This window comes from Labilibaculum filiforme, assembly GCF_002843315.1.
Lineage (GTDB): Bacteria > Bacteroidota > Bacteroidia > Bacteroidales > Marinifilaceae > Labilibaculum > Labilibaculum filiforme.
In genome coordinates this window covers 115,344-173,014 of sequence record NZ_MVDD01000009.1, presented here as the reverse complement: position 1 = coordinate 173,014, position 57,671 = coordinate 115,344, and the positions used below count along the sequence as shown (strand labels likewise).

Annotated in this window: 40 protein-coding genes and 1 tRNA gene (2 of these 41 cut by a window edge); 34 read left to right on the top strand and 7 right to left on the bottom strand. The window is 36.2% G+C overall.

Going from position 1 to position 57,671, the window contains the following annotated elements; genetic code table 11:
* Positions 1-20,982: the 5' portion of a Calx-beta domain-containing protein gene (locus BZG02_RS13575; protein ID WP_101261982.1), read on the bottom strand. 6,192 nt of this gene lie to the left of the window's left edge; only the first 20,982 of its 27,174 coding nucleotides appear in the window; the start codon lies at positions 20,980-20,982; its stop codon lies off the left edge, out of view.
* 522 nt (positions 20,983-21,504) lie between these two features.
* Between BZG02_RS13575 and BZG02_RS13570 the strand changes: the two genes are divergently transcribed.
* The 7 genes from BZG02_RS13570 (at position 21,505) to BZG02_RS13535 (ending at position 24,965) form a co-directional block, all read left to right on the top strand.
* Positions 21,505-21,578 (top strand) — tRNA-Arg (locus tag BZG02_RS13570).
* Between the two features lie 585 nt (positions 21,579-22,163).
* On the top strand, positions 22,164-22,970 hold the full coding sequence (locus BZG02_RS13560) for an RNA polymerase sigma factor (RefSeq protein WP_101261980.1): 807 nt from the start codon (positions 22,164-22,166) through the stop codon (positions 22,968-22,970).
* A gap of 146 nt (positions 22,971-23,116) precedes the next feature.
* Positions 23,117-23,563, top strand: a complete 447-nt coding sequence (locus BZG02_RS13555) for a hypothetical protein (RefSeq protein ID WP_101261979.1) — start codon at positions 23,117-23,119, stop codon at positions 23,561-23,563.
* 12 nt (positions 23,564-23,575) lie between these two features.
* Positions 23,576-23,911, top strand: coding sequence for a TfoX/Sxy family protein (locus BZG02_RS13550; RefSeq protein WP_101261978.1), 336 nt, complete (start codon positions 23,576-23,578; stop codon positions 23,909-23,911).
* A 4-nt stretch (positions 23,912-23,915) separates the two neighbouring features.
* A complete protein-coding gene (locus tag BZG02_RS13545; protein ID WP_101261977.1) occupies positions 23,916-24,248 on the top strand; it encodes a DsrE family protein in 333 nt (110 codons plus the stop codon).
* Positions 24,249-24,283: 35 nt separating this feature from the next.
* Positions 24,284-24,727 carry a DUF3795 domain-containing protein gene (locus tag BZG02_RS13540; protein ID WP_101261976.1) on the top strand — a complete coding sequence of 148 codons (444 nt, stop codon included), beginning with the start codon at positions 24,284-24,286 and terminating at the stop codon, positions 24,725-24,727.
* 52 nt (positions 24,728-24,779) lie between these two features.
* Complete coding sequence (locus BZG02_RS13535; RefSeq protein ID WP_101261975.1) at positions 24,780-24,965, top strand: hypothetical protein; 186 nt, start codon at positions 24,780-24,782, stop codon at positions 24,963-24,965.
* A 127-nt stretch (positions 24,966-25,092) separates the two neighbouring features.
* Here the strand turns inward: BZG02_RS13535 and BZG02_RS13530 are convergent, their stop codons facing one another.
* Complete coding sequence (locus BZG02_RS13530) at positions 25,093-25,449, bottom strand: winged helix-turn-helix transcriptional regulator (RefSeq protein ID WP_101261974.1); 357 nt, start codon at positions 25,447-25,449, stop codon at positions 25,093-25,095.
* A gap of 115 nt (positions 25,450-25,564) precedes the next feature.
* On the opposite strand from BZG02_RS13530, the gene BZG02_RS13525 reads away from it, so the two are divergent.
* The 8 genes from BZG02_RS13525 to BZG02_RS13490 all read left to right on the top strand — a co-directional run bounded on the left by BZG02_RS13525 (position 25,565) and on the right by BZG02_RS13490 (position 32,161).
* Positions 25,565-25,984 (top strand): QcrA and Rieske domain-containing protein, encoded by a 420-nt coding sequence (locus tag BZG02_RS13525; protein ID WP_101261973.1) that lies wholly within the window; start codon positions 25,565-25,567, stop codon positions 25,982-25,984.
* A gap of 159 nt (positions 25,985-26,143) precedes the next feature.
* A complete protein-coding gene (locus tag BZG02_RS13520; RefSeq protein WP_101261972.1) occupies positions 26,144-26,626 on the top strand; it encodes a hypothetical protein in 483 nt (160 codons plus the stop codon).
* A gap of 82 nt (positions 26,627-26,708) precedes the next feature.
* Positions 26,709-27,383, top strand: a complete 675-nt coding sequence (locus tag BZG02_RS13515) for an SDR family oxidoreductase (protein WP_101261971.1) — start codon at positions 26,709-26,711, stop codon at positions 27,381-27,383.
* A 196-nt stretch (positions 27,384-27,579) separates the two neighbouring features.
* A complete protein-coding gene (locus BZG02_RS13510) occupies positions 27,580-27,984 on the top strand; it encodes a hypothetical protein (RefSeq protein WP_101261970.1) in 405 nt (134 codons plus the stop codon).
* Between the two features lie 21 nt (positions 27,985-28,005).
* Complete coding sequence (locus tag BZG02_RS13505; protein ID WP_101261969.1) at positions 28,006-28,743, top strand: SDR family oxidoreductase; 738 nt, start codon at positions 28,006-28,008, stop codon at positions 28,741-28,743.
* 55 nt (positions 28,744-28,798) lie between these two features.
* Entirely contained in the window at positions 28,799-29,698 is a 900-nt protein-coding gene (locus BZG02_RS13500; RefSeq protein WP_101261968.1) for a haloalkane dehalogenase, read from the top strand.
* Positions 29,699-29,793: 95 nt separating this feature from the next.
* Positions 29,794-30,699: an AraC family transcriptional regulator gene (locus BZG02_RS13495; RefSeq protein WP_101261967.1), complete on the top strand. Its 906-nt coding sequence runs from the start codon at positions 29,794-29,796 to the stop codon at positions 30,697-30,699.
* A 310-nt stretch (positions 30,700-31,009) separates the two neighbouring features.
* Complete coding sequence (locus tag BZG02_RS13490; protein ID WP_101261966.1) at positions 31,010-32,161, top strand: metallophosphoesterase; 1,152 nt, start codon at positions 31,010-31,012, stop codon at positions 32,159-32,161.
* 148 nt (positions 32,162-32,309) lie between these two features.
* Here BZG02_RS13490 and BZG02_RS13485 read toward each other — a convergent pair whose 3' ends face one another.
* Positions 32,310-33,068, bottom strand: coding sequence for a S1 RNA-binding domain-containing protein (locus BZG02_RS13485; protein ID WP_180335727.1), 759 nt, complete (start codon positions 33,066-33,068; stop codon positions 32,310-32,312).
* 223 nt (positions 33,069-33,291) lie between these two features.
* Here BZG02_RS13485 and BZG02_RS13480 point away from each other — a divergent pair, with 223 nt between their 5' ends.
* The 3 genes from BZG02_RS13480 (at position 33,292) to BZG02_RS13470 (ending at position 36,715) form a co-directional block, all read left to right on the top strand.
* Positions 33,292-34,305, top strand: coding sequence for an alpha/beta fold hydrolase (locus BZG02_RS13480; RefSeq protein ID WP_101261964.1), 1,014 nt, complete (start codon positions 33,292-33,294; stop codon positions 34,303-34,305).
* Positions 34,306-34,489: 184 nt separating this feature from the next.
* On the top strand, positions 34,490-35,617 hold the full coding sequence (locus BZG02_RS13475) for an NADH:flavin oxidoreductase (RefSeq protein ID WP_101261963.1): 1,128 nt from the start codon (positions 34,490-34,492) through the stop codon (positions 35,615-35,617).
* Positions 35,618-36,184: 567 nt separating this feature from the next.
* On the top strand, positions 36,185-36,715 hold the full coding sequence (locus BZG02_RS13470) for an exonuclease domain-containing protein (RefSeq protein WP_101261962.1): 531 nt from the start codon (positions 36,185-36,187) through the stop codon (positions 36,713-36,715).
* Positions 36,716-36,749: 34 nt separating this feature from the next.
* Here the strand turns inward: BZG02_RS13470 and BZG02_RS13465 are convergent, their stop codons facing one another.
* Entirely contained in the window at positions 36,750-37,235 is a 486-nt protein-coding gene (locus tag BZG02_RS13465) for a YkgJ family cysteine cluster protein (RefSeq protein WP_180335726.1), read from the bottom strand.
* Positions 37,236-37,959: 724 nt separating this feature from the next.
* On the opposite strand from BZG02_RS13465, the gene BZG02_RS13460 reads away from it, so the two are divergent.
* The 15 genes from BZG02_RS13460 (at position 37,960) to BZG02_RS13390 (ending at position 54,757) form a co-directional block, all read left to right on the top strand.
* Complete coding sequence (locus BZG02_RS13460) at positions 37,960-39,450, top strand: acyl-CoA dehydrogenase family protein (protein WP_101261960.1); 1,491 nt, start codon at positions 37,960-37,962, stop codon at positions 39,448-39,450.
* Between the two features lie 218 nt (positions 39,451-39,668).
* Entirely contained in the window at positions 39,669-40,052 is a 384-nt protein-coding gene (locus BZG02_RS13455) for a hypothetical protein (RefSeq protein ID WP_143470473.1), read from the top strand.
* A 90-nt stretch (positions 40,053-40,142) separates the two neighbouring features.
* Positions 40,143-40,469, top strand: a complete 327-nt coding sequence (locus tag BZG02_RS13450) for a 4Fe-4S dicluster domain-containing protein (protein WP_425432622.1) — start codon at positions 40,143-40,145, stop codon at positions 40,467-40,469.
* A gap of 2 nt (positions 40,470-40,471) precedes the next feature.
* Entirely contained in the window at positions 40,472-41,107 is a 636-nt protein-coding gene (locus BZG02_RS13445; protein WP_180335725.1) for a ferric reductase-like transmembrane domain-containing protein, read from the top strand.
* Between the two features lie 5 nt (positions 41,108-41,112).
* Entirely contained in the window at positions 41,113-42,894 is a 1,782-nt protein-coding gene (locus BZG02_RS13440; protein WP_218972240.1) for an FAD-dependent oxidoreductase, read from the top strand.
* 255 nt (positions 42,895-43,149) lie between these two features.
* Positions 43,150-44,280, top strand: a complete 1,131-nt coding sequence (locus BZG02_RS13435) for a sensor histidine kinase (protein WP_101261955.1) — start codon at positions 43,150-43,152, stop codon at positions 44,278-44,280.
* Complete coding sequence (locus BZG02_RS13430) at positions 44,273-44,986, top strand: LytR/AlgR family response regulator transcription factor (protein WP_101261954.1); 714 nt, start codon at positions 44,273-44,275, stop codon at positions 44,984-44,986. Before BZG02_RS13435 ends, BZG02_RS13430 begins: the two co-directional genes overlap by 8 nt.
* Positions 44,987-45,301: 315 nt before the next feature.
* A complete protein-coding gene (locus BZG02_RS13425) occupies positions 45,302-46,051 on the top strand; it encodes a polyphosphate polymerase domain-containing protein (RefSeq protein ID WP_101261953.1) in 750 nt (249 codons plus the stop codon).
* A 6-nt stretch (positions 46,052-46,057) separates the two neighbouring features.
* Positions 46,058-46,747 (top strand): DUF4956 domain-containing protein, encoded by a 690-nt coding sequence (locus tag BZG02_RS13420; protein ID WP_101261952.1) that lies wholly within the window; start codon positions 46,058-46,060, stop codon positions 46,745-46,747.
* 213 nt (positions 46,748-46,960) lie between these two features.
* Positions 46,961-47,611, top strand: coding sequence for a DUF2490 domain-containing protein (locus BZG02_RS13415; protein WP_101261951.1), 651 nt, complete (start codon positions 46,961-46,963; stop codon positions 47,609-47,611).
* Positions 47,612-47,622: 11 nt separating this feature from the next.
* Positions 47,623-49,017 (top strand): CotH kinase family protein, encoded by a 1,395-nt coding sequence (locus BZG02_RS13410; RefSeq protein ID WP_101261950.1) that lies wholly within the window; start codon positions 47,623-47,625, stop codon positions 49,015-49,017.
* A 431-nt stretch (positions 49,018-49,448) separates the two neighbouring features.
* The gene (locus tag BZG02_RS13405) at positions 49,449-52,241 is read left to right on the top strand and encodes a PAS domain S-box protein (RefSeq protein ID WP_101261949.1); all 2,793 of its coding nucleotides are present in this window, start codon (positions 49,449-49,451) and stop codon (positions 52,239-52,241) included.
* Positions 52,242-52,247: 6 nt separating this feature from the next.
* On the top strand, positions 52,248-52,616 hold the full coding sequence (locus tag BZG02_RS13400) for a response regulator (protein ID WP_101261948.1): 369 nt from the start codon (positions 52,248-52,250) through the stop codon (positions 52,614-52,616).
* 210 nt (positions 52,617-52,826) lie between these two features.
* Positions 52,827-53,711 (top strand): carbon-nitrogen hydrolase, encoded by an 885-nt coding sequence (locus BZG02_RS13395; RefSeq protein WP_143470472.1) that lies wholly within the window; start codon positions 52,827-52,829, stop codon positions 53,709-53,711.
* Positions 53,712-53,713: 2 nt separating this feature from the next.
* The gene (locus BZG02_RS13390) at positions 53,714-54,757 is read left to right on the top strand and encodes an agmatine deiminase family protein (protein WP_101261947.1); all 1,044 of its coding nucleotides are present in this window, start codon (positions 53,714-53,716) and stop codon (positions 54,755-54,757) included.
* Positions 54,758-54,844: 87 nt separating this feature from the next.
* Here the strand turns inward: BZG02_RS13390 and BZG02_RS13385 are convergent, their stop codons facing one another.
* The 3 genes from BZG02_RS13385 to BZG02_RS13375 all read right to left on the bottom strand — a co-directional run bounded on the left by BZG02_RS13385 (position 54,845) and on the right by BZG02_RS13375 (position 57,477).
* Positions 54,845-55,138 (bottom strand): EF-hand domain-containing protein, encoded by a 294-nt coding sequence (locus BZG02_RS13385; RefSeq protein WP_101261946.1) that lies wholly within the window; start codon positions 55,136-55,138, stop codon positions 54,845-54,847.
* Between the two features lie 192 nt (positions 55,139-55,330).
* Positions 55,331-56,788 (bottom strand): outer membrane beta-barrel protein, encoded by a 1,458-nt coding sequence (locus tag BZG02_RS13380; protein WP_101261945.1) that lies wholly within the window; start codon positions 56,786-56,788, stop codon positions 55,331-55,333.
* Positions 56,782-57,477, bottom strand: a complete 696-nt coding sequence (locus BZG02_RS13375; protein ID WP_245868096.1) for an RNA polymerase sigma factor — start codon at positions 57,475-57,477, stop codon at positions 56,782-56,784. The genes BZG02_RS13380 and BZG02_RS13375 overlap by 7 nt, the downstream gene beginning before the upstream one ends.
* 89 nt (positions 57,478-57,566) lie before the next feature.
* Between BZG02_RS13375 and BZG02_RS13370 the strand changes: the two genes are divergently transcribed.
* Positions 57,567-57,671 carry the start of a hypothetical protein gene (locus BZG02_RS13370; protein WP_101261944.1) on the top strand. Its footprint extends 609 nt past the window's final position, so the window shows 105 of its 714 coding nt (coding positions 1-105); its start codon is at positions 57,567-57,569; its stop codon lies off the right edge, out of view.

Below are 57,671 nucleotides of genomic sequence, written 5' to 3'. Positions count from 1 at the left end.
TGCTACATCTGATTCTTCAGTCATGCTGACCATAAACTGTCCAGCATTAGATGGCTCGCCTGCTTCAGCATCATTTGCCGCAATCGAAACTACAGAACTATCTTCGTCCGTGATTGTTACTGTTGCTTCTTTGTTGCCGTTATCAATTGAAACATCAGCATCTCCCGAAGTGATTGAACTTAAAGTAACAACAACTGTTTCATCAGATTCTAAAATGTCATTATCGATCACCGAAACATCAATTATTCCACTGGTTAATCCAGCTGGAATGGTGATTGTTCCTGTTAAGGCAGTGTAATCGGAACCTGCTGTGGCTGTTCCGCCAATACTGTAGGCAATTACTGTGGCAACATCTGATTCTTCAGTCATGCTTACCGTAAACTGTCCAGCATTAGATGGCTCGCCTGCTTCAGCATCATTTGCTGCAATTGATACTTCTGAAGCATCATCATCGTTAATGGTTGCTGTTGCTACTCCGTCATCAATTGTTATTGGCTGTGCATTGGCATTACTAATTGTGATTGCTGCAAAGAAATTTTCTGTTGCTTCTAAGATATCATCTCCTAATATCTCAACTGGAATGTTCACGCTTGTACTTCCCGCAAGAATTGTATAGAGCTGAGCTGTTTGAGCGGTAAAATCGGTTCCAACAGCACTTCCATTGGTCGTTGAAAAACTGATCACAACATCTTCTTGCGCTACTCCATTCATGCTTGCCACAAAGTTGTGATCTGCATTAGCATCCGTTTCACTCACGGTGATATCTGCAATACTAATTGTATAAGCATCATCATCATTGATAGTTGCTATTGCACTTCCTGTTCCGATTGTTACTTGCTGTGCATTTGCTTCACTAATTGTAATTGCTGCAGTAAAGCTTTCCTGAGCTTCTGCAATATTGTCGCCCAATATCGCTACTGGAATGTTCACGCTTGTATTTCCCGCAAGAATTGTATAAAGTTGAGCTGTTTGAGCCGTGAAATCGGTTCCAACTGCACTTCCATTGGTCGTTGTAAAGCTGATCACAACATCTTCTTGCGCTACTCCATTCATGCTTGCCACAAAATTGTGATCTGCATCGGCATCCGTTTCACTCACGGTGATATCTGCAATACTAATTGTATAAGCATCATTATCAATAATTGTTCCTAAACCTTGCGCTTTAGAAATTGACACTCCCGATTGACCATTCTTAATTAAGTTAGTCAAATTGATGTAATACTCTTCTGTAGCCTCTGCAATAGTATTTTCAATTATATCGACAGTGATCGTTTGAGTACTACTATTAGCTCCTCCAAAGGTAAATGTTGTTGCTGGTATCGCAGTATAATCAGAAGGTTCAGAAGCACTTAAATTAGCCGTAGCATAATCTACTGTATAATCATTCTGTACCGTACCTGTTTGAGTAATTGTAAAAGTCGCTGTTCCAGCAGATTCATTTACCGAAATATCATCAATTGCTAATGTTGCAAAATCATTATCATTGATCGTTGCCGTTGCACTTCCTGTTCCGATTGTTACTTGCTGTGCATTTGCTTCACTAATTGTAATTGCTGCAGTAAAGCTTTCCTGAGCTTCTGTGATATTGTCGCCCAATATTGCTACTGGTATATTGACAAATGTGGCACCTGCTGGAATTGTATAATTCTGAGCTGTTTGAGCCGTGAAATCGGTTCCAACTGCACTTCCATTGGTCGTTGTAAAGCTGATCACAACATCCGCCTGAGCTATTCCGTTCATTGTTGCCACAAAATTGTGATCTGCATCTGCATCCGTTTCACTCACGGTGATATCTGCAATACTAATTGTATAAGCATCATCATCGTTGATCGTTGCCGTTGCACTTCCTGTTCCGATTGTTACTTGCTGTGCATTTGCTTCACTAATTGTGATTGCTGCAGTAAAGCTTTCCTGAGCTTCTGCAATATTGTCGCCCAATATTGCTACTGGAATGTTCACGCTTGTATTTCCCGCAAGAATGGTATAAAGTTGAGCTGTTTGAGCCGTAAAATCGGTTCCAACTGCACTTCCATTGGTCGTTGTAAAGCTGATCACAACATCTTCTTGCGCTACTCCATTCATGCTTGCCACAAAATTGTGATCTGCATCGGCATCCGTTTCACTCACGATGATATCTGCAATACTAATTGTATAAGCATCATCATCATTGATAGTTGCTGTTGCACTTCCAGTTCCGATTGTTACTTGCTGTGCATTTGCTTCACTAATTGTAATTGCTGCAGTAAAGCTTTCCTGAGCTTCTGCAATATTATCACCAAGAATCTCAACAGGAATATCAATACTTGTTGTTCCTGCTAAAATTGTATAATTCTGATTCGTTTGTGCTGTAAAATCAGTCCCAATTGCACTTGAGTTAGTTGTTGAAAAACTGATCACAACATCTTCTTGAGCTGTTCCATTCATGGTGGCTACAAAATTGTGATCTGCATCGGCATCCGTTTCATTCACGGTGATATCTGCAATACTAATTGTATAAGCATCATCATCGTTGATAGTTGCAGTAGCACTTCCCGTTCCGATTGTTATTGGTTGTGCATTGGCATTACTAATAGTGATTGCTGCAGAGAAATTTTCCTGAGCTTCTGCAATATTATCGCCCAATATTGCTACTGGAATGTTCACGCTTGTACTTCCCGCAAGAATGGTATAATTCTGAGCTGTTTGTGCTGTAAAATCAGTTCCAACTGCACTTGAGTTAGTTGTTGTAAAACTGATCACAACATCCGCCTGAGCAGTTCCATTCATGGTAGCCACAAAATTGTGATCTGCATCGGCATCCGTTTCATTCACGGTGATATCTGCAATACTAATTGTATAAGCATCATCATCGTTGATAGTTGCCGCAGCACTTCCAGTTCCGATTGTTACTTGCTGTGCATTTGCTTCACTAATTGTAATTGCTGCAGTAAAGCTTTCCTGAGCTTCTGCAATATTATCACCAAGAATCTCAACAGGAATATCAATACTTGTTGTTCCTGCTAAAATTGTATAATTCTGATTCGTTTGTGCTGTAAAATCAGTCCCAATTGCACTTGAGTTAGTTGTTGAAAAACTGATCACAACATCTTCTTGAGCAGTTCCATTCATGGTAGCCACAAAATTGTGATCTGCATTAGCATCGGTTTCACTTACAGTAATATCTGCAATACTAATTGTATAAGCATCATCATCGCTGATAGTTGCCGTTGCTTCTGCATCTAAAATAGTCACTTGTTGACCATTAGCATTGGTAATTGCAATTGTTCCTGTAAAAGTTTCTGTCGCCTCTGCAATATCATTACCCAAGATAGAAACTGGTATACTTACACTTGTTTCTCCGGCTAATATGGTATAACTAACTGGTGATTGAGCTGTAATATCTGCTCCTGTTGTTGAAACGTGCCCCGTTGTAAAGCTAATCACAACATCGCTTTGAGCAACTCCGGTCATTGTTACTGTAAAGTCATGATCAAAGTCTGCATCAGTTTCTGTTATCGAAGGCTCATCTGCAATACTAATTGTATAGGCGTCATTATCAATAATTGTTCCTAAACCTTGCGCTTTAGAAATTGACACTCCCGATTGACCATTCTTAATTAAGTTGGTCAAATTAATATGATACTCTTCTGTAGCCTCTGCAATAGTATTTTCAATTATACCGACAGTGATCGTTTGAGTACTACTATTAGCTCCTCCAAAGGTAAATGTTGTTGCTGGTATCGCAGTATAGTCAGAAGGTTCAGAAGCACTTAAATTAGCCGTAGCATAATCTACTGTATAATCATTCTGTACCGCACCTGTTTGAGTAATTGTAAAAGTCGCTGTTCCAGCAGATTCATTTACCGAAATATCATCAATTGATAAAGTAGCAAGATCATTATCTGTAATTGTTCCAGTTGCGTCAACTGTAGCTCCACCACCTGTCAAGGAAATATCTTGATTGTTCTTAACGAGATTACTAAGTCTACCAATTATAGTCTCTGATGGCTCAACAATACCATCATTCGTTAAGGAAACAGAAACAGTCTGGCTATTTGCATTACCTGCTCCAAAATTAAGCGTTGTTGTACTCACAGCAGTATAATCTGATCCAGCCAATGCTGTTCCATCAACCGTTACGAAATCTACTGAAACTGCATTCTGAACAGAACGATTTAAAGCAATTGTAAAATTAGCTGTTCCAGCATCTTCATCAACTGTAAATCCAGTAATGGAAAGAATAGCGGCATCATTATCATTAATCGTTCCGGTAGCAGTATCTGTTCCCAGACTAATCTGTTGACCATTCTTATTAACAATGGCAATTTTCCCTGTGAAAGCTTCTTGAGGCTCATTAACTAAATCTCCAATCACTACCACCGGAATATTAACACTTAAATTACCTGGACTAATTGTGTACTCTTTCAAAGACTGAGCTATAAAATCGCTACCCGCTTCTGCAGTTCCTTCTGTTGTTGTGAAGCTAATAACAACAGGATACTGTGCCTCGATATCCATGCTAGCAACAAAATTATAAGATATGTTAGCATCGGTTTCTAATTCTGTAAATCCAGCAAGATTAATTGCTGTTACCTCATCATCATCAGTAATTGTTCCCAATCCCTGAGAATCGCCTCCAGTAAATGAAGCACTTCCAGTACATACAATATTACTCAAATCAACATTGTATGTCTCGGTTGATTCTGCAATTTCATTATCAATAATTGGAATCGTGATCGTTTCTGTTGCTCCATTCAAAGATCCTGCAATAAAAGTTAGCGTATTTGTTACTTTGGTATAATCACTAGTTTGTTCAGCGGTAACATTATTCGTTGTAAAATCGACCGTTAAGGCATCCTGAATATTACCCGATAAAGTAACTGTAAACACTGCATTACCTCCTACTACATTTTCTGCAACCTCTACATCATTAATGGCAACGCTTGCAGCCTCATTATCGGTAATAGTTCCTGTTGCAGTCGCATCCGAAATGGTAACCAAACCACCCGTAATTCCACTTAAGCTTATCGTATAAGTTTCAGTTGGCTCTACATAATCATCATCTGCTATAGTAACAGTAAAAGTCTTAGTAGCTCCATCAACCGAACCAGCAGGGAATATTAAAGTACCTGAGGATAAAGAATAATCAGTTCCAACTAAAGCACTAGGACTAGAATTATCACTTGTTGTATAATCTACAGAAAATTCATCTTGAATATTACCAGTTAACGTTACTGTATAAGTAGCTAATCCACCAGCAATATTTTCAGCAACACTTACATCCGCAATAGCGATACTTGCTGCATCATTATCCGTAATGGTATAAACAGCATTTGCATCAACAACAGTAACTTGCTGACTATTAGTGTTAGTTAAAGAAATTGCCCCATTGAAAGCTTCTTGCGGTTCTAAAATCTCATCCCCTAAAACATCCACTGGGATATTTACTGATTTACTTCCTGCAGGAATTGTAAGGACAATATTTGCTTGTGCCGTGTAATCTAATGTTGTTTTTGCTGTTCCATCTGAAGTATTAAATTCTAATACCACATCTTTTTCAGCAGCTATATTCGTACTTACAACATAGTTTACCGATTGTGTTCCTTCAGTTTCTATTACCGTTTTATCTAGTAATGAAACTTGCATTTCATCGTTATCATTGATTGTACTTGTAGCACTTGCAGTTGTTATCACTACCTGCTGTCCATTCAAAGTATTTAATGCAATTATTCCATCAAAATCTTCTGTTGACTCAGCAATCACATCTCCCGATATTGTAATCGGAATATTTGTGTTATCCGTTGAGCTTGCGGCTAATGTAATTATTGCATCCGTTTGAGCTGTATAATCGGCTGTATTTTTCGCCGTATTTTCTGTTGTAGAAAACAACAAACCAATTGGTGACTGAGAAGCAATATCTCGACTAACAAAGAAATTTTGAACTTGAGAACCATCGGTCTCAGTAACCGTAAAGCCATTAAGAACCAAATGTACAATATCATTATCTGTAATTGTACCTGTACCTAAAGGATCAGAAATAGCTACTCCTAATTGCCCATTAATATTAAGATCTGTTAGGTTAATAGAATAAGTTTCTGTTGCCTCTGCAATAGTATTCTCAATAATATCAACAGTAAAGGTCTGAATGTTATCATTTATTCCTCCAAAAGTCAATTCTGTTGCTGCAATTGCAGTGTAATCACTTGTTGATTCTGCTGTAGCATTCGCAGTTGAATAATTCAATGTGAAATCATTCTGAACTGTACCTGTTAGAGTAACTGTAAACATAGCTATCCCTGCCGATTCCGCAACAGGCATATCATTAATAACAATACTTGCAGTATCATTATCTTCAATTGTTCCGGTCGCTTGCGCAGTAGAAATTGTTACAGCTTGGTTTTTCGCATCTATTTTATTGCTAATTGTTCCTTTCAAAATTTCGGTAGGTTCAACAATAACACCATCTAAAATGCTTACAGTAACAGTTTGCGTTAAGGCATTTGCTCCACCAAATGAAAGTGCCGTACCACCAGTTTTTGTAACAGCCGTATAATCATTTGCATCCAGAGCTGTATTATCAGATGTGGCAAAATCAATTGTAAATGCATCCTGAACAGCTTGATCCATCGTTATGGTAAAATCAGCAGTCCCGGCTGATTCATCAACACTAAAACCTGTAATAGAAATAACTGCAGCATCATCATTTGTGATGGTTCCTGTTCCAACTCCTTCAGTTGCTGAAATACTAATAGCTGGATCAGTTGCTCCATTAACTCTAGCATTAATTAAATTCACATCAAAAATTTCATCCAATTCAATTACTTCATCCCCATTTATAGGAATACTAATTGTTTGAACCTCTCCTGCTGTTCCAACAAAAGTTAAAGTTCCTGATTTTGCATCGTAATCATTATTTGCAATCGTTGCTGTATTATCAGCCGTTGCATAATCAACAGTTACACCTAACTCAACAGGATTACTTAAAGTAACATTAAACACTAATTGTTTAACTCCTGAATCTCCCTCAGTAATTGAAGGATCTGAAATAGTCAATTCTGATGTATCATCATTTTCAATTGTACCTATTCCTGTTTTTCCTGCTGGAAGTATACTCACATTTCGACCAGGAGCATTTATTGAACTAAGCACAACATTAAAAATCTCATCGGGTTCAAGTGCAACATCTCCATTTATTGCTACTGATATTGTTTGAGTTTCATTTAAAGTATTACCTATGAAAGCTAATGAACCTCCAGTACCTGCATAATCACTCGGTGATTTTGCAGTTCCATTCTGAGTATAGTACGAAACCGAATAGGTCCCAACAACTTCTGCTCCACTATGAGTAACCGTAAACTCAAAATTGGTAGTACTACCATTACCTTCAAGTATAGAAACATCATCAATAGAGAGTGTTGCTGCATCATTATCCGTATTCATTACAGACACATTATCTGGATCGTTTACTTTAGTAATATCCTTATAAATTGGATCGCTTGTATTGGTTCTATCAGCAGTCAAGTTTATAGAATAAGTAATATCACCATCAACAACAATATCTTCAACGCTTGTAACGGTTACTGTTTGAGGAGTATCCCAATTAGCAGCAGTAAAAATAAGTTGAGTTTTATCAATTGTTCCTTCACTTGTATCGCCACTTTCTAAATCAACAACTACGTTATAATCTATTACATCTGTTGCAGGCTTACTCGTTAGAACAACTGTAAAAGCTACTGTACTTACTGCAGTCTCGCTTGTAATTAATGTTAATGGGGTTACAATAAATCCTGCTGTATCATCATCAACATTATTCATGCTTACATCAGCAACGACTAGATTAATATATTTTGGATCGGTTGATGACGTATTTCCTGTAGTGATAGAATAATCTATGTCTGCATCATCAATATCATCATCTACTCCTGTTACTGTAACAGTTTGAGCTGTATCCCAATTGGCAGGAGTAAAAGTTAATGTTGTAGAACTTGAAACATATCCTTCTGTTGAATCGTCACTTGCAAGAGTAATAGTAACGTTTTGTGTAGGTTCCGTATTTAAAACAAGATCAAAAGAACCTGTACTTTCATCTTCTCCTGTACTATCATCATTTACTGTTACAGTTACTCCAGCAGTATCATTATCCAAGTTTTTAGCGGTTACATAAGTTGGATCTGCTTGCTCATACCCAGAATAATCTTGTGTCCCTGCTTCGTTAATTGACAATGTAATATTGTAATCAATATCGTCATCATCAACATCATCATTAACACCTGTTACACGCACAGTTTGTGCAACATTCCAGGTGGTAGCATCAAAGGTTAACTGTGTAATATTTACGATCCCCTCTCCTTCATTATCACTTACCACATCAATTACAACTATACCCGTAGGTGCTGATTTTAATGTAACTGTAAATTCTTCGTAAGTTTCATCCTCGGATGTTTCAACACTTGCTTTACTTGCAAGAATAGATCCTCCACTTGCATTAACTGTAATTGTATAGGCACACAATACAGAATTGCCCGCGGCATCAATCGCATGATAATTAACCGTAGTTGTTCCAATATTATAATCTAATCCATTAACTGGATTCGTTGTTCCACTTGTTGGGTTATTTACTGATCCTGTTCCTACTGAAGCTCCGGTTAATTCCCAATCGAATATCGTTACTTCACAATTGTCACTATACTCTGAAGCAGGAATATCCGAAATAGTGACAAAAGTGGCGCCACTTCCTGCTAACTTCGAAATATTGGACGGACATGAAGTAAATTCTGGATTTTGGTCATCAGCAACAACAACATCAAAACTAGTAACCCGATCATTATTTCCATGATCATCAGAAGCTGTCCAAGTAACTGTTGTTGTTCCTTTATTAAATACAATTCCATTTAAAGTATTTCCTGTACCAATCGTAGCACCTGTTAATTCATAAGACATTGAACTAACTATTCCACAATTGTCCGTTGGATTCCATAAATCATCGGAATGAGCATAAGAACATAAATCATTGTCTGTTGTTACATTTCGATCTGTAAGATCATCAACTGTTGGCCCCTGTTCATCCTTAATAGTAATTACTGAAGAACAAGTTGTTTCATTCCCAGCAGCATCGGTAACCTTCAAATAAACTGTTTGAGACGATGGATCGGCACAAGAATAAGTCACAAAAGGAACATATCCAGACAATTCTAATTTCGATACTTCTATGGTGAACGAACAATTATCACTTGAACCATTGTCCACTTGAGAAGCTGAAACAGCAGCAAGCCCTTGTCGATTTAAGGATACTGTAAGATCTTGACAAGTTGCAACAGGATCAATAACATCCTGAACAGTTACCGTAGCATTACAGGTTGAAGTATTTCCATTATTATCAGTTACTGTTAATACCACTGTATTCGTACCCAAATCATCACAATCAAAACTTGTAATATCAAGAGCTAAACTTGCAATACCACAAGCATCGTTTGATCCATTATCAATAGCTGCTGCAGTAATAGAAGCATTACCACTAGCATCAAGCTGAACTGTAAGATCTTGACAAACTACAACAGGATCAATCTTGTCTTCTACTGTTACCGTAGATGTACAAGTTGAAACATTGCTATTATTATCGGTAACTGTTAAAGTAACTGTATGATCACCAACTTGAGAACAATCAAAAGTCGATATATCAATCGTTCTGGAGGCTATTCCACATGCATCATATGAACCATTATCTAAGTCATCAACAGTAATTGTAGCATTGCCAGTAGCGTCGAGCTGAACAGTAATATCCTGACAAGTTGCCGTTGGTGCAACATTATCCTCAACTGTAACTTGAGCAATACAATCGTCGGAATTTCCAAAAGCATCGGTTACGGTTAAAGTAACTGGTATAGATGCACCAATATCGGAACAAGTAAAATTATTAGGAGTTACCACTTTACTATCGATACTACAGTTATCTGTTGAACCATTATCAATATCATTACCAACAATACTTGCGTTTCCATCTGCATTCAACTGTACGGTAATATCCTTACAATTAGCAACTGGGAATATATTATCTTCGACAGTTACAGTGGATGTACACGTATCTTCATTTCCACTTTCGTCAGTTACGGTTAAGGTTACCGTATTGTTGCCTAGATTGGCACAAGTAAAATCTGTTTTATCAATCGAAATTGCAGGAGAAGCATCACAAGCATCATAGGAACCATTATCGACCTGGGCTACAGTTATATTAGCATTACCCATTGCATCTAGCTGAATAGTAACATCTTGACAAATTGCGTTTGGTTTTTGAGCATCTGTTACATTTACGGTAAATGAACAAGTCTCCGTATTTCCAGAACCATCCATTGCAATGCAAGTAACAGTTGTGATGCCTTTTTGAAAAGTTTGACCATTTAAAGTTGTAATTGTTCCATGATCCAATGTTGCACCATCGAGAACATATCCCACTCCAACTATTGAATTACAACCATCTGCAGCAATTGCATTCCAAGTATCATCAGTATGTGTATAAGTGCAGATATCAGTATCTGTATTTACAGACTGCTCTCCTGAAACGCATGATAATGAAGGATTTACATTGTCCTCTACCGTAACAGTTGCATTACAAGAAGCTGTATTGCCATAAATATCTGTAACCGTAAGAGTTACTATATTTTCCCCTTCATTGGCACAGTCAAAAGTAGTTTTATCGATACTCAGACTAGCAATTCCGCAGGCATCGTACGAATTATCATCAATTTGCTCTGCTGTTAAACTAGCCTTTCCTGTTGCATCCAATTGGAGAATCAAATTCTGACAAACAGCTGTTGGTGCGGTATTATCAACAACCGTAATGGAAGTACTACATTCGTCGTAATTTCCTTGCGGATCGGTTACTCGCAGTGTTACTTCATTTGATCCTATGTTACTACAATCAAAACTATTAGGCGTAATTACTTTAGTGAGATTACAATTATCTGTTGATCCTAATGAAATTGCATCAATATCATCCGAATTAAAAGTATAATCTCCATTTGCATCTAAATATATAGTAATTGGATTACAAACAGCCGTTGGTGCACGATTATCCTCAACTGTAACTAAAGCATTGCAATTTGAGCTATTTCCACTATTATCTGTTACAGTTAATTCAACCGTATTTACACCAACATGAGCACAATCAAAACTAGTTTGAGAAGCAACTACAGATTGAATTCCGCATTCATCGGTAGAACCTCCATCCAACTGACTTGAACTAATTTTTGCTTGCCCCAAAACATCAAGTTGAATGGTAATATCCTTACAAACAACATTTGGCGGTATAACATCCTCAATCGTAACTACCGCATTACATGAAGATGAATTTCCATAAATATCTGTTACTGTAAGTTGTACATTATTCTCACCAACATCGCTACATGAAAAAGTTGTTGGAAAAACGGTTGTTGATGCAATACCACTTGGGTCTGTTGTTCCCAAAGAAATAGCATCAATATTATCGCTAGTTAAAGAATATGCTCCCGAAGCATCTAAACTAAGCGTAATATTATTACATATTACTGCTGGAGCTTCTTCATCTACAACAGTTACCAAGAAACTACCTGTATTTGTATTTCCGTAAATATCAGTAGCTTCCCAAACGATCTCATTTGTTCCAACAGGAATTTGTACCCCATCAATAGAAGTATTACCATCCGTACCAACCTGAGCATTGGAACCAATTTTATAGGTAATCTTTTCAATATCGCAATTATCTGTTACAAGTGGATTCCAATTATCTGTACCTAAAACAGTATAATATGCTTCCCCTAAATCTGTTGTTCTATTTTGATTCGAAACTGCAGTTACACTTGGAATTTCAACATCCGAAATAGTGAAAACCGTTGTACAAGTACTACTTATATTACCGCTTAAATCATACAATCTCCAAGTTACCGTTGTTGTTGGATTACTCAAAGTTCCCACGGGAATAGAAACTCCTGAAAGACTGGTCGTTAAATCAGTACCAACTTCTACATCTGTATTAATTTGATAAGTTAATTTTTGCAAACCGTTGTTATCCAAAAATCCATACGGATCAGATTCAGAACCCTTTACTTCATAGGAGCAAGCATCTAAATCTGCATTTTTAATCTGCGTTCCATTTGGACAGTTGGTAATCACAGGAGCTTCATCATCTGTTACGATAATTTGAATGCTGCAATCATCTGTATTCCCCGCCTCATCCGTCACAGTCCATGTGACATCTGTAGTTCCCACCGGAAAATTTGCCTCTTTTAAAGTATTGCTATCATTAAAATCATTGGTAATCGTTGCTCCACAATTATCAGAGAATGTTGGATCAAACTCAGTTCCAGGTGTCGCATAATATGATTTAGTTGCTGTTGTAGTTCTAGTAAATGGAGAACCTAACGGACAAGTAATTACTGGATTTTCAGTATCTTCTACAGTCACATTGAAGGTGTGAATCAATTGATTACCAACACTATCAACAACAATGTAAGTTACTGATGTAACTCCAACAGGAAAAGTTGATCCTGAAGTAGCATCAGCAGGACTAACAGTGATTGTTAAAGGAGCCGTTGTACCATAATCAATAAAAACAGGTGGTGTATAATTAACTACTGCATTACATGAATCTATTTCATTACTAACAATTGTATTCTGCGCATCAGTTAACAAAACTGGAGGCTCATTATCAACCACAGTTACATGAAATTGGGCTTCACTTCTATTTCCACTATCATCTTGAGCGTACCATGTAATTACATTTTCGCCAAGCGGTAATTCAAGTCCATTTAAGGTAGCCAAGCTATATTCATTAACCAACTTCGTTACAATACCACAATTATCAAAAGCAGTAACCTCATCAAATTCGTCGCCTTGTACGGTATAAAAATTTTCATTTAAATCGGTACTTTTTACCTGATTACCAAGCACTACAATAATAGGTGCTTCTACATCTTTAATGGTTAATACAAAAGAACAACTAGTTGCATTTCCTTTTGCATCAGTTACCGTCCAGGTTATTTCAGTTTCGCCTGTTACTCCTGCACCAGAACCTCTAGGTATTTTAACTCCTGAAAGCGTATTATTTCCCGTTCTCTCAAGACCAGTAACCGCATCGGTAAAACTCCAGATCACCGAAGCAATACTACAATTATCACTATAACCAATTGGATCAAACTCATTTCCTAAAACTAGGTAGGAACAAGTTCCATCATCAGCATCTCTTGATTGATCAGTAATACAAGAAATTATAGGATCGATATCGGTAACAATTACGTCAAAAACACATGTTGATACATTGTCTTTATTATCCGTTGCAGTATAAGTGACCTCTGTTGTTCCAACCTCAAAAAGACTTCCAGACGAATGAGATGATGTAAAACTCTTCATCCCACTACAGTCATCGGTTGCAATTAAAGCAGGCCAATTAACTACAGCCTTACAATTACTGCCTGAAGCCTGAAGTGTAATTGTTGAAGGACAATTAGAGATAACAGGTCCCTCATTATCTGTTACTGTTACCTTTTGAATATAAACGCTTGTGTTTCCAGCCTCATCAGAAATTTCCCATCGAACATTTGTTGTGCCAATTAAAAATGGACTAGGAGCATCGTTGCTAATTACTAAATCGCCCTGAGCGGTACAATTATCTGTTGCAACAGGATTAGAAAGGGAATAATTGCTATAGCACTTACCTGGATCAACATCTAAATCAACATCTACAGGAAAAGGATTAATTACTGGAGCAACATCATCATTCACAACAATTTGATGACTACAAGTACTAGTATACGTAGTGCCTCCTATTATTTGTGCAGCAGTCCAAACTACAGTAGTTGCACCTTTAGGAAATTCAGCTCCATCTAAAGTCGTGTTTGATGGTGCCGAAGCAAAATTGTGCGTTAAAGTTCTATCATCAATTACCGATAAATTAGTAATTGTTGGATCTAAACTTCCTCCTACCTGTGTATAAGAACACGAATTATCGGCAGTAGAAGCATATAATGTACTTGGACAATCTAGCAATGGATCAAATGAATCCACTATTGTGATATTAACAGTACAATTATCTGTATTTCCGCCTTGATCGGTCGCCGTCCAAATTACTGCATGATCGCCAATCGTGAAATTGGTTCCATTTAAGTAACTGGTATTTGTTTTATTATTCAGATAAGATGCAAGCGAACAATTATCCGTTACATCAGGCTTAAATTCACTTCCTACCGAAGTATAATAATCGACATACAAATTATTAAATTCGCGATAATAAGTATCTGCAGGACAATCAATAACTGGATCAACATTATCGTTCACCGTGACTTTTTGAGTGTGTGATACCTGGTTACCTCTTGTATCTCTTACCCTCCAAGTAATATTTGTTGTTCCAATATCAAAAGTAGTACCGCTAGGAGTTCTCCAAGTAGTAATCCCAGTAGACTCATCGCAATTATCTGTAGCAGTAGGTGTTCCAACATTTACCCCTGTTGCAGAACAAGAACCAGCATCCGCATCAACAGTTATGTCTTCAGGCCAACTTACCGTTGGATCCTCATTATCATATACCGTAATATTATAAGTACAACAGCTATTAGCATTAGCACCAGAAGTCGAAGTCCAAATAATATCTGTTACTCCTTTTGGAAATACTGCTCCATCCAACGTATTAGCACTAGGAGCATAAGGAGTACTACTTGCATTTGAAGTTTGAATATTATGACTTAAAGTAGCCGTTGAAGTAACATCAAAATCTGTTCCTGATACAGTGTAAGTACATGCTCCCAAATCAGTACCAACACGAGTATTCTCCCGACAAGTAACGGCTGGTGGATCATCTGAATTAACTGTAACTACAACTGTACAAGTACTTACATTTCCGGCTTTATCTGTTGCTGTCCAAACTATTGTATGAACACCAACAGGAAATTCCACATTGTCCAAACTCGATGAACCATTATAATCGTTCTCTTGACTTTGAATACCAGAACAATCGGTGGTATAATAAGGGCCAAATTCTTTTCCATTAACGGTATAATAAGTCTGACCTTCATCTGCTTGTCTGCAAATATCGTTGGGTGACGGACACGTAATAGAAGGACCATCATCATCGGTCACTGTCACTATTTGTGTGGCAGTATTATAATTATCGTGAATGTCTCTAATTGTCCAGCTTACATTTGTTACTCCAATTGGGTAACTAGAAGGTGCATTGTTCCAATAACCTGAAACGCCACAATTATCAGTTCTTGTTGGCACTCCCAAATCAACTCCAGTAGCATAACAACCCGAATTAGTTGTAGCTACAACATCGGCGGCTGGTATAATAACAGGTAATTCAGTATCGTTTAAAAATACATAAAAACTGCAATCGTTGGTATACACTTCTCCATCAACAGTTTGAGTTGCTGTCCAAGTAACCAGAGTCGTTCCATAAATAAAAACAGCTCCCTCCAAAGTACTTAGATGATTATAATTATTTGTAAGAGTAGCACCTGCACTAGTTGAGGTGGCATCGAACTCGGTACCAACAACAGTATAGTCGCACTCTTCGCTTGATTTTGATTGATCGCCAACACAAGTTATAGAAGGATACAAATCTTCAATTACATTAACAACTACCGTACAAACTGTTGCATTTCCTGTCGCATCTGTGGCAGTCCAAACAATATTATTAGCACCAGAACTAAGTTGAGCCCCTGTTAAAGATGAAGTGTTTGTAATATTATTGGTAAATGTAAATAAACAATTATCCGAAGCAATTGGCCTAAACTCACCAACTCCAACGGTATAATAATTTTGTCCGGAATCGACTACTCGTGTATAGGAACTCGCCGGACATGAAATCACAGGATCCGTTTCGTCACTAACTGTAATCGAAATTGTTTTTATTAATGAATTCCCATAATAATCAGCAATAGTCCAAGTAACATCTGTTGTCCCTACTGGAAATAGTTCATGAGCTAAGGTTTTATAATTATTATAATCATTGGTAATCCTGAAATTATCCGGTGTACAATTATCCTGAATATCAAAAGGATCAAACTCTGTTCCCGAAGCCGAATAAAAACAAGATGTAGAAGATGTAGCTCGTGCAGCTGTTTCCAGCAAATCGTATGAAGGAGATGAAATATCATTTACCTTAAACTGATACTGCATAATACTCACATTACCAAAATTATCCGTCACCTTCCAAACTACAACAGTCACTCCCACAGGAAATTTAAAGCCATCCAAACTTGCCGTATTATTTTGATTATTGATGATACTTGCAATACCACAATTATCGCTATAACTAACTGGATTAAAGTCTGTTCCTACAACCTCATAATAACAAACATCCGCAGGAGCGTCTTTTTCCTGATCTGCAACCTGAGAAATTAGTGGAAAAGTATTATCTTCTATCGAAATTGTAAAATTACAGGTTTCTGTATTTCCACTTAAATCAGTTACCGTCCACACAACATCATGCTCTCCCACGTCAAGAATTTCACCTGCAAGACTTGTTGAGGCTCCTCCCGAAATTCCATCAAGAGTATATGTAATTGAAAGATCAACTAAATCATCGCAATTATCTTCCATCTCGGTTGGATCGAACTCTGCTCCATCAATCGTATATTCGCATGAATTAGAAGGAATGTTTCTTACTTCATTTCCATAACAAACAAAAGAAGGTACTTGAGCATCTGAAATCAAAATGGTAAATGGAGTAGATACAACGGTATTTCCATTCACATCAGAAAGTGTCCAAATAATAGAATAAGGATTTGAATCTTTAGGTAATTGTAAATTAGCCAAAGTATTACTACCTGTCTTATAGCTTGTTCCATTTTTTGTTATCTCATAAGTAGGTGCAAGGTAATCACAGTTGTCATCAATTTCGCTTAAATCAAAAGTGGTTCCTGAAATAGTAAAATAACACTGTCCTGGATCTGTATTGAACTCATAAGCATAACTATCTACGTCACTTCCTGTTGGTTGCGTATAAGTTGGATCCTGAATGTCGGTAACTTTAATAGTTAGCATACAAGTCGATGTATTTACACCATCCGTTGCAGTCCATAAAATATCGTGCTCTCCTACCGGTATATTCTTCCCTTCTAAACTAGATGAACCATCAAAGTCATTCGTTAGCTTCAAATTACATTCATCAGAAGCAATTGCATTAAGTTCTGTTCCTTGTACGGTATAAAAACAAGATCCATTATCGGCATTTTTTTCGAAGGGACCAGAAGGACAAGCAAGAACTGGCGCTGTTTGATCGGCAACGATCACATTAAAAGTCATATAGGTAATTAATCCAGCAGCATCGATTGCTCGATATCGAATTTGAGTTGTTCCTGTTTGAAAAGTACTTCCACTTGCAGGACCTAATATTCTATTCAACTGAACTCCCGGACAATTGTCTGTAGCTATTGGCTCTGTCCAACTTACCACTGCAGTACATTCTCCTTCATCCACGTTCCGGGTAATATTTGCAATTTGTGTAATTATTGGCAGATCATCATCTTGTACTGTTACTTGAAAAGTACGAGTACTTGTATTTACACCATCGCTAGCAGTCCAAACTACCGAATTAGTTCCTTTTTCGAAAGCATAAGCATCTAAACTAGTTGCACTTACAGCCGTAGCGCCATTTACAGAATAAGTTAGTGAAGTTACGGCACAATTATCGGTAACAGTAACGTCAAATTCACCATTTTTTGCAGTATAAGCACAATCTGTATCGGTTCCACGGTTTTTATTTGTTGTGGCAGAAATTATTGGAGCCTGATTATCGAGAACTGTAATTGTAAAAGCCAAAGAAGCTTCCTGAGAATTTCCACTTCCATCAGCTGCTGTCCAAGTAATTACATTCTCCCCTTTTGATAATAACTTTCCCGACAAAGAACCCGTTCCACTTAAAGTAGAAGCACCACTAACCGAATAAGAAAGTACAGTTCCCGAACAATTATCAGTTACAATTGGATCAAACTCTGCTCCATTTATAATATAATGGCATTCTGAAGAACTTGTATTTACTGATTTTGAAACCGTTCCCGATGTTGCAGTAATTACAGGTTTAATTTGATCTGTAACTGTAACGATAGCATCACAAGTACTTGTATTTCCTGCCGCATCTTTCACTGTTAATTTAACCGTATTCTCTCCTTTATTGGAACAATTGAATGAAGTTTTACTCAAAGACATGATTAAATCTTCAGAAGCAGTACAATTATCTGAAGACAAATTATTAATATCAGCGACAGTTAAAGTTGCAAGTCCTGAAGCATTAAGTTGTAACGCAAATGGTTTACAAACAACAATAGGATATTCATTATCAATCACTTTTACAGTAAACGTGCAAACATCACTTAAATTAGTCGCCTCATCCTCTACAGAGTAGGTAACTGTAGTTATTCCTGTTGAAAAAGAAGATCCTGGCAAATGAGATTTTGTCCAGATAAGGCTTCCCGAACAATTATCGGTTACCGTTGGCTCAGTCCATGTTACAATTTTGGAACATGCCCCCTCTTCCGTATTTATCACAATATCCGAAGGACAATCAACTATTATTGGTTTTTGATCATCGGTAACTGTTACGGTAAAAGAACATTCTTCACTACTATTGTTAGCCTCATCTTTAACAGAATAACTTACTAGTGTTGTTCCAAGAGGAAATATACTTCCAGATGGATGCGATTTTGTCCAAACAAGATTTGTTTTCGAAGTACAATTATCGGTTCCAATCGGTTCTGTCCAAGAAACCTTTGCAGTACAAACTCCGGCATCACTAGTGCGATTAATATCTGAAGGACAATTTGTTATGCTTGGTTTTTCAACATCAGATACAGTTATTGTAAAACTTTCGGAATAAGTTCTACCAACAGCATCAGTAGCTATATAAGTAATCGTAGTTTCACCAACAGGAAAAACAGAACCACTAGCATCGCCAGCCGTTTGAACAATTGAATGACCAGAACAATTATCAGCAGACGTTGGTTCTATCCAACTAAGCACAGCTCCACAAATTCCAGCATCGTTATTCACCACCATATTGGAAGGTAAATCAACAATGGTAGGATCTTCTATATCTGTTACAGTAACGGTAAAACTACAATCTACATAATTATCTGAGGCATCAGTTACCCGAAACGTATTTGTAGTCACTCCAATAGGAAATTCAGCTCCTGAAGCTAGACCAGCAATTTGAACTGTTGTTGAAGCTCCGCAATTATCTGTACCAACAGGAGTTGTATAATTAACGACAGCACCGCAATTTCCTACACCAGCATCCAAAGCAATATTTTCGGGACAAGAAATAGTTGGTAATTCAACATCATTAACAGTTACTGTAAAACTTTCAGAATAAGTATTTCCAGCAATATCTGTTGCAAGATAAGTTACCGTGGTCACTCCAATCGGAAATTCAGTGCCATTCGCCATTCCTGATGTTTGCGCAATACTATGTCCGGAGCAATTATCGTCAGAAATAGGTTCTGTCCAACTAACTGTTGCTCCACATACACCAGGCTCATTATCCAAAACAATATTTTCAGGTAAATTAATTATCGTTGGATCCTGTGTATCAAGTACGGTGACTGTAAATGTACAAGTAGCAACATTTTCACTTTCATCTTCAGCACTTATTGATAGTAATTGTTCAGATCCATGACCACTACTCAAGATAGTACCTGGCGCAGGAGATTGAACCAAAGAAATATTCCCGGAAGAAGTACAGTTATCGCTTGCAACTATGCCTAAACTACTAATGTAATTAGGCAATGTAGCATCGCAAGTTCCCACATTGACCTCTAAATTTTGATTGCTTGGGCAATTCGAAAAGGAAGGTGCTGTATTATCATTCACCGTAATTGTAAAACTCCATTGAGAAGTATTATCACTAGCATCTTTTGCGGTCCATACAATTAAGTTATCTCCTTTATTAAGACTAATCCCATTTAAAGAAGTTGTATTGTCGGTACCAACAGCAGTAGCGCCGTTAATAGTATAAGTAAGTAATGTTAGTTCACAATTATCAGATAAAATTGTTGGATCGTATCTAGTATCTGGTATAGTATAATTACAATTTAAATTAGAAGTAGAAATAGTCTCGTTTGTGGCACTACCAGAAATCACAGGATCAATGATATCCTTAACTGTAACCACAGCAATGCAAGAATTAGAATTTCCCTTGGCATCTTCAACTGTTAAGCTTACATTATTGGTTCCTAAATCAGCGCAGGTAAAATCGGCTTTACTAATTGTTCTGCTGGTAATTCCACAATTATCTGTTGAATTATTATCAATATCCGAAGCTAACAATGTTGCTTCTCCAGATGCATCAAGAAAAAGATCAATATCTTTACAATTCGCAACAGGATCTTCATTATCAATAAGAATAGTAATAGGCTGTTCGATAGTACATCCCTCTTCGCTAACAGCAACAAGAACATATGGTGTATCAGCACTAATATTACCAATATATGGCAAGTCGGCTACTTTAGTTGTTTTCGAACTATTCCATAATTCGATATGATCTTCACCCGCAGCGGTAGCTGTTATATCAAAAGGAACATCGGCACAAACAGATTCCATTGGGCTTGTAAGTAATAAATTGGAAGGCAGTGGATTTACGATAATGGTAATTGTAGTGGCATCAACTGGCAAATACGTATCGAACTGATCCCTCACACTCACCAAAGAATACGTAGTACTACTGGTTGGAGAGATAACTATCGCATCTCCACCATAAAATTCACTTCCACTATCCCCATCACTTGAATAATTCAATACCTCAATAGAATTTGTTCCGTCGAAGTAAATTATTTTATAAGGTCCCACACTTGCCCCAATAATAACCTGTAAACTAGTACTTTCTCCAATACAAATAGAAGAATCTCCTTTATTTGTAATAAAAGCATCTTGAGCATTCAGATTACTTGTAGCTCCTATTAACAATATCGTAATAAGAGCTAATTTAAAGCAGGATGAAAAAAAATGGGCTTGAGAGATAGTTAAACGTAGAATTGTAATCATATAAAAATTTTTGGACTTAATAGAAATTCGATCAAAAAAGCTATTTTATGTACATTGGTTTTATAAATACCAATTATTGAGAACATTACACACAGCACTCCTAGTAATACTTAAAAACGCAACAGATTGTTACATTAATTTAGTACTAAAATTCCATTAATTACCAATAAAAAACATGTGAAAAAAATCACAAATCATCAAGAATATGTTATTTCTTGTTAATAAAACAATAGGAATTAAGAATTCGAACCACAATACACCACAACACATTACATATTAGTTAGATACATAATACTGAGTTCATATCCGCTTTTAATTCCAATTTAATACTTCAACAACAAACTGAAATTAATCTTGATCTCTCAAATAAATTCGAACACGAAAAAAACTTTACTAGTAAAATTCTACTTCCACTTTCTACCACTATTTTTAACAAACAGGTACTTTTTTTCGTAAAACCAAACAAAACATGTGGTTTTTACAATAAAATTACCTATATTTGCACCGCTTTAAAAGCAAAAAGGATGCGTAGCATAACTGGATAGTGCACTACGTTACGGCCGTAGAGGTTGGGGGTTCGAATCCCTCCGCGTTCACAAAAAAACGTTTCAAGAAATTGGAACGTTTTTTTTATGCACAAAAATCAAAATGCATTCGGGGAGGCGAACCCTTTTTTGGGGTTCGTACCTGGCTCATGACGAGGAACGAGGAATAATCCCTCCGCGTTCACAGAAAAACGTTTCAAGAAATTGGAACGTTTTTTTTTATGCACAAAAATCAAAATGCATTCGGGGAGGCGAACCCTTTTTTGGGGTTCGTACCTGGCTCATGACGAGGAACGAGGAATAATCCCTCCGCGTTCACAGAAAAACGTTTCAAGAAATTGGAACGTTTTTTTTATGCACAAAAATCAAAATGCATTCGGGGAGGCGAACCCTTTTTTGGGGTTCGTACCTGGCTCATGACGAGGAACGAGGAATAATCCCTCCGCGTTCACAGAAAAACGTTTCAAGAAATTGGAACGTTTTTTTTATGCACAAAAAAACATTTAGCAATACGGCCCTACTCCAAAGAAATATTACTAATTATTAATTTTTTCATTAAACTTGTCACACTTTGTATCTTCATCTTGTCTAATGGATAGAGAATATTGATTTTAATTGTCAATTAAAGAAAAAGTTATGAGCGAAACATTGGAGGGATTAGTTGTTAAGGCTAATTCGGGAGATAAAAAAGCATTAGAGAAAATCTTGGTAGAAATTCAAGATCTAGTTTATAACCTTTCGATTAAAATGTTACTTTTTCGTGAGGATGCCAACGATGCAACTCAGGAAATATTAATTAAAATTGTAACGCATTTAAGTACTTTTAATCATCAAAGTCAGTTTAAAACCTGGGTTTATAGAATAGCCACCAATTATTTACTCACACAAAAGGGTAAAAAGTCGAAGGAGTATTCCGTGTCTTTCGACGAATATGCAAACCAAATTGATGCCGGGCTGTCGGATAATGTGAATTATACTCAAAACGAAGGTGAGATTGCACTCCTAGAAAAAGAAGTGATGTTTGGTTGTACGCAAGGTCTTTTGTTGTGTTTAAACGAAGAAGACAGAATGATTTACATTATGTCGGTGGTGCTTGAATTTAACAGCACCGAGGCATCTAAAATTCTTGATATTACTCCTGAGAATTTTCGTAAAAAGCTGTCCCGATCGAAGACCAAAATCAAAAACTTCATGAGTAATAAATGTGGCTTGGTAAATAAAAACAATCCTTGTCGTTGCAAAAGGAAAATTGATTTTTTAATCGACAATAAGATCATGAATCCTAATAATTTAATGGAGGAAAAGTATTACCATCGCACCATCGATTTTACGGATAAAATTGGTGACCTTCAGAAAACAATGGCCATTTATCAAACGGCTCCAAAAATGCCTGCCCCCGATACAATATTGAAAGAAATGAAAAAGGCTTTGCGCTTGAATTAATCTTGCGAATGTCAGTGGTCTGAATTCTTATTCTGTTATTTTTCCATAAAAAATGTCACACCTGGCATCTTCCTATTGTCTAATTTATAAACAACGGTTATTTGTTAATAGAATAAGTCAAAAAGAAACGAGAAAAATTAATTGAAATGGAAAACAAATTTGAACTAAAGCAATTCCTAATTATTACATTAATTACCAGTATCTGGATTCATATTGGAGAAATGGCTAGAGCATTATTTGTAGCATTCCCTCGAATTGCAGCCTTTTTCGAAGGTAAAATGCAAATTATTGGTTTAGAGCAAGCCGAGCTAAGTCATGCTTTAATTTGGGGTGCTTGGGATACGCTTTTAACGGCTGTATTAGTCTTTGTATTTTGGCTTTGTGCTAAAGCCTTTGGGAATAATGTTAGAGCGATTCTAGTTTCGGGAACAGTAACTTGTTTTGCTACCATTGGTATTTTTTGGATTGCTTTCGCCAATACAGGCTTGGGCGAGTGGAGCACAGCCTTTATTTTATTCCCACTTGCGTGGATTGAGTTGGTAATTGGTGCATGGATTGCTTCTAAACTTTATGCAAGAAAAGGATTAAACTAAACTCTCATAGAAATGGCAGTAAGCAAAGATTTTCTGAATTACGTTCTCGATCAATTGTCTTCCTGGGAGGGAATTTATACCAAAAGAATGTTTGGCGGTGTCGCTCTTTTTCAAGATGGTTTAGCTTTTGCGATGATCGCCTTTAATGTTGTTTATCTGAAAGTAGATGAAAGCAATATAGACAAGTTTATTGCACAAGGCTCTACCCCACTGAAACCTTTTAAAAGTGATGAAATTGTGAAATCCTTTTACAGTGTTCCTCCTGATGTATTCGAAAATTCAGATGAATTTATAGTTTGGGCAAAAGAGTCATTCGAAATTCAAATAAAAAGAAATCAAAACAAATAAAATAATGGAGAAATTACATATTCTGTGGACAAGTAATGATAAGGATACATTTAAAAACATGATATCTATGTATTCGATTAATTCCGTGAAAAGTGGATGGTGGGATGCTGTTAATATCATTATTTGGGGTGGTTCGTCGAAATTGGCTGGTGAAGATGAGGACGTTCAGAAAGAACTTCAGAAAATGATAGCAAGCGGCGTAACAATAGAAGCTTGTAAAGCTTGTGCCGATAAATACAAAGCGTCTCAAACATTAACCGATTTGGGTGTTGAGGTAAAATACATGAGTAAGCTGACCGGTTATATTAAAGGTGATGATAAGATGCTGACGATATAATTGAGAATTTGAAAAATCAATAAAATAAAAACAAAATGATTGACGCAAAAAAATTGACGGCTCCTTGCGGACTCGCTTGTTGGGCTTGTAATTATTATAAAGACAATATTACCGCAGAACTGGCTGAAAATACCGCAGTTATGATTGGTATGACCGCGGAAGAGGTTGCATGTGAGGGTTGTAGAAGTGAAAGAGGTTGTGCGTTTGAAATGCCCTTGACAGGTGGTAAAGGATGTGTGACTAAGAAATGTGTTGAAGATAAAGGTCTGCACAATTGCTCGGAATGTAATGTGTTCCCTTGCGAGAACCTTATGCCAGTTGTAGATGGCTCTGATAGAGCTCCTCATAACACAAAGATTTATAATCTAAGTAGAATCAAGTTAATTGGATTGGAAGAATGGGCAAAGGAAGCGTCTATGATTCAACAGAAGTACTTTAAAGGTAAGTTTGTTTACGGACAAGCGCCATCTTTATCTTAAATTCGATTAAATCAATATGTGAAAATTTATTCTAAGCTTAAAACCGAATATCATGAAAAAACACAATTGCGAAGAATGTGCGATGCGTGCCAAGTACGATCGAGCTCCAAAATCATTAATTGGAAGATTCTGGCGATGGCATATTAATTTTTGTCCAGGATGGAAAGGCTATATGAAATCGTTGGATGAGAGAAAAAAAGACGAACTAAGGCTTAAATACGAGTTGGTTTCTAAATAAAAGATAGAAAGCCAGTCCTGAATATTCGGGATTGGCTTTTTTGCTTTAGTTAGTGAGATTGTTATTCCTTTTTACAACTAATTAGGACTGATATTTAGAAGTAATGATTGTCAGTCAGAACCATTTTTTAATGCATTTTAGCTAGCATTTTTTGACGATGGTCCGTTCCCCACTTATGAAGTTGCAGAATAATAGGTATTAATTCTGTGCCCATTTCTGATAAGGAATAAACTACGGCTTTCATATTATCATTCAGCTCGGTTCTAATTATTACACCATTCATTTCTAGATCTTTCAACTCCTTTGAAAGAATTCGAGGCGAAATTCCATGGCATTTTTTCATTTCATTAAAACGTTTGGGTTCAGATTGTAGGCAAAGAATAAGACGTATTTTCCATTTTCCACTTAGTACATTCATTAAATCATTAAAAGGAAGAAGAAATGTGTTGCATTCTCCCGATCCCGAACATTTTGTGCAAGCCATTTAAAGTTACATTTAGGTTACCAGTTACATAAAGGGTACTTCAGTAAAAATAGCAATTTTAGTCTTTATATTAGTGATATCGAAAAAACAATTACTAATTGAAACCTAAATAGATATGGAAGTAATCAAATTAAATCGCAGTATTTTTCAACGTATACTCGGAAAACCAGCTACAGAATTGCCGGAAAATAATGATTTCTGGTCTTTCACTGATAGTAAGATTACGATTAAACTTAGTGAAGCCAATGGTTTATCCAAACCAGATGGTGCAGTTCGTCTCGAAGGCAAAGGGCTTCCCAACAGAATTATTCTTGTACATGGTAAAAAAGACCAGTATCAGGCTTATGACAATAAATGTACTCATATGGGACGCCGTGTAGATCCAGTTCCTGGTACTGAGACGGTTCAATGTTGCAGTGTTAATTGTGCTACTTTCAACCAAAAAGGAGAGGTTATAGATGGACCAACAAAAAAACCGTTAAAGACACATCCTGTCACTCTTGAAAACGATAAATTGATAATTACACTCAATTAGATTTATACTAGTTAAAATAATTGTAACGAATTAAAAGCCAGTCTCGAAAAAATCGGGATTGGCTTTTTTGTTTTCTGTAAAATGTATTAGTCAAACAGTAATAGGTATTACTTCACCAAATCAGTCAAGTGTATTTTTGTAAAAAAAATTTTTAAATATATGACTAAGTTAGAACAAAACTATGAGGTATTTCTAAGTCTTATAAACAATGAAGATATTGAATTTGTAAATAAGATAAATGATACCATGCTTCAGGACAATTATGCTTCTAAAATAGAGCATAAAAAGACGCTATCTGTAATAAGTTATCGAAATAAAAACACCAAAAAGGTAGTTGTAAATATCACACTAAAGAAAGGGGTTTTGTCAGTAAAAATAGTGGGTCATCATATTGCTAATTATGAAGATTTTCTTGAAGAATTACCGACTTCAATGATTGAGAATATCGAATATTCTGCTGATTGCAAGCAGTTAATTGATCCCTCGGCATGTTGGCAAGCTTGCGAAATGGGTTCTGTTTTTAAGCTTAAAGGACAAAAAATGGCGAAATGCAGATATGCTTGTTTTTCCTTTGATGTGGAGAATGAAAATAAGACTGGAATTAATGCATTTATAGATATGGAGCGTAAATGTCAGCTCTAATTTTGTCGGAATATGTAATAAAGTAATGAAAAACAGATGAAACTATAATAGTTAAGTTTTAATCACTCAGATTTTTATAAGCATGAAATCAAAAAATAAAAAAACATTAGTTATTGGCGCTGGTGGTCAAATAGGAAAAATATTGATTGAGCAATTAGAAAATAAAGGAAGCTCGGTTGTTGCTTTGGTTCGTAGCAAAAGTAAAGCACAGAAGTTTATTGATTCAGGTATTGAAACAGTTGTAGCGGACCTCGAAGGGGATTTTGAACATGCTTTTAAAGGATGCGATCGTGTTGTGTTTAGTGCTGGTTCTGGTGGCGCTACAGGTTACGATAAAACGCTATTGATAGATTTATGGGCTGCTAAAAAAGCGGTAGATTACGCATTAAATAATAACATACAACACTTTGTAATGGTTAGTGGTTTAGGAGTAGCTAATCCAGATGAGTTTGTTACAGAAATAAAACCCTACTTGGTAGCTAAGTATTTTGCCGATAATTATTTAATGGAAAGTGGTTTAGTATATACTATTTTGCGACCAGGTAGTTTAATAAACGATAATGGAACAGGTTTAATCAGAACCTCAAGACCTGTAAAATTTTCAGACTTAATTATTCCAAGAGAAGATGTAGCCAGCGTAATCAATTACTCTCTTTCGAATGACGAAATGAAAGGGAAAATAGTGGAACTTTTTAGTGGAGCTGAATCCATAGAAACTGCATTTAAAGAGGAAACTATTGAGGTAAACAATTTATAATGGGTGTAAGAAAACTCTTTGCAAGAAAATAGGTTAAAAATTAAGGATGGCAAGTGTCATCCTTTTTTTGTTGTATCTTATTGATTGGCACAAATATTTCAAAATCTGTAAAATGTATTAGTCAAACAGTAATAGGTATTATTTCACCAAGTTAGCGGAGTGTATTTTTGCTTTATAATTTTTAAACAAAGGTACAATGAGCAAAACATCTAACATCTTTCAGAAGATCGTTTTAATAACAGGAATATTGAATTTCCCAATTGGTTTAGGGATGATGGTTCCAGCTGTAATGAATCCAAATCCTGAAACATTTATAACAAGCGTAGTTGTTGGTGCTTTTATAATTTTCGCAGGCGCAACACTTGTTTGGTCTTCGCGCGATTTGAAAACTCGGGCTTCAATTGTGGTTTGGAATGGAATAGTTAGAGCCATTGGCGTATTAGCTGTTAGCTACACAACAACTATTGGTCATGTGCCAACAGAACAAATTGTAGTTACAGGTTTAGATTTAATGCTTGCTTTTATATATACAATTGGTAGCGCTAAACATACAGGAATCTCATTTGGGAAATTATTATTAGGAAAAAGTGAATTGAAATAGAATCAGATAAAATTAAAAGACATGAAAAATATAGAAGGTAAAGTAGTCGTAATTACAGGAGCAAGTAGTGGATTAGGAGAAGCAACAGCTCGTTATTTAGCAGAAAAAGGTGCAAAAGTAGTTCTAGGTGCTCGTAGAATAGAAAAATTAGAAGCTATTGCTGCCGATATTAAAAAAAATGGTGGCGAAGTAGAAATTCTAAAAACCGATGTTAGCATTGCTAATGATGTTAAGGATTTAGTAAAAAAAGCTATTGACAGCTTTGGTAAAATAGATGTTCTGGTAAATAACGCGGGTATTATGCCATTAGCACCGTTAAGTGCTTTAAAAGTGGACGAATGGGACAGTATGATTGATGTAAATATTAAAGGAGTGTTGTACGGAATTGCAGCAGCATTACCAGAATTTCAAAAACAAAAATCGGGTCATTTTATCAACTTAGCATCTGTTGCAGGATTAAAAGTGAGCCCAGGAGCAGCAGTTTATAGCGGAACTAAATTTGCCGTAAGAGCAATAAGTGAAGGTTTAAGACAAGAAGTAGGTAAGGATATTAGAACAACCATACTTTCTCCTGGTTTAATCGATTCTGAATTGCAATTGGGAAGCTCAGATGAAGCAACCTCTCAATTTGTACAACAGGTTTATAAAGATGCAATTCCTGCTATTTCTATCGCTAAAGCAGTGGCTTATGCTATCGAACAACCTGCCGATGTTGATATTAATGAGCTAATTATTCGACCTACAGTACAAGAATTTTAAGACTTGGATGAGCAATGCAATCCAAAATGAATTTAAAAAAAATAAGAATTAAATCATGTCAAATATAAAACCGATTTCTGCAGAGTTTCCATTTGAATCTAATTTTCAGGAAATATTAAACTCTAAAATGCACTATATAGATGAAGGGGATAAAAATTCAAAACACACCTTTTTACTCCTGCATGGTAATCCTACATCAAGTTATTTGTGGCGTAATATTATTCCTCATTTAAGCCCTTTAGGTCGGGTAGTTGCTCCTGATCTTATTGGAATGGGAAAATCAGATAAACCAGATATTGATTATACTTTTAAGGATCATATCGAATATTTAGATGCGCTTATTGAAAAATTAGCCTTAAAAGATATTATTCTTGTTATTCAAGACTGGGGTTCGGGTTTAGGTTTCAATTATGCGAATAAACATAGGGAAAACATTAAAGGAATTGTATTTTTCGAAGCAATTGTCCAGGTTTCCTATTGGAAAGATATGAGTGAAGAAGTTGCAGGTGTATTTCAAAAGTTTCGTGACCCTAAAGAAGGTTATGAGATGATTGTAAAAAACAACTTCTTTATTGAAGCGATGTTACCAATGGGTGCAGGCAGAGAATTGACCGAGGAAGAAATGAACAATTATAGAGCACCTTATTTGGAAGAAAAGCACCGAAAACCATTATTGGCTTGGCCGAATCAGATTTCTTTCGATGGCATTCCTAAATTCACTACAGATATTGTTAATTCCTATAATGAATATCATAAAACTTCAGCTATTCCGAAATTAATGTTTTATGCCAATTCAGGTTTAATTATTGTTCCGGAATTAGCACAAAATATACGAGAAACATGGAAAAATATTACTTCTATAGATTTGGGTGAAGGAAAGCATTACCTGCAAGAATCACATCCTCATGAAATAGGGGAAGGTATTGTAGATTGGTATAAAGATATCCTTGAGTAATTGTTGGCAAGAAGCAATTTCTTCTCACTAAAGAAGTAATTAGTATCTTTATAAACGTGTGAATTGGAAACCTGCCAAACGATTAATTTTTTGAAATGAAAGATATATATAGATTAGAAACCATAAGCCAGGTCTGTGATTTTTTACACACAGAAAAACCAAAACATCCTTTGGTAACTATCATACCGCATGGGGTAACAATGGATGATCGTTTTAGTGGCAAAACTATTGTTGCCGATATGTATCAGGTAATTTTAAAACCCGATTCCGATGGTTCCTTTGCTTATGGAAGAAATACCTACGATTTTCAGGAAGGAACCTTGGTATTCATTAAACCTGGGCAGGTATTTACCATGCCTCACTGGGATAAAAACACAGCAAAAGGAGGTTGGATGTTACTGTTTCATCCCGATTTAATTCGGAAATCAGAATTGGGAAAACACATCGATAATTATTCTTTCTTTTCTTATGAATCGCATGAGGCACTTCATTTATCGGATGAAGAGAAGAATGAAATTTCATTAATATCTGAGAAAATAAAAAAGGAATACAGTCAGAATATCGATAAGCACAGTCAAAAATTAATTGTTTCAAATATTGAATTGATACTTGATTACAGTACCCGATTTTACGATCGTCAGTTTTATACCCGAAGCAATCTTAACCAAGATGTGGTGAGTCGTTTTGAGCAATTGTTAAAGGATTATTATGCTTCAAACAAGCAACTTGAAAGTGGAATCCCTACGGTAAGCTATTGTGGCGCCGAGTTGAATATGTCTTCCAACTATCTTAGCGATTTGCTGAAAAAAGAAACTGGGCGCAATGCCATGGAACACATTCATTTTTATGTGATTGACAAAGCAAAAACACAGCTTTTGAATTCATCAGAACCTGCCAGCCAAATTGGCTACGGATTGGGTTTTGAATATCCACAGCATTTCAGTAAAATTTTTAAGAAACGTACAGGCATGACTCCTGCCGAGTATCGAAGAGTGAATTAGCATTAAAAAATAGTACAATTAAGCTTCTCAAAACTGAGAAGTTTTTTTATTTTCGGCAAAATATAAAATGAATCTTCATCATTTAAAATTCAAACAAAAGAATGAGTGAAGAATGAGTGAGTTCTTGAATACTCAGATTTTTTTTGAATCAATAACATAAGAATGACTGCAGGGGCTTAACACACACACACACACACACACACACACACACACAAATAATTTAAGTTTATTAGTATAACTGGTTCAAGTAATTGTAAAACAAACATACTTTCCGTCTTGATTCTTATAACTTGATTCTAATTTTAAACAGATGAAACAATCGATGATGATAATTTTTATGGCTATTGTAATGGTAGTCTTTGGAACTGTTGCCTGGTACATACACAGCAGAGGTGCTCAAGCGCTGGCGGGGAATAGTATGCTATCCGTTTTTAGCTGGATATTTTGGCTTTTAATAGCCACATTTTTTGTAGGTCAAATATTGGAACGTGGCGAGCCAGGCGTAATGGCTACCATTATAAGTAGAACGGGTTCGGTTGGCTTAGCCTTCTTTTTATATATGCTTTTATTTGTTCTGTTTGTAGATTTTGTAAGGGTATTTCAACATTATTTTCACTTTATTCCCACTTCACTTACTTCAGGAATTCTATCGGGAAAAATGCTCTTTATTTATGGACTTATACTAACTACAACAATCACAATCGGAGGTTTTATAAATGCACACAACCCAATTGTAAAAGAAATCAATTTAGAAATTAGTAAAAAGGATTCTAAACGTGATTCTCTAAAAGTAATACTGGCAACTGATGTTCATTTAGGAGTGATGTTAGGCAGGAATCATGCTCAAAAACTAGTGCGACAAATAAATGCTCAAAAGCCAGACATCGTTCTGTTTGGTGGTGATTTAGTAGACCACAATCCAAGTCCTGTAATGAAATACGATATGGGTACTTATATCGAGAAAATAAATGCGCCACTTGGAGTATACGCAGTGACCGGAAACCATGAATTTATGGGAAAGCCTGATGTTACCATCGATTATTTTACCAAACATAGCGTTACCTATATTCGAGATACAATACTAGATATCGATGGAATCGTACAAATTTTAGGTCGTGACGATAGAGATAAAAGTCAATTTACTGAAAAGGCTAGGAAGAGCATTGATGAAATAATGAACACTAGTGCGTCCAATCTACCTTTATTGCTTGTCGATCATCAACCCGTTGAATATGATACAGCTTCGAAAAATGGTGTGGATTTAATGATGTCCGGTCACACACACAAAGGACAATTGTGGCCACTTTCTTTTATAACGAATTGGGTCTACGAAAATGATTTTGGCTTGATGAAAAAAGCAAATACTTGGTTTTATACTTCATCGGGTTATGGAACATGGGGACCGCCAGTACGAACAGGAAACAGACCCGAATTAGTTGTTTTTAATCTTTCTTTGAAATAAGAGCTGAGGTTTATGCACGAATAGGAAGCTAATACTTTTTTTCAAGAGGTGAAAAATCTTGTACTAAATGATGTCGGGTTTGGGAGGAAAGTCCAAACTCGACATTATTTGTTTATCAATTACAAGGCTACTTTTTAAATGTCATTCTTTAGTTTGCCTTCAAAGCAATCCGTTCTCTTTCTATATCGATGCTTATAACTCTTACTTTAAGTGGATCTCCCTTTGCTAGTTGCTCCGATTCCTCAGGCAAATCTGATGTGTGAACAAGCACTGAAAGATCACCTTCAAGTTTTAGAAAAATACCAAAATGGGTAAATGAATCAACGATTCCGGTAATGCGATCGTTTACCTGATACTTTTTTGCAAATTGCTCCCAGGGGTTTGGTTGGCATTGCTTTATGCCCAGCGTCATTCTGTATCTTTCTTCCTGAACATCCAATACCATTACCTCTATTGTATCTCCTATATTCACGATACGGGAAGGATGTATATTTCGATCCGTCCAATGCATATCCGAAACCAAAACCAATCCCTCTATATCTTTCTCAAGAAGTACAATACAGCCATAATCGACTATCTTAGTTACCGAGCCTTTTACCCGTTTCCCTTCCGGATAACGAGTCGAAATTCCTTTCCAGGGATTGTCTTTACATTGTTTCAAACCTAGGCTTATGAACTTCTTCTCTTCGTTTACTTCCAAGATCATAACCTCAATTGTATCCTCATGATTAACAAAGTCGCAGGGCTTTAAGTTGCTCGTGATCCAGGCCATATCCTTAAGATGCAATAATCCCGAAATACCTTCCTCCATTTCAATAGAACAAGCATATTCCAGCATTTTTATAATCCTGCCAGTTTGTATTGTTCCTTCTTTATACCGAGATGCTATGTTTTGCCAAGTCGTCATTTTAATCATTTTGGATGGTACTAATTATTTTCTCTTTTTACAGATGCCAGCAAATATAGCTATTTTGAGCCTTACAGAATCAATCTGCAGAACATGCTACGGGTAAATTACCGAAACAACTTTCCATTCAGCCATTATTTTTTTTATTCTACTTGTCACACTTCGTATCTTCCTATAGTCTAATAAATAGAAGACGTATTAAAAACACGAATTAACAGACAAGATGAAAAAGAGAAACGTAATCGGATTAATCCTTGCAGGCCTTGTGATTATTCCAACGATAGCCTTTGTGGCGCTAACACCAAACGAGGAGTATGTTCAAATTGCAGATCCGGTAATTTACAATGTGGACTCAACAAACACCAAACAACGCCCTTTTATTGTGGATAAAAAAGAGTATCCATTTAAGAGTAATTGGTTCGAACGCAATGGAACATCTATGCATTATATCGATGAGGGAGAAGGAATTCCTGTTGTATTGTGCCATGGAAATCCGGATTGGTCTTTCCTTTATCGAAACATTATTAAGGAACTTTCGGGAGAGTGCAGATTGATTGCTTACGATTTACCGGGTTTTGGTTTTTCTGATACACCCGATAATTTCAATTTCACACCACAAGAGCATGCCGAATGGGTAAATGCCTTGATTATGGAGCATTTAAAGCTTGATAAATTTATTATTGTGGTTCAGGATTGGGGTGGACCGATAGGCTTAACTGTTGCGACTAATAATGCCGATCATGTATTGGGAACCGTAATCAGTAATACTTGGGCCTGGAAAGTTGATGGAGGCATAAAGAACTTCTCTTATGTAATGAGAACACCAATGGCGGAAAGATTGGTGATGAATCAAAACTATTTTGCCACCAATTTAATGAAAGATGCACTTCCAATTGAGATGCAAGAGAACAAAGCAATAACTGAAGCTTACAAAATGGCATTCCCAACTAAAGAATCAAGATTAGGGACCATTGTCTTCCCACAGCAAATTACCATAGCTTCTGATTGGTTAGGAGAACTGGAATCTCGTTTGCCTAGCCTATCCGATAAGCCTGTTGAGTTTATTTTTGGTCAGTTGGATTTTACTGTGGGTGCGCCTGATGTGATTGAAAAATGGAAATCGATTTACCCTCATGCACCAGTAAAATTACTGCCTGATGCCAACCATTTTACTCAGGAAGATAGTCCGGAGAGTTTTGTGGTATCCATTCGAAGAATTTTAAAGCAAGTAGAGTAATTATTCATTAAAATACTACATATGAGATTTAGTCCTGAAAGTAAATTCGTTTGTCCTAAGCCTAAAGGGCAAGAATTGCTTGTCCCTGCTCCCTTTAGGGTTGGGGTAGTCAGGGATAAGCAATTTGTATGCTGGTACTTTAACAGATAAGAAAAAAATAAAAACAATCTAGAAAATAATAAAAATGAATAAAGAATTAGCATTTGAACCAGCAGTTGTTGGAGGCATTGAAGTAAAAAACAGAATTTTTCGATCTGCTACACAGGAAATCATGCCTATTGATGGAAAACCAAGTCCCCGTATGTTTAAAATGTACGAAGACCTATGTGAAGGAGAAGTTGGATTAATTATAACGGGTGCGTCTGCTTTTTCAAACTTAGACCATTATCCAGGTCAGATTACAGATATGAAGAGTGGTCATATTGCTGAATTAAAGAAGTTGACCGATTCGGTTCATCAGTATGGAACAAAGATTGTTGCTCAAATCTATTACGCCGCAGCCCAATTGTTTTTTAATCCGGAAGCTCCAGTTTACGGACCTTCGGAATATGTTGATCCTGTATCGGGATTAACAGCTACGGCCTTAACGAAAGAGCAAATTAGCTTGCTGGTTAAAGAATTTGGACAGGCTGCCTTTGTTGCCAAGGAAGCAGGTTTCGATGGCGTTCAACTTCATGGTGCGCACGGATATGTATTCGACAAATTCCTGGATCCTACCTATAACACCCGTACGGATGAATATGGTGGAGATTTTGAGAACAGAATTCGATTTCTTACGGAGGTTATTGAGGAAATCAAAAGCAGATGTGGTAAAGACTATCCTCTTTGGATTAAATTAACCTGCTCGGACTTCCTTCCGGAAAATAAAGGAATAACAGTAGAAGATTTTCTAGCTGTTGGTGTAGCAATTTCTAAAAAAGGAATAGATGCCATCGAAGTAAGTGGTGGTTCAATGACAGGAACTTATTCTCCCTTAAGATCTAAAAAGCACGCAGCTTTTCATCTAGAGGAAGCTAAAAGATTAACAGAAAAGGTAGATGCTTCTGTAATTGCAGTTGGTGGTTTTAGAGAGATCGATGTGGTAGAATCTGCTTTGGCAGAGACAAAAATTGATGCCGTCTCAATCGGACGCGCTTTAGTTCGAGAACCCAAGTTGATTAAAAGATGGATGAATGGCGATCGCAGTAAAGCAACATGTATTGCATGTAACGGCTGTTTTAATCCTAATGGAGTTCAATGTTTTTTCGATTTAACCAAAGAGGAGCAAGAAAAACAACGTCCAATGATGGAGATGATGAGAGCTAAAGATTAGTTTTACTATAAAACTAATCTTCTGAATTAACTACAATAATTATAAAGCTAGCGAATGCTAGCTTTTTTTAATATCCAATCAATAGCGTCCTAAACGTTTTTACTATGTCCGTATAAATCATTAATATAGTGATGTTTAATGCTTGTATTAGAATGATCGGGTTGTTTTTGTCAGCACCTTAGGAATTGGCATTTTATTAACTATTTTTTGTTTAACGAAGGCTTTAGAAAGACCGGGAAGTTGATCCCGATATAGAATTTGTAAGTATTTGTTTTTACAAATACAACAAAATTCATTTTCGGGAGAAAATCACCCGGACGCACTTAAGTCTGAGGCAAATAAGAAAGATATTTAATAAGTAGCCTTGATTTTTTTTGCTTCGTTTTTTGGATCAAGCAAAAAAAATGAAGTCGGGTTTGGGCGGAAGCCCAATTGTTAAAATCATTTAGGACAAGATTGATATCCAATAAATGTTCCTTCATACTAGCATGGTAAAATCAACCATTTTCTTTTTTTATCCATCTCCTTTATTTTTATACTTGAATCATGAAATAGAAAAAAGTACTTATGAGAGATTTTGCAACCATCGATTTTGAAACCGCTAATAAAAATGCCAGCAGTGTATGTGCTGTTGGTGTAGTTGTGGTAAAAAATGGAGAAATTACCGATCAATTTTATCGTTTAATTCAACCCGAACCAAATTACTACAACTATTGGAATACAAAATGCCATGGAATTACTGCAAGTAATACCGATAATGCTTTAATTTTTCCGGCCATTTGGAAAGATATTGAACCACTTATAAAGGGATTACCCCTTATTGCTCATAATAGTAGTTTTGATGAAACTTGCTTGAAAAACGTTTTTCGTACCTATCAAATGGATTATCCTAATTACAAGTTTCATTGTACTTTAAAAGCTTCTAGAAAACACTTCCCCGATCTTCCCAACCATCAATTGCATACCGTATCAAAACATTGTGGTTACGAAATGCGTAATCATCATGAAGCCTTAGACGATGCCTACGCTTGTGCTATTATTGCAATAAAATTATTTGTAAAACCTAAGCAATTAGTAAACTACAAATTAGATCTTTAAATTATTTAGACAATACTCTAAACAAAACAACTATTTATTTTTTTGTGTTCATTCGAAGCTGATAATCCCAATCTAATTCTACTTTTAAAGCTTCAAAAACATTGAAAACAATCGGACAAATTTCATAGTTTCGAAGTGCTCCATATGTTTTTGTAATAAACTGATCTTCGTCCAAATTAGGATAGGATCTGCATTCTTCCGGTCTATTGGAGTAATCGGTACATTTCTTGTCCTTATGAAATTTGCAAGAGATACTCTCCAAATACATAAACGCCTCAATATCTTTATCTTCAACAAACTTACTTAGTTCTTTATAGCTTGCAATAGGACGTAGATTCTGACAACAGTTACCGCAATCAACACAACTAATTTTGATGGTAAACTCTTTATAAAGACGATGAACAATCTCATCAATTCTTATGGCATTCTGCCCTTTTAAATAAGTCTGAAACGAGATATTTTCCGCACTTTTTTGTTTCGCTATTTGTCCTATTTTTTTAAGGTCTAATTCAATTTTCATAGGTTTATTGTTTTGAACAAGGCTGGTGTACAATGCCTGATGAAACATCGCTGCAAATGCGACCACATCTGAATCATTGAAAAAAGGCGTTTTTATCCACACTTGTAAAATAACAACACCTTCCCTATAAACCTATCTGTTAATTGTTGAGTGAACTTGTATTTTCGAAGCGCAAATGTAGCTATTGTATTAGTAGAAATGCTTCGCGAATTCATAATTGTAATTCGAAAATCATATTTATTTACTTCCGATGCTTTTCCAATCGCAAGTTTCTCCAACAATAACAAGAAATAATTCCTCCACCTTCACAAAAAAAATAAAACTCCATCTGCTTTACTTAATCAAAATCACAAAAAAAACTTTCCCTTATTTGTCAAATAATAGTCTCATCCACTTTTCTCAAACAATAAAACCCTAAGTGATTGTATATTAGAGATACTAGAACACAAGAAAAAAATCACATTACTGAAAAATATCCCTCATCCATCTACAATTATCAATTTATCCAAATGAAAATCAAGCACTTCCACTGTAGGATATCTGCCCTTGTAAAATCAATTTAAAAGAGTAGGAAGTCTTTAAATCCATTTATTTAGTTTATTTTTATTACGTCTAAATCCGAATTAGAATAAAAAGAATACGATTACGGCAACAAAACCGTGCTAATAAACGAAATAACTTACTCTTTATTAAGAGTAAAATAAATTAACCAGAGCAATAAAATATGAGTACAAATTTTTCTGAATACATAAAGGCTTTCGAAAAAACACTTAAAGATGCATTTCACGAACGCGACGACATTAACCAATTTAGTTCGCAACGTGGTTTACCTCCTTTGGTTATGAGAGAAGTTATGTCTGGAAATCCTTTATCGGTAGCAATACCTGAAAGTTATGGCGGTCGCGGTATTAAAGTAAAAGAATGTTTGGGGGTTTTGGCTTCGGCAGCCTACGAATCTCTTCCCTTATCGCTTACCTTTGGAATTAACATCGGTCTTTTTCTTGAACCCGTTGCCAAATATGCCAACGAAATTGTAAAAAAGGACATTTTCCAACGCTTTTTAAACAAGCAAAACATGGGCGGTTTAATGATTACCGAACCTGAATATGGAAGTGGAGCTTTAAACATGCAAACTGCCTATACCGAAGAAAATGACAAATTTCATATTAAAGGAACCAAGCATTGGCAAGGTCTTACTGGTTTAGCCGATTACTGGTTAATTACCTCACGTCAGCAAAAGCAAGATGGGCAATTGGGAAGAGATATTGACTTTTTTATTTGTGATGTAACTCAAGAAAACCAAAAGGTTGTTGTGGAAGAATACTACGATAATCTGGGTTTATACATGATTCCTTACGGAAAAAACAAATTAGATTTACAAATTCCAAAACAATACAAACTCCAACCCGAAACAACAGGAATTAAAATGATGCTGGATATTTTACATCGTAGCAGAATGCAATTTCCCGGAATGGGACTAGGTTTTATTAAGAGAATGATGGATGAAGCTTTGGATCAATGTAAAAATAGAATTGTTGCAGGAAAGAGTTTAATCTCCTACGATCAGGTTCAATTTCAAATTTCTAAAATTCAGAGTGCCTTTACTATTTGCTCGGCATTTTGTTCCCGAAGCAGTACAAAAAGCAGCATCGATAACGACCTTTCATCAGATGGAATTGAGGCCAATAGTGTTAAAACTATTGTAACTGACTTAATGCAAGAGGCTGCTCAAACACTTGTTCAACTATCTGGTGCTAAAGGATATCGATTAAGTCATATTGGAGGTAGAGGAATTGTAGATAGTCGTCCATTTCAAATTTTCGAAGGTGCAAACGAAATGCTCTACACCCAAATTTCCGAAATGGTGCTAAAGTTAATGAAGAAGAAAAAGGAATTAAACTTGTTTCAATTTCTAAAAAACTTCGATATTACAAGTAAAGCATCGGAATACTTTAAGAAACAAACCAATTTCTCGTTAAACACAGATTTACCACAACGTAGATTAGTTGACTTAGGAAAAGCTATCTCAAAAGTTGTAACTGCAGGCTTTGTAATCGATCTGGGAGAAAAAGGGTTCCGAAAAGATTTAATCGAAAACTGTTTAGCTTCTCTTCAGCAAGATATTAGTAACGTAATTTATTCCTATAATAACTACAGTAAAATTTCTAGTGTTGATGAATATGAAGATGGAAGTTCTTGGTTAGAATTCTCTTAAAAAATTAAAACAATTACAGGAAAGAAGGCCGTTTCATTAATTTTATTGAAACGGCCTTCTTCTCTTTCTTCCACTATCCCAAAAGAATACCAATTGATTCAATCCTCGCATTGGTTGATAAAAACAGCCAGTTCATTGATTACTTTTTAAATTAAAAACAAAATCTCATTCCTTAGCATTCAATTAATAAAACGAAAACAATTTAATATCATCAACTTATGAAATCGAAAATAAAAAGATTTGCTAGCGTAGGGCTAATAGTCGCAATGAGTTTTTTAGGAGCTAATATGCTTCATGCACAACAAGGACCTCCTCCAATTCCTACCAGCACAGAAATTAAGAAAACAGTAACCGACTTATCCAACACATTGGAGCTGACTGATGTACAAAGCAAAGAAGTATTTGACCTATACACAGCCCATTTTAAGGAGGTATCCAATAAAATGGAATCATCAAGACCATCCAGAAAAGAGATGGAAGCTCTTCAATCGAAATTTGAAAAAGAGGTAAAAGCAGTTTTAACTACCGAACAACAAAAAAAGTACGAAACTTATTTGAAAGAGAACCAACCCAAACAAGGTGGTCCGCAACAAAGACGTTAAAAAAGAATAGTAGTAGTGTGCTATTTACCAGAACTACCCCATGTGGGTGTTCTGGTATTTTTTTTCCTCACTTTCTGTCTGTAAATCGTTTTGCCATTTTCGTTGATAAAATTAGCTAATTCGTTGATTCGAATTTCCTTCTTACAGAATATTCAGTTACTTTACTTATACAAAAGAAAAACATCAACTAAAACTAAGGCGATGGCTATAGAAAACATTAACGGATGTATAGGTTGCGGAATCTGCGTGCAGACCTGCCCTACAGATGTAATTCGTCTGGATCCGAAAACAAAAAAAGCGATTATAAAATATCCGGCAGACTGTCAAATCTGTCATTTATGTAGAATGTATTGTCCGGTAGATGCTATAAGCATTACACCAGAAAAATCGATACCAGTAATTGTTTCATGGGGGTAATTATGGAAAAACGAATTAGAAGATATAATATCATAGTGGCAAGCATCGTATTTATCGGCTTACCAATACTATTCTGGGCTTTGGGAGATTTTCCTCGAAGAAGTTCCCTTAAAGAAATACTGTCTGTTTTAACATTGGTAGCATTTAGTTTAATGCTAGGACAATTCTTTTTAGCCCGAAGCAACAAAAAAGTCCTAACCGGACATAAAATGAGCACAATAATCAAGTATCATAAATACATCGGATACATTTTCGTGTCCGTTCTATTACTTCATCCCTTTTTGCTCGTTTTACCTCGATATTTTGAATCGGGAGTGGAGCCAACAGATGCTTTTATCACCATTATTACTACCACAAACAGCATTGGAGTAGTACTCGGAATTATAGCCTATTGCTTGCTATTAATCTTAGGCCTCACCTCTATTTTTAGAAACCAACTAAAAATGAGCTACAAAACATGGAGAGTATTTCATGGAATTCTTTCTATCGTATTTATCGCTATAGCCACAATTCATGTAATTGATTTGGGAAGACATACAAACACAGCTATGATATCCTATTTCGTTACCCTTTCGGGGATTGGAATTTTCTTATTGCTAAGAACCTACATCTTAAAATCATCAGGAGGTACAAAATGACGAACGTGAATACTAAAAATGAAATGAGCCGTCGAAAATTTATGGGACTAGCAGGCGGAGCAATCGGCATGGCAACCCTTGCCTCGATGGGAATACCTGGCTGGGCCGCAAATAAAATAAAAATCGATCCTGAAAGTCTGGAATATCTCGAAAAAGAAACCGATGTATTGGTAATTGGTGGTGGAATGGCTGGACTATTCGCTGCAGTAAAAGCTCACGACGCAGGAGCAAAAGCACTAATGGTTTCGAAAGGCAGATTAGGTTCATCGGGACAAACCCCTTTCGCCAAAGGAATTTTTGCTTACGATCCAAGTACAGCTGCAATGACCTTAGATGAATTTACAGCCACAGTTTCCCGTTCGGCTTTAGGCAGTAACAATTCGGTGTACACCAAACAAATGGCAGAACATTCGTTAGCCAGAGTTAATGAGCTTAAAGATTGGGGATTTTTCGACTCTGCTCTTTACAACAAATCGTTTAGCAAACCAATAAATGAACGAAACATTCCTCTTTTGGAACGAATTGTAATTACGAATTTAATTAAAGAAAACGGGAAAATTGCCGGAGCCGCAGGCTTTAGTCTGGACGAAGAAAAGGTGTATATTTTTAAGGCAAAGAGTGTTATTCTATGCACCGGAGCCGGAGGTTTTAAACCGAATGGATTTCCAATCTGTGATTTAACTCACGATGGCACAATAATGGCCTACAATATCGGCGCCAAAGTTACAGGTAAAGAGTGGAACGATGGTCATCCCGGACAAGCAACAAATGCCGCCGCTTGTTACGACGGATGGCACGGAATGTTTGAGAGAAAACCTTCGGTGAATGGCATCGAAGTTCATCACGATTTAGGCGTTGACTTAAACTACATGGCCTATACCAATGGGAATCCCGTACAAATGGGACCTCCGGGTGCTGGTGAAAGTAATCCAATTTCTGGTGGACCCTACATTCCTGCCGAATTCAATCGCATGAGTAGCGATAAACCTAAAGATGGCCCTGAAGATGGAAAAAAACCACCAAGAGGTGAAAGACCAGAAAAAGGAGGAAAACCTGGTGAGGGCGACGCACCTCCGGGAATGGGTGGTACTTCTGTTGGAGGATCCTCTGCAGGCATGTCCATTCATAAATCGGAAGGACTGGTTCCTATTAATGACAAATGCGAATCAACCATTCCGGGCTTATATGCCGCTGGTGATGCACTAGGCTCTTACATGGCTGGAGCAATTTACACACAAATCGGCTCATCGTTGGCCGGATCTGCAGTACAAGGAGCAATTGCAGGCGAAGCAGCTGCAGTATATTCTGAAAGTGCGAACACTCCTGTAATTTCAAAAGCTAAAATAAAGGCATTACAAGAGGAAATGTTGGCACCTTTGCATCGGGAAGCTGGTTACAGTCCGGCATGGGTAACTCAAACACTACAAGGAATTATGATACCAAACTTTGTTTTGTATGTAAAAAAAGAGAGCATGCTAAAAGCCGCACTTGCTTATGTCGAAGAGTTACGCGATCATCACGCTCCAATGCTACGGGCGGCCGACTTGCATGAATTACGTTTGGTGCACGAAACAAAAAATATGATTGCTACTGCCGAAATGAAATTGAAAGCATCTATTCTTCGAAAAGAAAGTAGATGTAGTCACTATCGATTAGATTATCCGGAATTAGATAATGAAAACTGGCAAGCCTGGATCAATATATTTAAAGATGAAGAAGGAAATATGCAATTCGAAAAGCAAGCTTTTAACAGCTGGCCAAACGAGAATCTATTCCATCAAATTTAAATAGTTACCATTCCATTTTTATCAGGAAGTAACTCCATAAAATGAAGCTTTGTAGTCTGTCTTTCCTTATTCTAGCAATAGGGAAAGAAGACTACTCTTACTCCTGTAACAATGCATCCATCAAATTAGAGTAGCTGCTATTCTTTCCTTCTTTTGTCCCGTTTTACAAGCATACAATAACCGGAAAACAACATCTTTCCTACACACTAAAAAGAATTATTTGGACATTTTTACAGAAACAATTTATTTAACAACATGATCCTTACACAAAAAAAAGGCGAAAATCTAATCTATGCATTGCTATGGTTAATGGTTTTATCCCTGCCTGTTTTCACACTAAAAGGTGGAGATGAATTCAATTGGAACAGAGTTTTTCTGGAATGGATGCGTATCCTACCTTTTTTACTGATATTTATTATCAACAACAGCCTATTGGCTCCCAAACTACTTTTTAAGCAAAAGCTAATCGGCTATTCAATCTCAATATTAGCAATCGTTATTTTGTTTTCTATTTTTAACAATTTACCCCAAATAGCACACGATTTTCTATTTCAAAAACTCGGGCCAGGACTAGAAGGAAATCCAATGCACCCTGGAAGACCAATATCTCCTGATTCGATGGGTGCGTTTCCCGAACCGCCACCCTTTGGCAGGCATCCACAAATGGGAGCAGATAAACCTTTTAGCTACCTCATTTTCGAGAACATGATTATTTCCTTTTTGGTTGTTGGCTTTAATAATGCAATAAAACTAGGAATTCGCCGACAAAAAGAGGAATTGCAACGCGAAGAGAAAGAAAAAATTCATTTGGAAACAGAACTCTCTTTTTTGAGAACCCAAATTAGTCCTCATTTTTTTATGAATACCCTAAATAATATTCATGCATTAATAGAAATGGATCAGGTACAAGCTCAAAAATCGGTAATTGAACTATCGAAACTCATGCGGTACCTGCTTAATGAATCGCAACAGGGAACAGCTACAATTAAGGCCGAATTTGAATTCTTGAACTCCTATATTGATTTGATGCGAATTAGATATACAGATAAAGTTAAAATTGACATCAATCTTGACATCAAGGAAAAACATCGTAAGATTCCCTCCCTTCTCTTTATCTCATTAGTAGAAAATGCTTTTAAATATGGAGTTAGTTATTCTCAAGATTCGTATATTTCAATTCACGCAAAACAAGATCAAGAACAATTATCTTTCGAAATTAAAAATAGCATATCAAGCAAATCGAATACCGAAAAAGGTACTGGACTTGGTTTGGTAAATCTGCAAAAGCAGCTAAATATTCTATTTAAAGGAGAAGAAAGCTTCGAAATTATCGAAAGTGAAAATGAATATCAGGTAAAACTTATAATACCTTTACAAGATGATTAACTGCATAGCCATAGACGATGAACCATTAGCACTAAAACAAATCTCGAATTACATCGAGAAAACTGCTTTTCTAAATTTATTGTCGGGTTTCGACAATGCCATGGATGCCTTACAGTTTATAGCTAAAAATGAAGTTGACCTGATATTTTTGGACATTCATATGCCCGATTTAAATGGAATGGATATGGCTAAATCGCTAACAAACGGGCCAAAAATCATATTTACAACCGCCTACAGCGAATATGCACTCGACGGATTTAAGGTGGACGCACTTGATTATATTTTAAAGCCTTTAGACTATACTACCTTTTTAAAATCGGCCTTAAAAGCTCAGTCTCACTTCGAACGCACACCAACAAAAACAGAAAATCTGCAAGCAAACTCCGATCATTTATTCATTAAATCGGAATACAAAATCATCCGAATCGAAATCGAAAACATTCTTTATATTGAAGGAATGCGGGAGTATGTGCGCATTCATCTCGAAAATGCAAAACCTTTGATGACCTTAATTAGCATGAAAAAGATCGAAGAAAAACTACCTTCTTCCTCTTTTATGCGAGTGCATCGCTCCTACATTGTGAACCTAAAAAAAATAGCTACTATTGAGCGAAACCGAATAATCTTTAATGATGTTTACATTCCGGTAAGCGATCAATACAAAGAAAAATTCCAGAAATTTATCGATGAGAATTTCTTGATATAAAAAGCATTCTACCACTTCTTATTACAGCCATTTTTTCTAAATAAATCGATGCTTCCTCGGTAAAAGCATCGAAATTGCAACAAAACACACTAGAATATTTACTTATTCCTCCTTCCGAAACACCCACTCACCTCCTACTACATTACCCGTAAACAGAAAGAAATCAACCATTAAACATTGTCATTTCGAAAGAATTGGAAACAATAGCTTATCCAATTCTCCATTCGTAGATAAAATATGCCCGTTGGTTGATTCCTTTTCCATAACAAGCCAATTCGTAATATTTTTGACACATAATCATTAACGATAAGGCATATGAACACTCCTTCTTTTGACAGTATAACATTAGGCGAAATGGATCAGGTAAAGCTGATGAACAGAACCGATCAAAAATTCTGGTTTCACAGCGACAACCTACCCGACTTACTTGAGATGGTGAAAGATGATTATTTTCTTTTGCACATTGAAGGAGAAAATAAATTGCCCTATGCAACTACCTATTTCGATACGGAGAACAACAGAATGTTTGCCGCTCATCACAATGGAAAATTAAACCGTTTCAAAATCAGGAAAAGAAGCTACGTGAATTCGGGCATCAGTTTTTTGGAAAGTAAATTCAAAAACAACAAAGGCAGAACCATAAAAAAAAGGATTCCATGTGCACACAATAATAATTTTACCACTACCGAAGCTCAATTTATAAACACTTACACTCCCTTTACCACAAGCGAACTAATTCCCTCTTTAATCAACCGTTTTTCACGTTTGACTTTAGTAAATAAGAATTTTAAAGAAAGATGTACTATCGATTTGGACATTGAATTTGAAAAATCTCATAAAACGATCTCTCTCGAAAAACTGGTAATTGTAGAAATTAAATCGGATGGAAAATCGAATGCCTCACCACTAGGCTTGGCACTTCGAGAAAATAGAATTAAAACCAATGGTTTCAGTAAATATTGCATTGGCAGAAGCATTACCGACCCACAATTAAAACGAAATGCCTTCAAACAAAAAATAAGAACTATTCAAAAAGTAACCCAAACAAGTATTCATCTAATTTAAATAAGCATGCTCGATTTACTCCAAATTTCAGACACCATAACCAACACAATTCCAACTATTACGGATGTTGTTGCCTGGGAAGAAGAATTGCGTTTTTTAGGAATAAAAATTATTAACGTAGGCGATTTTATAGAACTTATTGTTCGTTTTTCTTTTAATACCGCTTTAATTTTTATGGTAACCCATGGCATGTATGCCAAAAATAGCAGTCGAAAAGATTTCTATTTCAGCTACTTGGCTATTGGCGTAATTGTATTCCTTCTTTGTTTCCTTTTAAATAGTGTAAAACTTGAATTGGGATTTGCCTTAGGACTGTTCGCTATTTTCGGAATTATTCGTTACCGAACCGATGCTATTCCCATTAAGGAAATGACCTACCTATTCATCATTATCGGAATATCAGTAATGAATGCCCTTTCGAACAAGAAAGTAAGTTATGCAGAGCTGATGCTAACCAACTCGCTGATTATCGCGGGCCTTTGGTTTCTTGAAAAAAGACTGATGCTGAAGCAAGAAAAATCAATCAAACTTATTTACGAAAAAATTGAATACATCCACCAAAACAAGCACGAAGAGATGCTGTTGGATTTTCACGAGAGAACAGGGATTAATATCTCGAGATACGAAATTGAAAGAATCGATTTCCTAAAAGATGTTGCCGAAATAACCATTTATTACAATGTAAACGGACAATAAGAAGTAAACCGCTAAAAATTTACCTATGAAACGTCCATGTACAAAGCTTTCTACACACAGGGAGATGATTATTCCGGCATGGTAAGTTCCATATGACAAAAACTTAAAATTATAATCATATGAAACGTCCATGTACAAAGCTTTCTACACACAGGGAGATGATTATTCCAGCATGGTAAGTTCCATATGGCAAAAACTTAAAATTATAATCATATGAAAAAACAAATAAAAAAAATACCCTACCTCCTATTATTCCTGCTGGTTTTTACCAGTTCGGCAAAAGCTCAGGAGGTTGAAAATGATTTTCAAAGCAGAACATCCTTTACTTTGAGTACAAAACTGCTTAAAAATTTAAAACTGAATGTAACACCCGAACTCCGATTCGACGACAGTTTTGCATTAGACAAATACCTATTGGAAACAAAGCTTTCCTATGATTTAAGCAAGGAATTTTCATTAGGTGCTGCCTATCGATATTATGCCAACAAAAGAGAAAGTAAAAGCACCGAATACGATAACCGATTTACATTCAGTGCTAAATACGAAAAATCATTTCACCGATTCGAACCATCGCTAAAGCTTAGCTACACCAACGACTCGGATGATGACTCGAATAGTAATTTGCTACGCTACAAAACCGAAGTAAAATACAACATTAAAAAAAGTAAAATCAGTCCTTTTGCAGGAGTGGAAGCATTTCAGGAAGTAAGTGGCGGCGATTTAAGCAAAATGAGATATTTTCTTGGTCTTGACTACAAAATTTGCAAGAAAAATTACATCGAAGCAAGCTACAAATACGATTATTTCATCAATGAATTTAAGAACAGACACATTCTTAGTCTTGGCTACAAATTAAAACTTTAAAATTGAACACTATGAAACTAAAATACATTTACTTACTAGCATTATTAATAGGAATTACACTAGCTTGTCGCGATGATGATTCTATTGAAACAACCAACAACGACGATGAAGAGGACACTGAAGTTATTGTTGACACAGAAACGTATCCTGATTGGACCGACGCTACACACAGCAAGAATGCCGATTTAGACTATTCAATTGTCTTCAATCAAAATGAAGTGTTGCGTTTCGATATTAAAATTGATTCGGACGATTGGTCGGATATGCAATCAGATATATCCTCTAACTTAGGTAGTTCATCCCGTCCAGGGCAAACCTCCACAAGCGATTTCGATCCAATTTGGGTGCCTTGCTCCTTCAACTTTAACGATACAGAATGGTATCATGTTGGCATTCGCTACAAAGGAAACTCCAGCTTACAATCGGCCTATCAATCGGGCAATAAGAAACTTTCTTTTAAACTCGATTTTGATGAGTTCGAAGACGATTACCCTTCTATAAAAAACCAACGTTTTTATGGATTTAAACAATTGAACCTGAACAATAACTTCGACGATTCTTCTTTGATGCGCGAAAAAGTAGCCACAGATCTATTTCGTCAGTTTGGATTAGCAGCTGCAAAAACCACCTTTTGCGTAGTGTATGTTGACAATGGCTCGGGCTCAAAATACTATGGCGTATATACTTTAGTAGAAGAAGTTGACGATACTGTACTAAGCACTCAATTTGCCGATGGATCGGGCAATTTGTACAAACCCGATGGCGATGCAGCATCTTTCGCAAACAATACCTACGACAAAGATGAAATGGAAAAGAAAACCAACGAAGAGGAAGCAGATTATTCGGATGTAAAATCTTTATACACCATTATTAACAGCAGCGACAGAACAAGTAATACTGCTGCTTGGAAAACTAGTTTGGAAAGTGTTTTTAATGTAGATGGTTTCTTAAAGTGGTTAGCAGCCAATACCGTAATCCAAAATTGGGATACTTATGGCAACATGACTCACAACTACTATTTATATAACGACCCAAGCACTAGTCAATTAACCTGGATTCCTTGGGACAATAACGAAGCATTACAATATGGCAAACTATCCGGATCTTTAAGCCTATCCTTAAACGAAGTTAGTAGCTCGTGGCCATTAATTAGATACTTAATTAACGACGATGAATACAAACAAGTATACGAAGACTATCTGCTACAATTTGTAAACGAAGTATTGATTCCAGCCAACATGAGCGAAACTTATTCAACCTATTACAATTTGTTGAAGGATTACGCTTATGCCGAACAATCGGGATATACTTACATCTCCTACGATTCGGAGTTCGACCAAGCTGTAGAAACTCTAAAAACACACGCTCAGACTAGATACGAAGCCGTTATTAATTATTTGAAATAAACCTTTATAATAAAAAAACACATTTAGTTAGCAGGTTAGGTGGCGACATGGATGAGAATCTATTCGCCACCTTTTACATTTTGTAACCACACCTCTCAAATTTATATGCTTTAATTATCTTTAAAATAGAAATAAAATAAACAGCAACATTTTCATCCTTTTTATTAAAAAACAACATTTAACATTAAAAATAAAACACAAAACCAAACTGATTATTATGTATTCGAATTGCAAATAAACATGTCTAAATGATATGTTATCCACCTCTATTCTAGGATTTATAACAGTAACATCTTCCCTATGAAAATATCAAGAACAAAACAATTTTATTTTATCTTCGCCCTGCAAAACATTCTATTCCTCGACAAAACAAAGATGAATAATACGTGTATTGCAACGACAATATTTCAAAGAAAAAAGAGACTGAAGTGATGGAGCTGAAAAATGAAATAGCAGATTATTCGTTCAACCAACAACAAAATAATTATCAAAATATCATCAACTTTGCCCCAGTTGGTTTCTACCAATCGGCACGAGATGGTAAAATTACTATGGCGAATGAAGAATTTGCCTCATTATTTGGTTACACGCAAAAAGAGCTACTTCTTGGCAAAAATATTTCCGATTTTTACTTCGACACAGCAGAACGTGAAAGATTAATTGCAAAGTATGATGTTTCTCCGAAACCAGAAGTAAAAAATATTGAAGTAAAATTCAAAAAAAAGGACGGCACTGCCATTTGGATTTTAATGACTTCCCGAGCCATTAAAAACAAAGAGGGGATCACAAAAAGTTACGACGGTTTTATTATTGATATTACAGACCGTAAAAAAGCCCAAGATCTTCAAGCTGAAAGTGAATTACAATTAGAGACATTTGTAGATGCATCTTCAAGTATGATTTACATTAAAGATGAAAATCAGAAATACCTGAAAGTGAATAAAAGCATTTGTGATTTTTTTAATCAAACAGAAAAGGAAATTAAACACAAAAGCGACGACGAAATTCAGGAAAATCCGTTTGGCAAAGATTTTGGTTCCACCGATAAAAAAGCACTAGTAAACAAGGAAAAAATTGTTGAGATTAAACAATTTGGAAATCATATTTTTGAAATTAATAAATTTCCATTACAAATTGGTAGTAAAATTAGAACCGCGGGTATATTGCGAGACATAACCGAAAGAAAGAAACAGGAAAGTATTCAACACTTTTTATATGAAATTTCAGAATTATCCTTTTCCGAAAACTCTCTCTCCCATTATCTTGGCAAAATTCATCAAGAAATAAAAAAATTCATAAGCGCTGATAATTTTTACGTTGCCATATACGATAATTCAAGCCAAGAATACTCTTTTCCGTATTGTATTGACGCCATTGCTGAATATCCCAAGAATTACACCTCGAAACTAGAAGGTAGCTTAACCAATTTGGTTCGGGAAACCCAAAAAGGAAAAATTATAGTAGGTGAAGATCAAGAGCAAGTGTATGCTGATAATAATGCAGAAGTTATTGAAGAACCTTCGGCAGCATGGATGGGGGCACCAATCATTAACAAACAAACAGAAGAAGTTATTGGTGTTATTGCCGTTCAAGACTATTTGAATTTGAATGCCTACAACGAAGATGATCTGAAAGTATTGGAAATAATTGCTCACAACATCGGCGTTTTTATCAAGCGAGTTGAATACATTGAACTGTTAAAAAGCGCAAAAGAACAGGCTGAAGAAAGCAAATTGGTATACGAATCTCTTTTCAACGAAAACGCATCGGCAATGATACTGGTTGATGCGAAAAATGCGAAAATAGAAGACGCAAACCAATCTGCATGCGATTTTTATGGCTATTCGAAAAAAGAAATTTGCTCCTTATTTCTTAAAGACATTAGTGCTGATAATAAGTCTGCAATTCTGAACGACATTAGCAAAACAAGGCAAAATAAAAAACACAACGCAGAGTACAAGCACAAACTATCCAATAAAAAAATAAAATATGTTGAGGTATTTAGCGGTGAAATCATCCGAAACGGAAAATCGTTTATATACTCCATCATAAATGATATTAGTCATCGAAAAGAAGCCGAATGGGAAATACACCGACTAAACTCCGCGATTAATCAAAGCCTTTCTCCCATTGCAGTTACCGATCTTAATGGCATTATAATTTATGTAAACCCAGGTTACTGTTATAGCTCTGGATACACGCAACAAGAACTCATTGGGCAACCTGCTAGCATCCACAAATCTGGAACAACTGCGCCCGAAGTTTACAAAAATCTTTGGGATACAATTAAATCAGGTAAAGTTTGGAAAGGGGAAATGACAAACAGAAAAAAGAATGGTGAGTTTTATATCGAGCAAGTAAATATTTCTCCTGTTTATAATGATGAAAATATACTATCGAATTACATAAAGGTTTCCAGAGATATTACGGATGATTTAAGAATAAAAGACGAATTAGTACAAGCCAAAGAAAAAGCCGAGGAAAGTGACCGACTTAAATCCGCTTTTTTAATGAATATGAGTCATGAAATTAGAACTCCTATGAATGGAATTCTAGGATTTACCGACCTACTGCAAGATTCCAATTTATCAGGAGAAGAAAGAGACGAGTTCATCGATATTATAAAGCAGAGTGGCGATCGACTTTTGAATACGGTAAACGATCTAATTGATATTTCGATGATAGAAGCGGGACAAATAAAAATCTCGAAAACAAAACTAAACATTAGCAAACAGGTAGAAAATCTGTATCATTTTTTTAAACCCGAAGCGGAAAAAAAAGGACTAAAGTTGGAATTGATTCATCCATCGAAAAACATGGATATGCTTATTGAAACAGACGAAGCAAAATTCGCATCTATTCTCACCAACTTAATTAAAAATGCGATTAAATATTCAAACAAAGGCAACATACAAATTAATTATGAATACCTAGATGGTAAAGAAAACGAGTTTATTAAATTTTCGGTGAAAGATGAAGGTATTGGAATTCCCCCGAACAAAATCGATCGTATTTTTAATCGGTTCGAACAGGCCGATATTGCCAATTCGAAAGTGTACGAAGGATCGGGAATCGGTTTATCGATAGCCAAAGCTTATGTAGAAGCTCTTGGAGGGCAAATTTGGGCAGAATCAGAAAAAGACAAAGGTTCCAACTTCCAATTCACTATCCCAGTAAGTACAACAAAACAAAAACATTCAGTTCCAAAAAACCTACAAAACTAGAAACCTGTGAAAAAAGGAATTAAAATACTAATCGTTGAAGATGAAGAGGACGTTACTTTCTATCTGTCAATTGTGCTTAAGGAGCTTTGCAGGGATATCTTATTTGCCAAAAATGGAGCCGATGCAATTGAATTGGCTCAAAAAAACGCTGATATTGATCTAATTTTAATGGACATCAACATGCCTGAAATGGATGGATTCGAAGCAACCAAAAGAATTCGTGAGTTTAATAAAAACATACCTATAATTGCTCAAACAGCGTATGCATTATCGCACGACAAGGAAAAAATACTCGCCTCGGGTTTCGATAATTACATTTCAAAGCCTTTTAATAAAAATACATTACTCGAAACAATTAAATCACTTAACATATAAACACCAATTCTTTTTTATTTAAATTTAGGTTTATAAAAAAGTTCGCTTCACTTGCATTACGAGATCCTCTAAAAATTCATTATCTCATGATTCAGTTTCTTATTAATCACTTTCAGAAACTAAAATTACATCCTCAATTTCAATTTTTAGCATCCTTTTTTGCCAGTGGTTTATAAAAAAAACTATTTTTATGCCGAAATTGTAAAGATCATGAAAAGAAAATATAAAGTATCGGTTATTCAGCTTAACCTAAATGACAAACCAGAAAACAACCTTAAAAAATGTTTAAGCTGGGTAAGAGAAGCTGCAAAACAAGGAGCAGAAGTAATATCATTACCAGAGCTATACAGCAGTCATTATTTCTGTCAAAGCGAAGATGTAGATAATTTTGCATTGGCAGAACCTCTGTACAGTACCTCATTCACAGCTTTTAGTGCCTTAGCAAAAGAGCTGGGAGTAGTGATTATTGTTCCATTTTTTGAAAAAAGAATGCCAGGCATCTATCACAATAGTGCTTACATTATCGATACCGATGGGTCGGAAGCTGGTTTGTACCGAAAAATGCACATTCCAGATGATCCTCATTTTTACGAAAAATTCTACTTTACCCCTGGCGATTTAGGTTTTAAAAGCATCGCTACTAACAAAGGGAAAATAGGAACTCTAATTTGCTGGGATCAGTGGTATCCCGAAGCGGCAAGATTAACTGCCCTAAAAGGAGCCGAAATCTTATTCTACCCTACTGCAATTGGTTGGGCTCCGCACGAAGTGGAAGAATTTGGCGAAAAACAACACGGCGCCTGGATGAATGTAATGAAAGGACATGCTGTTGCAAATGGAATTTATGTGGCCGCTGCCAACCGTATCGGATTAGAAAAATACGTTCCCGACACCAACGGCATCATTTTTTGGGGAGGCTCCTTTATTGCCGGTCCGCAAGGTGAAATACTAGCGCAGGCTTCGCACGATAAAGAAGAAATACTAATTGCTGAAGTAGATTTGGATTTGCAGGAAAATGTTCGCCAAAACTGGCCATTTTTCAGAGACCGAAGAATTGATGCATTCGGAGAAATTACCAAAAGAGCAATCGATTAGCTATGAGCAAACAAACCAGAAGATTCCCAGCCGAATGGGAAAAACAACAAGGCATTATTCTTTGTTTCCCGCACAACGGGAACGATTGGCCCGGAAAATATCAGGCCATACAATGGGCATTTGTCGAATTTATTAAAAAAGTTGCAACCGTTGAGCAGGTAGTGTTAGTGGTGGCAAACGAAAAAATGGAACAAAAAGTAAGCGATATGCTTGCTACCGCTCACGTAAACATAGCCAATGTTGCTTATGTGTTGCATAAAACCAATCGTAGTTGGATGCGCGACTCGGGACCCATTATTGTAAAAACGGGAACCAAAACAAGAGAAGCAATCAACTTCAACTTTAATGGCTGGGCAAAATATAAAAATTTTCAACTAGACAAACCTGTACCTGAAAAATTGGCTTCCTTTTTAAAGATTCCGATAGCTCGCGCCATGCACAAAGGCAAAGCAGTTGTTTTGGAAGGTGGTGCAATTGATACCAACGGAAAAGGAACGCTATTAACATCGGAGGAATGTTTGCTCGACCCTAAAATTCAGGTTCGCAACCCTGGTTTTACCAAGGCCGATTACGAAGCTGTTTTTAAAGAATACCTGGGCATTACAAACACCATTTGGTTGGGAAATGGAATCAGCGGAGACGATACGCATGGACATATTGATGATTTGTGCCGTTTTGTGAACCCAAATACCATTATTACCGTGGTGGAAACCAATAAAGAGGATGCTAACTACCTGCCTTTACAGGATAACCTAAGCAGACTAAAAAATGCCCGATTAGAAGATGGAAGCGCTCCTACCGTTGTGGAACTGCCAATGCCAGGCAAATTAGAGTTCGATGGAATTAGAATCCCGGCAAGTTATGCCAACTTCTTAATTCTGAATAAATGTGTTTTGGTACCAACTTTTAACGATAGTAAAGACCGTATTGCTTTGCAGATTATCGCAGATTGCTTTCCCGATAGAGAAGTAATCGGCATTAGCGCTATTGATATTATTTGGGGTTTTGGAACCTTACATTGCTTAAGTCAGCAAATTCCGGAATAAATAAGATTCTATCTTACCAAAATATAGAGAAGAAAAATAAAAAAAGGTGCAAGTCAAAACTGAACTGCACCTTTTTCTACTTCTATTCTATTTCTTTTTTTTCTTGGCGGTATATTCGCTCAAATCAATCTTTTTATCGGAGTTTGTATCTTTTTTGGCAAACATTTTCTCCAATTTTTCTTGCGAGAGCTCTACTCCATTTTTATCTTTTTTTCCTTTCATTCCGGTAAGGTATTCTGCCTTATCTAAAAAGCCATCGGAGTTCGCATCCATTTTTGCAAAAACATCCTTCTTTTTAGGTTTCTGATCTTGTGCTTCCACTGGAGCAAAAACCAATAATCCCAAAGCCAACACACTCAATTTTATTAAATTCTGTTTCATTTTTTTTATTTGTTAATTTAACCAATCACTTTTTGTCACCAATTCCCTCTCAGACTAAATAAAAAGGAAATGGTTTAATTCAAAAAGAAGAAATTAATAAAAAAAATGAGTCAACTACTTTGGAACAATAACAACAAACTGCAAACCAATTTTTATAAAATACAGCTACCTAATTTACAGGCAATTCCGCACTTAAAAATCGTAACGAATGCCTGTAAAAACCCCTATGGAATATGGCTTGTAATCGTACTGACTGCTTGTATTAATAGAGTTTAGATAATATTTTACCGATGGTTCGAGTCCAATTTGCAGCTTCGGGCTCAGTCGGTATTCCAAGCCAAAACTAAACTGCGAACTAAAATTAGTGGTACGTATGCCATCAATTTCGCCAATTTTTTTATTCCCCTGCAATTGATCATAAACTCCATTCCCCACAATCATGTTGGCACTTAAACCTCCCGACACAAACATTCCCACTCTTTTTTGAATTAAATTATAGCGCATTAAAAGAGGTATTTCTATCGATTTAAAGTTTTGAATTAAATCATTGGCGGAAGAATACGAACTTCTCACCTCAGTATCCGAAGGCGAGGCCATAAAAGCACCACTTCTCCCACTCAATTTTATAGGACCAGCTGCTGTTTGCGATGGATAGTTCCGCCCTTGAGTTGCAAATGCTTCTTCGGGAACAATATTCGCATCGGTTTGCATTAAAACCCTATCGTTACGCGAGTGAGTGCTCATATCCTGACCAAAACGATTGTACACAATTCCTGTTTGTAAGGCCAATTTATCATTCATTGCATAATTTACTTTCGCTCCTCCTCCCACACTCCAAATTCCTGTTCCTGAATTTCCGCTCTTACTAGTTCCCGAGTAGGAGGAATAGCTCGACGATACTTGCCCAATTAGCGACCATTTATTGTCCTTGTTTTTTTCCTGTCCCAGAAGCTCCATTGCAGCAATATTTTTTTGAATCTGAATTTCATCCGCTAAAAGCGCATAATCTGTTTCCTTACTTAACAAACTGGTATTGGGAATTAGTTGCGTAGGTAGTTTATCGTTTAAATTAAAAAGCTTTTCTACTGCTATCGACTTGCTTTCAACACTCATAAAATCCTGATCTAAAAAGGCTAAATGATTATCTTTCGAAAGAAATTCCTTTCCCAAACTCGGCTTATCTTCTTCCAAAGTATTCGTATTTACCAGACCACCCAACTCACTTTTAATACTTTCGCTGGTGGAACCTTCTTCTTGAATGGGCAATGCTGTTGCCATCTTACGGTTGGGCAACTGACTGGATACATTCCCTTTATTTAATTTTCTCTCCACTGCAATTTGCTTCTCTTTGTTAAGGGGTAATGGTGTGGCCACCTCCAATTCGTTTTCTATTGGCAACCTAGTTTCCGAAAGCGTTTCTAGCTGCATGTTGTAATTGCCTTGTCCCATAAAATAATGGTTGCCAACTGCCAATAAAAGCAAAATACTTGCGGCAATGCCTGTCCACAAGTAAATAACAAGTCGTCGCTTTTTCTTTGCGCCCATTAATTGTCCATTTATTCCTTCCCAAACTTTAGGGCTCGGAGTCGCAGACAGATTTTTTAATCCATCGGCAAAAAGACTATCCATATGTTTGTTGTCCTTTAACATACTCTTAAATTATTCTCTTTCACACCCAAATAATCTCTTACTTTTTGTTTTAGTATTGCCCTGGCCCGTGCTAGGTTCGATTTCGATGTTCCCACCGTAACGTTCATTACTTCGGCAATTTCGTTGTGCGGATATCCATCCAAAACGTACAAACTAAAAACCATTCGGTACCGATCCGGTAGTTCCTGTACCATGTTTAGTAATACATCAATAGAAATTTCCGATTCGGAATAGTTATCATCATCGTCGTCGGTGGCATCCATTGTCTCCTCTACTAATGGTATTTTTTTTGCTTTCCTGAATTTTTCCAGAGCTGTATTTACCATTATTCTCCTCATCCACCCTTCAAACGAACCTTTAAACTGATAGGATTTTATATGCTGAAAAATTTTAATGAACCCATCCTGCAAAGTATCTTCCGCCTCGGCCGAATCTTTAGAATAGCGCAAGCATACCCCTAACATTTTGGGGGCATATTCTACATAAAGGAACTCCTGAGCTTTCGATTTTCCTTTAGTACAATCCTTTATTATTTGATTCAATTGATGGTTTTCCAACGTTTTTATTGGTTTAGCGCAAAATAGACTCACCTGATAGTTGCAGGAACTACCAATAAGTTGCGTTAAAATTACGCTTTTTTTATAGACTGTTGCTCTTCCTTCTCTTTTCAGATCAATAGATACGAACAATCCAAAATTTTTAAGTTAGAAGCAACCAATTTCATTTTTCACCATCAGAGAAATAAATCAACCGAAATATTAATTTATCACCTACAAAAATGAAAAAAATTACAATTAGCCTTCTAGCCTTAAGTCTGCTAGCAATAGTTTCCGCCTGCGACACAAATGATTTTGAAGATCCAGAATTTTATGGCATCGGCGAT

Excerpts from the sequence above, each read along its gene's own strand:
- BZG02_RS13485 (WP_180335727.1), bottom strand. The coding sequence starts at position 33,068 with ATGACGACTTGGCAAAACATAGCATCTCGGTATAAAGAAGGAACAATA.
- BZG02_RS13505 (WP_101261969.1), top strand. The coding sequence starts at position 28,006 with ATGAAAAATATAGAAGGTAAAGTAGTCGTAATTACAGGAGCAAGTAGT.
- BZG02_RS13460 (WP_101261960.1), top strand. The coding sequence starts at position 37,960 with ATGAGTACAAATTTTTCTGAATACATAAAGGCTTTCGAAAAAACACTT.
- BZG02_RS13495 (WP_101261967.1), top strand. The coding sequence starts at position 29,794 with ATGAAAGATATATATAGATTAGAAACCATAAGCCAGGTCTGTGATTTT.
- BZG02_RS13535 (WP_101261975.1), top strand. The coding sequence starts at position 24,780 with ATGAAAAAACACAATTGCGAAGAATGTGCGATGCGTGCCAAGTACGAT.
- BZG02_RS13420 (WP_101261952.1), top strand. The coding sequence starts at position 46,058 with ATGCTCGATTTACTCCAAATTTCAGACACCATAACCAACACAATTCCA.
- BZG02_RS13475 (WP_101261963.1), top strand. The coding sequence starts at position 34,490 with ATGAATAAAGAATTAGCATTTGAACCAGCAGTTGTTGGAGGCATTGAA.
- BZG02_RS13385 (WP_101261946.1), bottom strand. The coding sequence starts at position 55,138 with ATGAAACAGAATTTAATAAAATTGAGTGTGTTGGCTTTGGGATTATTG.
- BZG02_RS13455 (WP_143470473.1), top strand. The coding sequence starts at position 39,669 with ATGAAATCGAAAATAAAAAGATTTGCTAGCGTAGGGCTAATAGTCGCA.
- BZG02_RS13415 (WP_101261951.1), top strand. The coding sequence starts at position 46,961 with ATGAAAAAACAAATAAAAAAAATACCCTACCTCCTATTATTCCTGCTG.
- BZG02_RS13510 (WP_101261970.1), top strand. The coding sequence starts at position 27,580 with ATGAGCAAAACATCTAACATCTTTCAGAAGATCGTTTTAATAACAGGA.
- BZG02_RS13465 (WP_180335726.1), bottom strand. The coding sequence starts at position 37,235 with ATGAAAATTGAATTAGACCTTAAAAAAATAGGACAAATAGCGAAACAA.
- BZG02_RS13540 (WP_101261976.1), top strand. The coding sequence starts at position 24,284 with ATGATTGACGCAAAAAAATTGACGGCTCCTTGCGGACTCGCTTGTTGG.
- BZG02_RS13430 (WP_101261954.1), top strand. The coding sequence starts at position 44,273 with ATGATTAACTGCATAGCCATAGACGATGAACCATTAGCACTAAAACAA.
- BZG02_RS13410 (WP_101261950.1), top strand. The coding sequence starts at position 47,623 with ATGAAACTAAAATACATTTACTTACTAGCATTATTAATAGGAATTACA.
- BZG02_RS13390 (WP_101261947.1), top strand. The coding sequence starts at position 53,714 with ATGAGCAAACAAACCAGAAGATTCCCAGCCGAATGGGAAAAACAACAA.
- BZG02_RS13490 (WP_101261966.1), top strand. The coding sequence starts at position 31,010 with ATGAAACAATCGATGATGATAATTTTTATGGCTATTGTAATGGTAGTC.
- BZG02_RS13530 (WP_101261974.1), bottom strand. The coding sequence starts at position 25,449 with ATGGCTTGCACAAAATGTTCGGGATCGGGAGAATGCAACACATTTCTT.
- BZG02_RS13480 (WP_101261964.1), top strand. The coding sequence starts at position 33,292 with ATGAAAAAGAGAAACGTAATCGGATTAATCCTTGCAGGCCTTGTGATT.
- BZG02_RS13445 (WP_180335725.1), top strand. The coding sequence starts at position 40,472 with ATGGAAAAACGAATTAGAAGATATAATATCATAGTGGCAAGCATCGTA.
- BZG02_RS13515 (WP_101261971.1), top strand. The coding sequence starts at position 26,709 with ATGAAATCAAAAAATAAAAAAACATTAGTTATTGGCGCTGGTGGTCAA.
- BZG02_RS13525 (WP_101261973.1), top strand. The coding sequence starts at position 25,565 with ATGGAAGTAATCAAATTAAATCGCAGTATTTTTCAACGTATACTCGGA.
- BZG02_RS13380 (WP_101261945.1), bottom strand. The coding sequence starts at position 56,788 with ATGTTAAAGGACAACAAACATATGGATAGTCTTTTTGCCGATGGATTA.
- BZG02_RS13405 (WP_101261949.1), top strand. The coding sequence starts at position 49,449 with ATGGAGCTGAAAAATGAAATAGCAGATTATTCGTTCAACCAACAACAA.
- BZG02_RS13425 (WP_101261953.1), top strand. The coding sequence starts at position 45,302 with ATGAACACTCCTTCTTTTGACAGTATAACATTAGGCGAAATGGATCAG.
- BZG02_RS13470 (WP_101261962.1), top strand. The coding sequence starts at position 36,185 with ATGAGAGATTTTGCAACCATCGATTTTGAAACCGCTAATAAAAATGCC.
- BZG02_RS13500 (WP_101261968.1), top strand. The coding sequence starts at position 28,799 with ATGTCAAATATAAAACCGATTTCTGCAGAGTTTCCATTTGAATCTAAT.
- BZG02_RS13520 (WP_101261972.1), top strand. The coding sequence starts at position 26,144 with ATGACTAAGTTAGAACAAAACTATGAGGTATTTCTAAGTCTTATAAAC.
- BZG02_RS13545 (WP_101261977.1), top strand. The coding sequence starts at position 23,916 with ATGGAGAAATTACATATTCTGTGGACAAGTAATGATAAGGATACATTT.
- BZG02_RS13555 (WP_101261979.1), top strand. The coding sequence starts at position 23,117 with ATGGAAAACAAATTTGAACTAAAGCAATTCCTAATTATTACATTAATT.
- BZG02_RS13560 (WP_101261980.1), top strand. The coding sequence starts at position 22,164 with ATGAGCGAAACATTGGAGGGATTAGTTGTTAAGGCTAATTCGGGAGAT.
- BZG02_RS13395 (WP_143470472.1), top strand. The coding sequence starts at position 52,827 with ATGAAAAGAAAATATAAAGTATCGGTTATTCAGCTTAACCTAAATGAC.
- BZG02_RS13550 (WP_101261978.1), top strand. The coding sequence starts at position 23,576 with ATGGCAGTAAGCAAAGATTTTCTGAATTACGTTCTCGATCAATTGTCT.
- BZG02_RS13435 (WP_101261955.1), top strand. The coding sequence starts at position 43,150 with ATGATCCTTACACAAAAAAAAGGCGAAAATCTAATCTATGCATTGCTA.